Origin of the sequence: Massilia suwonensis (assembly GCF_042655665.1) — a bacterium.
In the GTDB taxonomy this organism is placed as follows: Bacteria; Pseudomonadota; Gammaproteobacteria; order Burkholderiales; family Burkholderiaceae_D; genus Telluria; species Telluria suwonensis.
The window spans coordinates 1-53,954 of sequence record NZ_JBHSMR010000012.1; the positions used below are offsets into that span (position 1 = coordinate 1).

Annotated in this window: 54 protein-coding genes and 1 riboswitch; of the genes, 21 read left to right on the forward strand and 33 right to left on the reverse strand. The window is 63.1% G+C overall.

The window, feature by feature from the left end; genetic code table 11:
* Positions 1-454: 454 nt before the first annotated feature.
* Positions 455-1,078: a hypothetical protein gene (locus tag ACFPQ5_RS07170; protein WP_379752806.1), complete on the reverse strand. Its 624-nt coding sequence runs from the start codon at positions 1,076-1,078 to the stop codon at positions 455-457.
* A gap of 200 nt (positions 1,079-1,278) precedes the next feature.
* Here ACFPQ5_RS07170 and ACFPQ5_RS07175 point away from each other — a divergent pair, with 200 nt between their 5' ends.
* Together ACFPQ5_RS07175 and ACFPQ5_RS07180 are read left to right on the forward strand one after the other, a co-directional pair.
* Entirely contained in the window at positions 1,279-1,728 is a 450-nt protein-coding gene (locus ACFPQ5_RS07175; RefSeq protein ID WP_379752809.1) for a carboxymuconolactone decarboxylase family protein, read from the forward strand.
* A 402-nt stretch (positions 1,729-2,130) separates the two neighbouring features.
* Positions 2,131-3,273 (forward strand): GGDEF domain-containing protein, encoded by a 1,143-nt coding sequence (locus tag ACFPQ5_RS07180; RefSeq protein WP_379752812.1) that lies wholly within the window; start codon positions 2,131-2,133, stop codon positions 3,271-3,273.
* 37 nt (positions 3,274-3,310) lie between these two features.
* On the opposite strand, the gene ACFPQ5_RS07185 is transcribed toward ACFPQ5_RS07180, so the two are convergent.
* The 4 genes from ACFPQ5_RS07185 to ACFPQ5_RS07200 form a co-directional block, all read right to left on the reverse strand.
* Positions 3,311-3,724 (reverse strand): MerC domain-containing protein, encoded by a 414-nt coding sequence (locus tag ACFPQ5_RS07185; RefSeq protein WP_379752815.1) that lies wholly within the window; start codon positions 3,722-3,724, stop codon positions 3,311-3,313.
* Positions 3,724-5,817 carry a TonB-dependent receptor domain-containing protein gene (locus ACFPQ5_RS07190; protein ID WP_379752818.1) on the reverse strand — a complete coding sequence of 698 codons (2,094 nt, stop codon included), beginning with the start codon at positions 5,815-5,817 and terminating at the stop codon, positions 3,724-3,726. Before ACFPQ5_RS07190 ends, ACFPQ5_RS07185 begins: the two co-directional genes overlap by 1 nt.
* A gap of 83 nt (positions 5,818-5,900) precedes the next feature.
* Entirely contained in the window at positions 5,901-6,431 is a 531-nt protein-coding gene (locus tag ACFPQ5_RS07195) for a putative glycolipid-binding domain-containing protein (RefSeq protein WP_379752821.1), read from the reverse strand.
* 28 nt (positions 6,432-6,459) lie between these two features.
* A complete protein-coding gene (locus ACFPQ5_RS07200) occupies positions 6,460-7,131 on the reverse strand; it encodes a ZIP family metal transporter (protein WP_379752824.1) in 672 nt (223 codons plus the stop codon).
* Between ACFPQ5_RS07200 and ACFPQ5_RS07205 the strand changes: the two genes are divergently transcribed.
* Positions 7,094-7,234 carry a hypothetical protein gene (locus tag ACFPQ5_RS07205; protein ID WP_379753206.1) on the forward strand — a complete coding sequence of 47 codons (141 nt, stop codon included), beginning with the start codon at positions 7,094-7,096 and terminating at the stop codon, positions 7,232-7,234. The two genes, ACFPQ5_RS07200 and ACFPQ5_RS07205, sit on opposite strands and share 38 nt — an antisense overlap.
* A gap of 70 nt (positions 7,235-7,304) precedes the next feature.
* On the opposite strand, the gene ACFPQ5_RS07210 is transcribed toward ACFPQ5_RS07205, so the two are convergent.
* Positions 7,305-8,189: a dienelactone hydrolase family protein gene (locus ACFPQ5_RS07210; protein WP_379752827.1), complete on the reverse strand. Its 885-nt coding sequence runs from the start codon at positions 8,187-8,189 to the stop codon at positions 7,305-7,307.
* A 128-nt stretch (positions 8,190-8,317) separates the two neighbouring features.
* Between ACFPQ5_RS07210 and ACFPQ5_RS07215 the strand changes: the two genes are divergently transcribed.
* Positions 8,318-8,830: a hypothetical protein gene (locus ACFPQ5_RS07215; RefSeq protein WP_379752830.1), complete on the forward strand. Its 513-nt coding sequence runs from the start codon at positions 8,318-8,320 to the stop codon at positions 8,828-8,830.
* A gap of 16 nt (positions 8,831-8,846) precedes the next feature.
* Here the strand turns inward: ACFPQ5_RS07215 and ACFPQ5_RS07220 are convergent, their stop codons facing one another.
* Together ACFPQ5_RS07220 and ACFPQ5_RS07225 are read right to left on the reverse strand one after the other, a co-directional pair.
* Positions 8,847-9,473, reverse strand: coding sequence for a head GIN domain-containing protein (locus ACFPQ5_RS07220; protein WP_379752833.1), 627 nt, complete (start codon positions 9,471-9,473; stop codon positions 8,847-8,849).
* Between the two features lie 127 nt (positions 9,474-9,600).
* Positions 9,601-10,689 (reverse strand): tartrate dehydrogenase, encoded by a 1,089-nt coding sequence (locus ACFPQ5_RS07225; RefSeq protein ID WP_379752836.1) that lies wholly within the window; start codon positions 10,687-10,689, stop codon positions 9,601-9,603.
* A 96-nt stretch (positions 10,690-10,785) separates the two neighbouring features.
* Here ACFPQ5_RS07225 and ACFPQ5_RS07230 point away from each other — a divergent pair, with 96 nt between their 5' ends.
* Entirely contained in the window at positions 10,786-11,694 is a 909-nt protein-coding gene (locus tag ACFPQ5_RS07230) for a LysR substrate-binding domain-containing protein (protein WP_379752839.1), read from the forward strand.
* 106 nt (positions 11,695-11,800) lie between these two features.
* Here ACFPQ5_RS07230 and ACFPQ5_RS07235 read toward each other — a convergent pair whose 3' ends face one another.
* Positions 11,801-12,742: a hypothetical protein gene (locus ACFPQ5_RS07235; protein ID WP_379752842.1), complete on the reverse strand. Its 942-nt coding sequence runs from the start codon at positions 12,740-12,742 to the stop codon at positions 11,801-11,803.
* Between the two features lie 1,244 nt (positions 12,743-13,986).
* Here ACFPQ5_RS07235 and ACFPQ5_RS07240 point away from each other — a divergent pair.
* Together ACFPQ5_RS07240 and ACFPQ5_RS07245 are read left to right on the forward strand one after the other, a co-directional pair.
* On the forward strand, positions 13,987-15,294 hold the full coding sequence (locus ACFPQ5_RS07240) for a family 1 glycosylhydrolase (RefSeq protein WP_379752845.1): 1,308 nt from the start codon (positions 13,987-13,989) through the stop codon (positions 15,292-15,294).
* A gap of 11 nt (positions 15,295-15,305) precedes the next feature.
* Complete coding sequence (locus ACFPQ5_RS07245) at positions 15,306-16,043, forward strand: SDR family NAD(P)-dependent oxidoreductase (protein ID WP_379752848.1); 738 nt, start codon at positions 15,306-15,308, stop codon at positions 16,041-16,043.
* A gap of 3 nt (positions 16,044-16,046) precedes the next feature.
* On the opposite strand, the gene ACFPQ5_RS07250 is transcribed toward ACFPQ5_RS07245, so the two are convergent.
* On the reverse strand, positions 16,047-16,439 hold the full coding sequence (locus ACFPQ5_RS07250; RefSeq protein WP_379752851.1) for a VOC family protein: 393 nt from the start codon (positions 16,437-16,439) through the stop codon (positions 16,047-16,049).
* 160 nt (positions 16,440-16,599) lie between these two features.
* Here ACFPQ5_RS07250 and ACFPQ5_RS07255 point away from each other — a divergent pair, with 160 nt between their 5' ends.
* Positions 16,600-16,725 (forward strand): alpha/beta fold hydrolase, encoded by a 126-nt coding sequence (locus ACFPQ5_RS07255; RefSeq protein WP_379752854.1) that lies wholly within the window; start codon positions 16,600-16,602, stop codon positions 16,723-16,725.
* 212 nt (positions 16,726-16,937) lie between these two features.
* Here ACFPQ5_RS07255 and ACFPQ5_RS07260 read toward each other — a convergent pair whose 3' ends face one another.
* The 4 genes from ACFPQ5_RS07260 to ACFPQ5_RS07275 form a co-directional block, all read right to left on the reverse strand.
* A complete protein-coding gene (locus ACFPQ5_RS07260; protein ID WP_379753194.1) occupies positions 16,938-17,579 on the reverse strand; it encodes an FMN-binding negative transcriptional regulator in 642 nt (213 codons plus the stop codon).
* A gap of 41 nt (positions 17,580-17,620) precedes the next feature.
* Positions 17,621-18,292, reverse strand: coding sequence for a cupin domain-containing protein (locus ACFPQ5_RS07265; RefSeq protein WP_379752857.1), 672 nt, complete (start codon positions 18,290-18,292; stop codon positions 17,621-17,623).
* 32 nt (positions 18,293-18,324) lie between these two features.
* Positions 18,325-18,516: a hypothetical protein gene (locus ACFPQ5_RS07270; protein ID WP_136220643.1), complete on the reverse strand. Its 192-nt coding sequence runs from the start codon at positions 18,514-18,516 to the stop codon at positions 18,325-18,327.
* Between the two features lie 157 nt (positions 18,517-18,673).
* Positions 18,674-19,597: a LysR family transcriptional regulator gene (locus ACFPQ5_RS07275; RefSeq protein WP_379752861.1), complete on the reverse strand. Its 924-nt coding sequence runs from the start codon at positions 19,595-19,597 to the stop codon at positions 18,674-18,676.
* A 132-nt stretch (positions 19,598-19,729) separates the two neighbouring features.
* Here ACFPQ5_RS07275 and ACFPQ5_RS07280 point away from each other — a divergent pair, with 132 nt between their 5' ends.
* Positions 19,730-20,368, forward strand: coding sequence for an NAD(P)-dependent oxidoreductase (locus tag ACFPQ5_RS07280; protein ID WP_379752864.1), 639 nt, complete (start codon positions 19,730-19,732; stop codon positions 20,366-20,368).
* A 7-nt stretch (positions 20,369-20,375) separates the two neighbouring features.
* Here the strand turns inward: ACFPQ5_RS07280 and ACFPQ5_RS07285 are convergent, their stop codons facing one another.
* The 4 genes from ACFPQ5_RS07285 to polA form a co-directional block, all read right to left on the reverse strand.
* Complete coding sequence (locus ACFPQ5_RS07285; RefSeq protein ID WP_379752867.1) at positions 20,376-20,567, reverse strand: hypothetical protein; 192 nt, start codon at positions 20,565-20,567, stop codon at positions 20,376-20,378.
* 179 nt (positions 20,568-20,746) lie between these two features.
* Positions 20,747-20,932, reverse strand: coding sequence for a hypothetical protein (locus tag ACFPQ5_RS07290; protein ID WP_379752870.1), 186 nt, complete (start codon positions 20,930-20,932; stop codon positions 20,747-20,749).
* Positions 20,910-21,545 carry a class I SAM-dependent methyltransferase gene (locus tag ACFPQ5_RS07295; RefSeq protein ID WP_379752873.1) on the reverse strand — a complete coding sequence of 212 codons (636 nt, stop codon included), beginning with the start codon at positions 21,543-21,545 and terminating at the stop codon, positions 20,910-20,912. The genes ACFPQ5_RS07290 and ACFPQ5_RS07295 overlap by 23 nt, the downstream gene beginning before the upstream one ends.
* Before the next feature lie 102 nt (positions 21,546-21,647).
* Entirely contained in the window at positions 21,648-24,392 is a 2,745-nt protein-coding gene (polA, locus tag ACFPQ5_RS07300) for a DNA polymerase I (RefSeq protein WP_379752876.1), read from the reverse strand.
* A 166-nt stretch (positions 24,393-24,558) separates the two neighbouring features.
* Here polA and ACFPQ5_RS07305 point away from each other — a divergent pair, with 166 nt between their 5' ends.
* From ACFPQ5_RS07305 to ACFPQ5_RS07315, 3 genes are read left to right on the forward strand one after another with little or no spacing between them, the layout of a single operon-like run.
* Positions 24,559-25,122: a hypothetical protein gene (locus ACFPQ5_RS07305; RefSeq protein WP_379752879.1), complete on the forward strand. Its 564-nt coding sequence runs from the start codon at positions 24,559-24,561 to the stop codon at positions 25,120-25,122.
* Positions 25,123-25,181: 59 nt separating this feature from the next.
* Positions 25,182-26,147 carry a homoserine kinase gene (locus ACFPQ5_RS07310; protein ID WP_379752882.1) on the forward strand — a complete coding sequence of 322 codons (966 nt, stop codon included), beginning with the start codon at positions 25,182-25,184 and terminating at the stop codon, positions 26,145-26,147.
* A gap of 5 nt (positions 26,148-26,152) precedes the next feature.
* Positions 26,153-26,923, forward strand: a complete 771-nt coding sequence (locus ACFPQ5_RS07315; RefSeq protein ID WP_379752885.1) for a BPSS1780 family membrane protein — start codon at positions 26,153-26,155, stop codon at positions 26,921-26,923.
* 96 nt (positions 26,924-27,019) lie between these two features.
* On the opposite strand, the gene ACFPQ5_RS07320 is transcribed toward ACFPQ5_RS07315, so the two are convergent.
* Positions 27,020-29,332 (reverse strand): UvrD-helicase domain-containing protein, encoded by a 2,313-nt coding sequence (locus ACFPQ5_RS07320; protein ID WP_379752888.1) that lies wholly within the window; start codon positions 29,330-29,332, stop codon positions 27,020-27,022.
* 385 nt (positions 29,333-29,717) lie between these two features.
* On the opposite strand from ACFPQ5_RS07320, the gene ACFPQ5_RS07325 reads away from it, so the two are divergent.
* The gene (locus tag ACFPQ5_RS07325) at positions 29,718-30,263 is read left to right on the forward strand and encodes an SRPBCC family protein (RefSeq protein ID WP_379752891.1); all 546 of its coding nucleotides are present in this window, start codon (positions 29,718-29,720) and stop codon (positions 30,261-30,263) included.
* A 217-nt stretch (positions 30,264-30,480) separates the two neighbouring features.
* Here the strand turns inward: ACFPQ5_RS07325 and ACFPQ5_RS07330 are convergent, their stop codons facing one another.
* Entirely contained in the window at positions 30,481-32,550 is a 2,070-nt protein-coding gene (locus ACFPQ5_RS07330) for a M13 family metallopeptidase (RefSeq protein WP_379752894.1), read from the reverse strand.
* Positions 32,551-33,533: 983 nt separating this feature from the next.
* Here ACFPQ5_RS07330 and ACFPQ5_RS07335 point away from each other — a divergent pair.
* Both ACFPQ5_RS07335 and ACFPQ5_RS07340 read left to right on the forward strand, forming a co-directional pair.
* Positions 33,534-33,875, forward strand: coding sequence for a YciI family protein (locus tag ACFPQ5_RS07335; protein ID WP_379752897.1), 342 nt, complete (start codon positions 33,534-33,536; stop codon positions 33,873-33,875).
* A 5-nt stretch (positions 33,876-33,880) separates the two neighbouring features.
* Positions 33,881-34,210: a YnfA family protein gene (locus tag ACFPQ5_RS07340; RefSeq protein WP_379752900.1), complete on the forward strand. Its 330-nt coding sequence runs from the start codon at positions 33,881-33,883 to the stop codon at positions 34,208-34,210.
* Positions 34,211-34,217: 7 nt separating this feature from the next.
* On the opposite strand, the gene ACFPQ5_RS07345 is transcribed toward ACFPQ5_RS07340, so the two are convergent.
* A complete protein-coding gene (locus ACFPQ5_RS07345; protein WP_379752903.1) occupies positions 34,218-34,430 on the reverse strand; it encodes a hypothetical protein in 213 nt (70 codons plus the stop codon).
* 76 nt (positions 34,431-34,506) lie between these two features.
* Positions 34,507-36,765, reverse strand: coding sequence for a TonB-dependent receptor domain-containing protein (locus ACFPQ5_RS07350; RefSeq protein ID WP_379752906.1), 2,259 nt, complete (start codon positions 36,763-36,765; stop codon positions 34,507-34,509).
* Positions 36,766-36,978: 213 nt separating this feature from the next.
* Between ACFPQ5_RS07350 and ACFPQ5_RS07355 the strand changes: the two genes are divergently transcribed.
* On the forward strand, positions 36,979-38,754 hold the full coding sequence (locus ACFPQ5_RS07355) for a DUF885 domain-containing protein (protein ID WP_379752908.1): 1,776 nt from the start codon (positions 36,979-36,981) through the stop codon (positions 38,752-38,754).
* 147 nt (positions 38,755-38,901) lie between these two features.
* Here the strand turns inward: ACFPQ5_RS07355 and ACFPQ5_RS07360 are convergent, their stop codons facing one another.
* Positions 38,902-39,549, reverse strand: coding sequence for a hypothetical protein (locus ACFPQ5_RS07360; RefSeq protein WP_379752911.1), 648 nt, complete (start codon positions 39,547-39,549; stop codon positions 38,902-38,904).
* Positions 39,550-39,663: 114 nt separating this feature from the next.
* Positions 39,664-40,770, reverse strand: coding sequence for an S-(hydroxymethyl)glutathione dehydrogenase/class III alcohol dehydrogenase (locus tag ACFPQ5_RS07365; protein ID WP_379752914.1), 1,107 nt, complete (start codon positions 40,768-40,770; stop codon positions 39,664-39,666).
* 330 nt (positions 40,771-41,100) lie between these two features.
* Here ACFPQ5_RS07365 and ACFPQ5_RS07370 point away from each other — a divergent pair, with 330 nt between their 5' ends.
* The gene (locus ACFPQ5_RS07370) at positions 41,101-42,660 is read left to right on the forward strand and encodes a S8 family serine peptidase (protein ID WP_379752917.1); all 1,560 of its coding nucleotides are present in this window, start codon (positions 41,101-41,103) and stop codon (positions 42,658-42,660) included.
* Between the two features lie 308 nt (positions 42,661-42,968).
* Here the strand turns inward: ACFPQ5_RS07370 and ACFPQ5_RS07375 are convergent, their stop codons facing one another.
* The 7 genes from ACFPQ5_RS07375 to thiC form a co-directional block, all read right to left on the reverse strand.
* Positions 42,969-43,634, reverse strand: a complete 666-nt coding sequence (locus tag ACFPQ5_RS07375; RefSeq protein WP_379752920.1) for an ion channel — start codon at positions 43,632-43,634, stop codon at positions 42,969-42,971.
* A 123-nt stretch (positions 43,635-43,757) separates the two neighbouring features.
* Positions 43,758-44,234 carry a chemotaxis protein CheW gene (locus ACFPQ5_RS07380; protein WP_229467419.1) on the reverse strand — a complete coding sequence of 159 codons (477 nt, stop codon included), beginning with the start codon at positions 44,232-44,234 and terminating at the stop codon, positions 43,758-43,760.
* 110 nt (positions 44,235-44,344) lie between these two features.
* Positions 44,345-44,968: a thiamine phosphate synthase gene (thiE, locus tag ACFPQ5_RS07385; protein WP_379752924.1), complete on the reverse strand. Its 624-nt coding sequence runs from the start codon at positions 44,966-44,968 to the stop codon at positions 44,345-44,347.
* Between the two features lie 9 nt (positions 44,969-44,977).
* On the reverse strand, positions 44,978-45,727 hold the full coding sequence (thiD, locus tag ACFPQ5_RS07390) for a bifunctional hydroxymethylpyrimidine kinase/phosphomethylpyrimidine kinase (RefSeq protein ID WP_379752927.1): 750 nt from the start codon (positions 45,725-45,727) through the stop codon (positions 44,978-44,980).
* Positions 45,724-46,506 (reverse strand): thiazole synthase, encoded by a 783-nt coding sequence (locus tag ACFPQ5_RS07395; RefSeq protein ID WP_379752930.1) that lies wholly within the window; start codon positions 46,504-46,506, stop codon positions 45,724-45,726. The genes thiD and ACFPQ5_RS07395 overlap by 4 nt, the downstream gene beginning before the upstream one ends.
* Before the next feature lie 9 nt (positions 46,507-46,515).
* Positions 46,516-46,719, reverse strand: a complete 204-nt coding sequence (gene thiS, locus ACFPQ5_RS07400) for a sulfur carrier protein ThiS (protein ID WP_379752933.1) — start codon at positions 46,717-46,719, stop codon at positions 46,516-46,518.
* 2 nt (positions 46,720-46,721) lie between these two features.
* Positions 46,722-48,602, reverse strand: coding sequence for a phosphomethylpyrimidine synthase ThiC (thiC, locus tag ACFPQ5_RS07405; protein ID WP_379752936.1), 1,881 nt, complete (start codon positions 48,600-48,602; stop codon positions 46,722-46,724).
* Positions 48,603-48,662: 60 nt separating this feature from the next.
* Positions 48,663-48,764: riboswitch (TPP riboswitch) on the reverse strand.
* Between the two features lie 312 nt (positions 48,765-49,076).
* Between thiC and ACFPQ5_RS07410 the strand changes: the two genes are divergently transcribed.
* The 4 genes from ACFPQ5_RS07410 to ACFPQ5_RS07425 all read left to right on the forward strand — a co-directional run bounded on the left by ACFPQ5_RS07410 (position 49,077) and on the right by ACFPQ5_RS07425 (position 53,255).
* Positions 49,077-51,866: a valine--tRNA ligase gene (locus tag ACFPQ5_RS07410; protein ID WP_379752939.1), complete on the forward strand. Its 2,790-nt coding sequence runs from the start codon at positions 49,077-49,079 to the stop codon at positions 51,864-51,866.
* An 85-nt stretch (positions 51,867-51,951) separates the two neighbouring features.
* Positions 51,952-52,320, forward strand: a complete 369-nt coding sequence (locus ACFPQ5_RS07415; protein ID WP_379752942.1) for a VOC family protein — start codon at positions 51,952-51,954, stop codon at positions 52,318-52,320.
* An 86-nt stretch (positions 52,321-52,406) separates the two neighbouring features.
* Positions 52,407-52,856, forward strand: coding sequence for a DUF2147 domain-containing protein (locus ACFPQ5_RS07420; protein ID WP_379752945.1), 450 nt, complete (start codon positions 52,407-52,409; stop codon positions 52,854-52,856).
* 57 nt (positions 52,857-52,913) lie between these two features.
* The gene (locus ACFPQ5_RS07425; protein ID WP_379752948.1) at positions 52,914-53,255 is read left to right on the forward strand and encodes an SMR family transporter; all 342 of its coding nucleotides are present in this window, start codon (positions 52,914-52,916) and stop codon (positions 53,253-53,255) included.
* Here the strand turns inward: ACFPQ5_RS07425 and ACFPQ5_RS07430 are convergent.
* Together ACFPQ5_RS07430 and ACFPQ5_RS07435 are read right to left on the reverse strand one after the other, a co-directional pair.
* On the reverse strand, positions 53,252-53,650 hold the full coding sequence (locus tag ACFPQ5_RS07430; protein ID WP_379752951.1) for a hypothetical protein: 399 nt from the start codon (positions 53,648-53,650) through the stop codon (positions 53,252-53,254). The genes ACFPQ5_RS07425 and ACFPQ5_RS07430 overlap by 4 nt on opposite strands.
* 30 nt (positions 53,651-53,680) lie before the next feature.
* Positions 53,681-53,887: a hypothetical protein gene (locus ACFPQ5_RS07435; RefSeq protein ID WP_379752954.1), complete on the reverse strand. Its 207-nt coding sequence runs from the start codon at positions 53,885-53,887 to the stop codon at positions 53,681-53,683.
* Between the last annotated feature and the right edge of the window lie 67 nt (positions 53,888-53,954).

A 53,954-nucleotide genomic window follows, 5' to 3' on the forward strand; every position in this document is an offset into this window, starting at 1 on the left:
CATCGCGGCCTCCCTATTCGTGACCTGTTAGACAGCGACAGGTCGTCGAGATCGCAAACTCAGGCGGAATTTTTCAACACAATAGGCCGATTGCAGACGTTCGAAACGGCTCAGTGTACGCCCTTGTTGCCCCGACGAAAAAAATAGGTTTTGTTAGGCGCTCTAATGGTCGAACGGCGAGTCATTAGCGGACGCTACAATAAGTCCGTTGTCGACCAGAAGCGGTCCGTGAGACGGTGCTTTATTCGCGCTTGCCCCAACATGAATCGACGACCACTACTACATGAATGGGCATCAAATCTTTTCCGTCCTGGGAGGCAAAATGTTGGACAGCATCTGCCGATTCATCTCAAGCGTTCGTCAATCCCGGAAACGACGAGCAAACATACGCAATGGCCAGGTTCGAAAACGGGACACTGTATTACGTCAACGGCGTGCCCTGAAGCGCCAACGCTTATTGTCTTTTGAAGGCCTTGTTTTCCATGTAGAAGGATACATTCGAACGCAGCTCGTACATGACATTCCCCTGGAGGTACAGGCCTGTGGGATTGACGACGAACGCACGATAGGTACCTTCATCCATGATGCATGAGCGATCGCCATTCGCATAGGTAATGCACCACTGCGCCAGGCCATCCACAACCGAATGCTCGACCCCTGTACCGGTTACCGACCAGGTATGCGAGGGAAGACTTGTCGTCACCTTGTCGACTCTGGCAGCAACTGCGGCAGAGCCCCCGATAAAAACGATACTGGAATCCACACTGCCTTCATAGACTGCAGTCGCGCTGGCCGATTGCGTCCAGGTCCCGAGAACGGCTCCAGAACAATCCGGGTTCACATGATAATCAGTCTTGTACGTTATCGAGATTGAGTCGGTCGTACCTGGCGCGTGCGAGATGCTTGCGTAATCGATCGCATGGAAATGGCATGAGGTCGCCCAGTTGCCAAGGTACGCGGCGAGTGGCGCGACTGGCGCCGTCGATACTGGGGCCGTGCTTGTGCCGCTTTCTCCCTCACCGCCTCCGCAAGAAGAAAGAACAGGCAAAACGGCTGCGATGAGGAGTAGACGCTTCATGTTCTTCCAGTTGTACAGGGTCAAGGCACGCTGATTTGGCTGAGCATTATAGGCCGTTGAATGAAAAATGCTGTTGGACCCTGGCGGTTTGCCAGCGATTCAAAAAAAAATTTCTCGTGACTGTCACTACGCGCGCGTGTCATCCGTCCTGGAGGAGATAGGGCACTCCTGCCCGTCGCATCTTGAAAGGATCGAACATCATGAATCGCGCGAACTGGTTCGCTGTCTCCCCCGAGGGCGCAAAGGCAATCGGCGTCCTGCATCACTATGTCGTGAACGACACGAAGCTGCCCAGCACCCTCATCCATCTCGTCTTCCTGCGCGTATCGCAGATCAACGGGTGCGCGCACTGCATCGACATTCACACCCGCGACCTGATCAAGGAGGGAGTGTCGGTCGACAAGGCCGTGCTGGTGCCGGTCTGGCACGAAGCTCAACACCTTTTCACTGAACCAGAACGTGCCGCGTTGGCATGGTCGGAGGAAGTCACGCGCGTAAGCGAAACGCATGCCTCCGACGACGCCTATGCAGCCGCGCTGGCCGTGTTCGGCGAGAAGGACCTGGTGGACCTGACCTTGACCATTGCGGCCATGAACGCGATCAACCGGCTCGGCGTCAGCTTCCGCCTGAAGCCGCGCGCAAGGAGCTGAATTACCAAACTACCAGGGTCAGGTCTGGCATCAGGACACGAACTCTTCCTTAGCTCCTGCATTACGGCCAACATGGACAAATCTACGGTTGAGGCCGTGCCTGGATGCCAGACCCGCTGAAGCCTCTCGATATTGACCTGGAATTGCGTAGGACATTCATCCTGCCGCATTTAATTTTACAACCATTTTATAGTTGTCATTGACTGTCATTCCACTTATATATCTTCTCAGGCTTTAGAATCCCACTTTCAGATATAATCAGCAATTGAAATACAAGATTTCAAATAACGTTTCCCATTAGAATTTGTCTCTTCGTTTACGCTGCAGTGCGAACTCCAGGTTCGACGGGCAGCCCGGCGCAGGAAGTTCTAGGCACGGCATTTCCCAAAGGTCCACGTGCTTATGCTCGGTATAGACGCCCACTCCTTTATCATCATTTCTGCGGCATTCGGCCTGCTCTGCGCATTTCTGTTTTTTGCCGTTCGCGTAGGATTTCCGAAAAATATCGGCGGTCTGGCCCAATGGGGATGGGGATGCCTGCTCATGGTTGTCGGTGCCGTCGGTTTTACGACGCGCGGCCAGTTGCCGGTTCTTTTTTCCAGCTATCTGCCGAATCTCTTCATTCCAGCCGGCGTCATCTTCATGCATTACAGCTTGAGCCTGTTCGGCGGGCTCGCGTCGAGTAAAAGGCTCCTCGCGCTGCTCTGCATCGCCGCGCTCGGGCTTGCCTGGGTTACCTTCGTCGTCGATGACTACCGTGGCCGGGTAATCATTGTCAGCGGCCTGCTTACCGTATGTTTTGCCGCATGCGGCATGACGATCTACAGGTACCGTGTCAGACGCTTCCCTGAGTGGTTCACATGTTCGATATACGCAGCGACCGCTTGCGTGATGGGAACGCGCTTTCTTTCGGTGCTGCTGTACGACGGCACGTTAACTCTGGAAAATGACACTTCTGCAATCCATGACATCTATTTCACGTCGTTCCCATTTTCGCTGGTAGCGATGAGCCTCGGTTTTTTGATGATGGCGAATCGAGAACTTCAAAGCCGTCTTGAATCACAGGCCCTGCATGATCCTATGTCCGGTGCATACAGGCGGGACGCTTTGCTGGAAATGCTTCAGAGAGAAATCGCCGCGTCTCGCCGACATGGCAGGCCGATGTCGATATTAATGATGGACCTGGATAACTTTAAAGCGATCAATGACACGCACGGTCACCTCGTGGGGGATAAGGTCATCGTGCATTTTGCAGCCGAGGCCACTCAGCTGTTGCGTACACAGGACGTCATTGGACGCTTTGGCGGGGAAGAATTCGTCGTTCTTCTTCCGCAAACCGACCTCCATGCCGCACTTGCAACTGCCGAGCGCATTTGTAGCCGAATCGCCAAGTCCAATCCGACAGAACTACCGTTCTACACCGTGAGTATCGGTGCCGCCTCTCTCGACAGGAGTGATCTCGATACGCTTTCGCTGCTCGACGCTGCGGACAAGGCACTCTACGCTGCGAAACGAGCAGGGAAAAACCGCGTCGTCGCTGCATAGCTCGACGGGAACCTACGGAAGCGGCCGATTCTCCGTACTATCGATCCACTGTCTGGATCGCCTTCGGCTCCCGGCAGCACGCCTTGCAGAAGCGATGATTCCTCCGGTGCGCCGCAATCAGCAGCACGCTGCTGAGCACCGCCAGCCCCGTCTCTGCGCCCTGCCCGAAGGCCGGGCCGACGAACAGTACCGCCACCAGGAAAGCACCCAGGCCCGCCAGGCCGAGCAGCAGCGGCGCCGGATCGCGGTGCGCCAGCCAGCCGGGAACCAGCGCCAGCAGCACCGGCACGGTCACGCCCAGCAGCAGCGCGTCGTGCAGGCCGTGGTGCTCGCTGCCGAGTCCCAGCAAGGGGAACACGGCCAGCAGCAGCGGCATCGCGAGGCAGTGCACCAGGCACAGCGCCGAGGCGGCAATGCCCGCGTAGTCGGCGTAGCTGATCAGCTTTTTCATCAGAAGACGAAGCGCACGCCCGCGGTCAGGTTACGGCCCGGCAGGGGCGCGGCGGCCTTGATGAAGGAGGTGTGGCTGAAGGCCAGTTCGTCGAGCGCGTTGTTGATGCGCGCGTAAAGCTGGGCCGGCACGCCGCCGATGCGGGTCGTGTAGTGGGTGCCGATGTTGAGCAGGTTATAGCCGCTCGTTGGGCTTTCGAAGTCCGCGACCCGGTCCTGCGTGCCGACCCGCGACAGTTCGACCATGCCGTGCCAGGCCTGCCAGTCCGCGTTCAGGCGCACGCCGATGCGGTGCGCGGGGATGCGCGGGATGTTGCGGTTACCCTCATTGTCAACTGCGTCGTCGAAGCGGGCGCGCACGACATCGCCGAACAGGGTGGCGTCGAAGTTCGGCGAGAGCTTGTGTCTCACTTCGCCTTCCAGGCCGGTGAAGACGGCGTCGCGCTGGGCGTATTCGACCAGCTGGAAGCCTTCGTGATTGTCCAGCGTATGCGCGTAGATGTAGTTGTCGACGCGGTTGTGGAAGGCGCTCAGAGAGAAGGTCGTGGCGCCGGCGAACTTGCGCAGTGTGAGGTCGAGGTTGTTCGAGGTTTCCTTCGTCAGGTCCTGGTTGCCGATCTCCCAGGTGGCGGTGGCCAGGTGCACGCCGCTGGCGTACAGTTCTTCGGCGCCCGGCAGGCGGTGGCTGCGGGCCAGCGAGGCGCGCAGCGAGTACTCGGGAGCGAATTTCCACACCGCGCCGGCGGCGAGCGAGGTGCCGTTCGATTTGCTGTCGCGCTGGGTCGCGCTGTCGACATCGACCTTCTGGCGCTCGTGGCGCAGGCCCGCTTCGAAGCGCCAGTCGCCCAGCTTGTATTCCTCGGCCGCGAACAGCGCGTGCTTCGTGGTGACGGTCGGCGGCACGTAGGCTTCCTCGCCTTCGGTCGAGAAGTCGCGCCGCGTGGTCTGCAGGCCGATCACGCCGCGCCAGCCGCCAACAGGCACGTGTTCGAGTTCGACGCGCGCATCGTGCGCCTTGTTGAAGAAGCTGGTGGCGACGACGCCGTCTTCCAGTTCGTCGTGGCGGTAGTCGGTGAAGGAGGCGCGCAGGCGGGCTTTCGTGAAACCGGCCAGCGGATTGCGGTACTCGCCGCGCACGTCCCAGCGGTCGCTGTCGAGTTTTACGACCGGGACGTCCCCGGCGCCATGTTCGTGCTCGTGGTCGTGGTCTTCGTGATCCTCGTGATCGTCGTGGCCGCCGCAGTGCAGATGGTCGCCATGCGGATGGCAGCTGCCGAATTCGTGGTTGTGGCCGGGGATGCCGTACTCCGTGCGCTCCTTGGTATAGGCCGCGCCCAGGTAGCCGCGTTCGCCGACCCAGGACAGGCCGACCGTGCCGGACTCGCTGTCCTTGAAGCTGCCGGCCACATGACGGCCTTCGCTCCAGCCTTCGCCTACGCGGTAGGCGTTGGCATCGCGCTTCACGCCTTCGACGTGGACGGCGATGTTGCCGGCGCCGCCGGTCACTTCGACCGCGCCCGTCTTTTCGCGCGCGGCCGAATTGGCGCGCAGTTCGGCGCTGCCCTCCACTGCTTTCCCCGGCAGCGCGGTCGGGATCTTGCGGTCGAGGATGTTGACGACGCCGCCCACCGCGCCGCCGCCATAGGCCAGCGCCGACGGCCCGCGCAGCACTTCGATGCGCTCGGCCAGCACCGGCTCGAAGCCGACCGCGTGGTCCGGGCTGATGGTCGAGGCGTCCTGGATTTCCGCGCCGTCCGACAGGATTTTGACGCGCGGGCCGTCCATGCCGCGGATCACCGGACGGCTGGCGCCGGCGCCGAAGTGGCTCGAGGTGATGCCGGGCTGGTTGGCCAGGGTTTCGCCCAGGGTCGATTCGCGGGCGCGCACCAGGGCGCCGCCGCCGAGCGAGGTCACCGGCGTGATCATGTCGTCGCCCACCACGCCGAGCGCGCTGGCCGAGACCACCACCGTCGGGATGCTGTCCGGATCGGCGTGCAGTCGCTCGCTGGTCTGGGCATGGGCGCCGGCGGACGCGCCGAAGGCGAGCAGGATCGCCAGGGCGAGCGGGGTACGGTGGCAGGTGAGGTCGGACATGGACTGCTTCCTTTCAGATGAGTGAGTTTTCGGTAATGATAAGTCATTATCATTAAAAGCTCAACCAGGGGCGTGCGCGCAGCTCAATCGATGCGGCGGAAGAGTCCGGGGTAATGGACGACGAGTCCTTCGTCGTCGACCGTCAGGTCGGCCATGAAGCCGCTGCCGAGGCTTTCGAAGCGGACCAGGCGCGGGGCGATCCGGGTATAGGCCTGGCGCGCCGCCTCGACGGTCAAGGCAGGAAGATGGACCCAGGCGACCGCGATCTCATGGCGCGAAGCGAGCGCGGCGCCCAGGCGCCGGACCGGCAGGGTGTTGGTGAAGCAGCTGGCGGTGAGGTCGATGTCGATACAGCCGGCCAGCGCGGGAACGGATACGCCCTGCCCGTCCTGCCAGCGGCCGGCGCCATCGGCATGCAGTTCGAGGCGCGCGCCGCCGGCCACCTCGACGAGGGCATGACGCACGCGCCAGGCGCTGTCGCAACGGATGGTGTAGAACGCGCCGAAGTCGTCACCGATCACCGCGCCTTGCGCAAACAGGCCGGCGCCATCGCGGCGCAGCGTGAGGTGTTCGATTCCGTTTCCGGCCTCGGGTATCCAGCGGCATGTCTCCATGCGCCGATGATACGCCGACTCGCTTCGATCAGCGCGCCGTCAGGAACAGGACGATGATGACGCCCAGCCCGATCAGCAGCACCTGCGGAATCGATTCTTTTACGGTTGCGCGGCGCTGCATCTGCGGCATCAAATCGCTCACCGCGATGTAAATAAAACCCGAGGAAGCGAACACCAGCACGTAGGGAATCAGGCCGCTGACGCGGTCCAGCGTGTAGTAGCCGAGCAGGCCGCCCGCCACCGACAGCAGGCTGCACAGCAGGTTGAAGACGTAGGCGCGCATGCGCGAGAAGCCGGCGTTCAGGAGGACGATGAAGTCGCCGATCTCGGTCGGGATCTCGTGGGCGACGATGGCCAGCGCCGTGACCAGGCCCAGCTCCGGGTTGGCGAGGAAGGCGGCCGCGATCAGGATCCCGTCCGTAAAATTGTGCATGCCGTCGCCGACCAGGATCATCCAACCCGATTTACCTGCCGCGTGCGCGTCGTGCCCGTGCGCGTGATGGTGGCCGTCGCCCTCGTGGTGGTGCGAGTGGCGCAGCAGCGCCAGCTTCTCGAGCAGGAAGAAGGCGAACAGGCCCGCCAGCAGGGTCGCGAACAGTTTATAGATATCGGTTCCGGACGCGAAGGCTTCGGGCAGCGCGTGCAGGAACGAGGTCGAAAGCATGATGCCGACCGACAGGCTGACCAGCCGCTCCACCATTTTGGAGAGCAGCGTGAACGAAAATACCGCGGCGGCCGAGATGCTGACGACGCCGGCGATCAGGGTCGCCAGCAGGATGGATACGAGAATCGGGTCGATGTGAAGCCTCTTGTTCTGGACTTGCTTATGGCAAGCCGGGCATTGTACCGCTCCCGGCTTGCGAGCGCTTCAAATCACACCACGCCGTGCTTGCGGAACCAGTCCAGCGCACGGCGCCAGCCGTCCTTCGCATCGGCCTCGTTGAAACTCGGACGGTAGTCCGCGTGGAAGGCGTGGCCCGCGTCCGGATAGACCACGAACTCCGACTTGCTGTTGCCCTTGGCGAGTTCCGCCTTCATGCGATTGACCGTATCGAGCGGGATGCCGGTGTCCTTGCCGCCGTACAGGCCGAGCACCGGGGTTTTCAGGTTCTGGGCGATGTCGACCGGGTGCTTGGGCGAGTTGGCCGTCGCGTCGCCCACCAGGCGGCCGTACCAGGCCACGCCGGCTTTCACTTTCGGGTTGTGCGCAGAATACAGCCAGGTGATGCGGCCGCCCCAGCAGAAGCCCGTGATGCCGAGGCGCCCGGTGTCGCCGCCGCGCTGGGCGGCCCAGTTGACGACGGTGTCGAGGTCCGACATGACCTGGGCGTCCGGGGTTTTACCGACGATGTCCTTCATCAGGTCGGCGATGTTGGGCACGCTGCCGGCGTCGCCCGCGCGCACGAACAGGTCGGGCGCGACGGCCATGTAGCCCTGCTTGGCGAAGCGGCGCGCGACATCCTTGATGTGTTCATGGACGCCGAAGATCTCGGAGATGACGAGGATGACGGGCGGGTTGGTCTTGCCCTCGGGCTGGGCGCGGTAGACCGGGACTTCCTGGCCGTTGATGACGATCAGGTGGTCGCCGGTGGACAGGCCGGTGATGTCGGTCTTGACCAGGGTCTGCGCCGCCACCGGCAGGGTCGCGGCGGCGAAACCGCTGCCGACGGCCGCTTTCAGGAACACGCGGCGATCGACGCCCTCTTCAAAGGTGCTGGCGCCCACCAGGCTGTCGCCGTCTTGTACGAGATCCTTCATGTGCATCCCTCCGGTCCTTGGTTGTAAGATTGGCTATCTTACAGCGACACGGAGCGTCGCGCATGTCTTGCGTGCCGCGCCTTCCGTATCGCAGCTTCGCACGACGCTCATACGTTCAAAGGTATGCCATGTTTGAAAACATCAAGCGGTTTTTCGAGGCCGATTCCGGTTCCCAGCCCCCGGCCGACCTGCCCTTCGACTACGACGACCTGGTGCTGCTCGATGCCGAAGACCTGGCCGAAGTCGGGATCCTGGAGGCCTACCAGCAGCTGCATCCGCAGTTGCGCCAGTACGGCGCGGCGGAGATCGACATCGCCGAGGAAGTCGACGAGGACGCGGGGACTTATACGGTGCTCGCCGATGGAATACGTTATCCCATCTATGGCGAAGGCGCGGAAGAAGACGCATGGGTCCTGGCCACGATCGCCTTCTTCGACATCGTCAATGCCGGCCTGGCGGATGCGTCCCACCGCTTCTACGCCCTCTACGGCGGAAACGACCTCGCCGGCATCTTCCTGAGCGACGAGCAGTTCCGGCTGGCGCAGCGATGCTTCAAGCGCGCCATGGACCGCCCCTGGGTGCCGGTCAACCAGCCGCCGCACTACGGCTTCCCGCAGGACGAGGAAGCACCAGCGCCGTGAGCGCCAGCCGCGCCTTTCAGTCGCCGGCCTTGACCGAGCCGAGGCCCTGCACCGACTTGGCGACCGTGCGCGGCTTGCCGTAATAAGTCAGGCTGCCCATGCCCTGGACCTTCACGTCGAGCCGCTCCTTGGCATACACCTTGACGTCGCCGATGCCCTGGAAGCGGATATCGACGTCGTTGGCGACCAGTGCCTTGGTGTCGACTTCGCCCACGCCTTCGGCGCTCATCTTGAAGAGCTTGACCTCGCCGTTGATCGTCATGCTGCCGGCGCCGCGGTAGTTCACGTCGAGGCGTTCGCCGCGCACGTTATTGAGCTTGATTTCGCCCGCGCCTTCGGCATTGAAGGCGCGCAGCTGCGGCATGGCGACGACGATGCGCTGGTCGCCGTTGACGTTGTTGATCTTCTTGTCGCGCATGCGCACGCGCAGCTCGCCGTTCACGACTTCGGTCGTCACTTCATTGAGGAAGGCGTCGCTGCCGCGCACCAGCAGCGACTGTTTTGCGCCGCCCGCGTCGACGGTGACGCTGATCGGGCCCTGCACGCTGATCGAAGTGAAGGGCGCGGCGTTGCGCGCCTGGTCGGCGGCCGAGGCGGCGCCGGCGGCGAGGGAGAGGGCGAGGACAAGAGCAAGACGGCGCATGATGATTTCCCTTTTTGTTAGAAGTGAAATCATTCTAGATTGCCGCCCCGCCCTGCTGGAGGATTTTGCGACGAACTGCACGATTCGCCGGATGCGCTGCGCCGAGCGCATCCGATATCGTCAGGGATCAGGCCTGCGTGCGCAGGTACCCCGCGATCGCCTCGCCCACCTCGGTGGTGCTGGCCGTGCCGCCCATGTCCGGCGTGCGCGGGCCTTCGGTCAGGCACGTCTCCATGGCGCGCACGATGGCGTCGTGGGCCGCGGTGTAGTTCGCATCGCCCTGCCCCAGGAACTCGAACATCATCGCGCCGGACCAGATCATCGCGATCGGGTTGGCGATGTTCCGGCCGTAGATGTCGGGCGCGGAGCCGTGAACCGGTTCGAACAGCGAAGGGAAGGTACGGTCCGGATTCAGGTTGGCCGACGGCGCGATGCCGATCGTGCCGGCGCAGGCCGGGCCCAGGTCGGACAGGATGTCGCCGAACAGGTTCGAGGCGACCACCACGTCGAAGCGTTCCGGCGAGAGCACGAAGCGCGCGGCCAGGATGTCGACGTGGTACTTGTCCCATTTGACGTCGCCGTATTGTTCGCCCATGGCGGCTACGCGCTCGTCCCAGTAGGGCATCGAGATCGCGATGCCGTTCGACTTGGTCGCGGCGGTGAGGTGCTTTTTAGGGCGGCGCTGGGCCAGGTCGAAGGCATATTTCAGGATGCGGTCGGTGCCGTGGCGCGTGAACACGGCTTCCTGCAGCACCAGTTCGCGCTCGGTGCCTTCGAACATGCGCCCGCCGACCGAGGAGTACTCGCCTTCGGTGTTTTCGCGCACCACATAGAAATCGATGTCGCCCGGCTTCTTGTTCGCCAGCGGGCAGGGCACGCCCGGCATCAGGCGTACCGGACGCAGGTTCACGTACTGGTCGAACTCGCGCCGGAACTTCAGCAGCGAACCCCACAGCGAGATGTGGTCGGGCACCTTGTCGGGCCAGCCGACGGCGCCGAAGTAGATCGCTTCGAAGCCGGATAGCTGCTCTTTCCAGTCATCCGGCATCATCTTGCCGTGCTGGAGGTAGTAGTCGCAGTCGGCCCATTCGAAGTTCGTGAATTCGAGCCCGATGCCGAAGCGCTTGGCGGTGGCTTCCAGGGCGCGCAGGCCTTCGGGCATCACTTCCTTGCCGATGCCGTCGCCGGCGATCACGGCGATCTTGTGGGTTTTCATGTCTCTCTCCTGAAGGATGGTAGCGAATGGACATCAGGATAACGCATTACAGGATGTATATAATCCGTGCCAGTGTGAATCCAAAGGACACGATTCGTGAACAATCTGCAGAACGAAGACTTGCACGTCTTCGCCACCGTGGTGCGCAAGGGCAGCTTCGCGGCGGCGGCCGAGGAGCTCGGCATGTCGCCGGCCTATGTGAGCAAGCGCGTCGGCGTCCTCGAGGGCATCCTCGGCGTGCGCCTGTTCCAGCGCACCACGCGCCGCGTCGTCGTCACGCTCGAGGGCGAACAGGTCTACGCGCGCGCCCAGGCCATCCTGGCGCAGCTGGACGACCTGGTCGACGAGCTCGCCGAGGGACGACGCGAACCGAGCGGCCAGCTGCGCATCTGCAGCAGCTTCGGCTTCGGACGCAAGCTGGTGGCACCGGCGATCGCGCAGCTCGCCGCGACCTACCCCGGCCTGCAGATCCGCTTCGAAGTCTTCGACCGCCTGGTCGACATCGTGGCCGAAGGCTTCGATCTCGACGTGCGCGTGGGCGACGAGATCCCGCCGCAGCTGATCGCACGGCGCCTGCGCCCGAACGGCCGCATCCTGTGCGCCTCCCCCGCCTACCTGGCGCGCCACGGCGTCCCAAAAAACCTGCAGGACCTGGCCGGCCACCAGTGCCTGCCGATCAAGGAGCGCGACCATCCCTTCGGCGTCTGGCGCCTGCGCGGCAGGAACGGAGAAGAAACGGTGAAAGTGTCGGGCGCGCTCTCGACCAACCACGGCGAGATCGCGCTGCGCTGGGCGCTCGACGGCGCCGGCATCGTGCTGCGCTCGCGCTGGGATGCGCAGCCCTACCTCGATGCGGGCCAGCTGGTCGTGGTGCTGCCGGAGTACACGCAGGAGGCGAACGTGTGGGCGGTGTATCCGCAGCGCCTGGCGGGATCGGCCAGGCTGCGCGTGTGCGTGGAGTTTCTGGAGGCGCAGCTGGCCATGCCGCGCACGGACGCAGGCTGAAGCTTCGGGCGCATAACAAAACTGTCGCGGCAAGACGTAGCGCCGCATTGGAGGACCGCGAAGACAGCACGAGAGTACGGCGAGCACCGAGTCTGTGCCTTCGATCTCAAGGTGCGGTACGGATGCCCACATGGCTCATGGAATCGCGAAGCAGTTCCTTGCGCCCCTCGCGAGGCCATCCTGCGAACTTCGATTTGAGCACCCCATCCTCAAAGAAATAGAAAGTAGGAGTTTGCCATTCGTCAATCATTTTCCACTCACTCGTAAGATAAGCTTGGGAGATTGGTGCGTCCAGGTAACGGCGATTCCAGTCATGGAATGGAACGAGACTTTCATTCCGCTGCTGTGGAGAAATCCACTTCATTCTGCCCGCCAATGCTTTTTTCAAGACCGGGTCACCCATTATGTCTTCGACAGCATACTGCGTAAAATGACATTGTGGATTTCCAACAGCGACAACAAACCCACCTTCTGGAAGTCGAAATTCAATACGTTTGAGATGACCTCCCGCCAACACCAGCTCGGTCGGCTCCGTTGACGAATTCGCGGTTGACCCATACATTTCAAGGGTCGCATCGCGAATTACTGTGTGGTGTAAGTTCCGCCACGCACCAGCAGACTTATAGTCCCGGGCGGCAATCAGGGACGAGTAAACTTTCTCGATTTGTGAATCGTCTAAAGAGCCTTTTCTCGCCAATTCGGTTGCAATCGCCAGCATGTCGTTAGCATGCATTACGCTCGACGAATAAAAAGCTGCCTCATCCGCCGCGTTAAATAAGAGAAGCAGTTCACTGTGCGTTAGCTTTGGCAACGCCCCAGGCAGGTCAGCCCGCGCACGAAGAACCGTATATGCTGCCGATACGCCTGCGATCAACTGTTCATCTGACAAAGATTGGCGAACGAGATTTTTTGTTATTATGGAAAAGCGCTGATACTCTGACTTTATTTCGACTGCCGAAACGGCAGCGCTGCACACAATGAAAAAGAAAGCGCATAAGACATGAAACGCAAGCTGAATTTTTCGCTTAAATTTCTCGTTAGCATACACTTTTTATTCTTCAAGGAACAAGGCGCTTGACCAGGGGCCAACCGCGTTACTAAAGTAAAACGGAAGTTACCATTCCTTTCTCACTCCTACTGTAACTTCCGTGATAGAACGCTTAGCCGCAGCGCAGCGCCCTTGGGAAAGAATTAACAGCTACTCATGCAAATATCTCCGTAGGATCTAGTACAAGTCGCTTTGGCCTTGCAAGCGTAGTCCGGATAATCCCTGTACATGCCAGGGCCAGTGTCGCGATACCCATGATTGAAAAATCCATCGCTGTAGTGGACTTTGCACCCCTAATCAATGGAGTTAAGCTCTGTGCCCCAAACAATGACAGTACATGGTATATCTGGGTCACAGTCAACTCGGCACGCAGGTCCTCATACCGGAAACTGGTGAGACCGTTTTCATTAAAAGCTAGACTGTTGATAAAACGTTCCCGTCCCCAGCCTGAGAGGTGTTTCAAGGGACTTGAGTGGAACTGCGGCGAGGCTAAGTAAGAACGAAGTTCAGCGTCTGATTTGATCGGCGCGACAAGGAAATCGAGTTGCCTGCGCATCGACTGCTGGCGGTCGTGTTTGTTTGTTATAACGTGAGACTGTTCTCGCGCAATAGCTGGCGCGAGGATGATATTTGTAAACACCATAAGTACCGCCAAAAATTTTTCATGTAACCGCCCTCAAATTTAGTTATATGTTTCTTGAACGTCAGTACCGCTGTGTTGCACTTCAATTTCATGGCGCACGACTAACAATTAGGCTCTTAAACCGCCCGACATGAAACAAGGACAGTATAGAGCCTTCCAGAGTCTGAAAAAGCTCGAATTGTAACTACTGAGAATCTTTTCCTGTCGCCCAACAGGTTAGCGTGACATCGAGCAGTTACATTAAATCCGCAACGAACCCGTACGCCATCCTGGATCGGCACGACCGAAACCTTGCGTGATCAACACTAAGCGGCCTTAAGGATTGCCGGCAGCAACGTGGAATTCCTGATTCATCCGAAGCGCTAAGTCATCGAGCGTACCCATGCTTGGACTGAACGCCGGCGTCGCACGGTAATACATCACGACCGCAAACTCGATATCTCCGCTGATTAGGCGCAGCTAGCAGAGGCGCGCATGCTACCAATAGACCCGCTTATCGAGTCTGATTTATCTACGTCCTCTTGGTATCCCGTGCGCGGCCAATTCGCCGCCGGTTCTATAGTGCTGTTTTTAGCCGTCCTTTCGGTGAAGGGGGCCGCACATGGTCTCGAGTCAAACCGGATTCATTTTTGCCACCGGCATAGAAAACAGCATTCCGACCATCGGCGGAGGCCGCATCCGCATGGACGAGATGGACAAATGCGGCCACTACCGCCACTGGCGGCGCGACTTCGACCTGGTCGAGGAGATCGGCATCCGCTTCCTGCGCTACGGCCCGCCGCTGCACACCACCCTGCTCGGCGCGGGGCGCTACGACTGGTCGTTCGCCGACGAAGTCTTCCCCGACCTGCACCGGCGTAATCTGGTCGCCATCGTCGACCTCTGCCATTTCGGCCTGCCCGATTTCCTCGGCGATTTCCAGAACCCGGATTTTCCTGCCCTCTTCGCCGACTATGCGCGCGCCTTCGCCGAACGCTTTCCCTGGATCCAGCTCTACACCCCGGTCAACGAGATGTCGATCTGCGCGCTGTTTTCCGCCCTCTACGGCTGGTGGAACGAGCAGCTGCACGACGACCGCGCCTTCGTCACGGCTTTGAAACACATCGTGAAAGCCAACCTGCTCGCCATGCGCGCGATCCTGCAGGTGCGTCCGGATGCGCTGTTCATCCAGAGCGAATCGAGCGAGTATTTCCACGCCCAGAACCCGAAGGCGATCGGCCCGGCGGAGACGATGAACGCGCGCCGCTTCCTGTCGCTCGACCTGAACTACGGCCGCCGCGTCGACTCCACCATGTACGAGTACCTGCTCGACAACGGCATGACGCGCGACGAATACCACTTCTTCCTGAATAACAACCTCAAGCATCACTGCATGATGGGGAACGATTACTACCAGACCAACGAGCACCACGTGGCCGCCGACGGCACGACCAAGGCGTCGGGCGAGATCTTCGGCTACGCGGTCATCACGCACCAGTACTACAACCGCTACCGCCTGCCCGTGATGCACACCGAGACGAACCTGTGCCAGGGGCCGTGTGGCGACGAGGCGGTGCGCTGGCTGCGCAAGGAATGGGCCAACGTCCTCCGCGTGCGGAACAACGGCGTGCCCATCGTCGGCTTCACCTGGTATTCGCTGACCGACCAGGTGGACTGGGACACGGGCCTGCGCGAAAACAACGGCCGCGTCAACGCGCTGGGCCTGGCCGACCTCGATCGCAATCTGCGTCCGGTCGGACAGGCCTACCGCGAACTGATCCGCGACTGGACCGAAGTCCTGCCGACCCAGAGCGTCTGCCTGCAGGTGCCGATCGCGCTGAGCCAGGACTATCCTGGCATCGACGCGCCGGTGCCGCCACCCGCACAGGATTCGAGCGCCGCGACCGGCGCCCCCAGGAACACGGATTGAGGAGAGGACCCATGCGCTTCAGCGACAAAGTCGTCATCGTCACCGGCGCCGCCAGCGGCATCGGCCTGGCGGCAAGCCTGCGTTTTGGCGCCGAGGGCGCGCACGTGGTGCTGGTGGACCGCGATGCGGATGCCTTGCCGGCGGCATCCGGCAAGGTCGACGAACAGGGACCGGGCGAGACGATGCAGGTGGAGTGCGACGTCAGCGCCGAACAGAATGTCGCGCATGCGGTCGAGCAGGTGATGGCGCGCTTCGGCCGGCTCGACGCAGTCGTCAACAACGCCGGCCTGATGGTCTTCAAGCCGATCGAGGAACTGACCGGCAGCGACTGGATCCACGTGCTGCAGGTGGACCTGCTCGGCGCCTTCTTCTTCACCAAGCAGGCCTTCCTGCACATGCGGCCCGGTGGCGCGATCGTCAACGTGTCCAGCGTCCATGCGCTGGAAACGGAGCCGAACGTGGCGCCCTACGCGGCGGCCAAGGCGGCGCTGCTGTCGCTGACCCGCTCGGCCGCGCTCGAGGGCAGGCCCAAGGGCATCCGGGTCAACGCCCTGCTCCCCGGCGCCATCGACACGCCGATGTTGTGGACCAACCCGCAGGTCAAGTCCGGCGTCGAACACCTCGATCCGGCCGACGTCGGCAAGCCCGAGGACGTCGCCGCCGCCATCGCCTTTCTCGCCTCCAGCGAAGCGGCTTTCATACAGGGCGCTTCGCTGCTGGTGGACGGCGGGCGCCTTTGTCAGCTCTAGGTTTTACTTCACGCGGTACATCGCACAGAGCTTGTTGCCGTCCGGGTCGCGCACATAGGCCAGGTGCATGGCGCCCATGGCGCCTTCGCGCAGGCCGGGCGGCTCTTCGATCGAGGTGCCGCCGTGGGCGACGGCGACGTCGTGGAACTCCTTCACCTGCTCGGGCGAGCTGCACTTGAAGCCGATGGTGCCGCCGTTGGCGCAGGTCGCGGCTTCGCCGTTGATCGGCTGCGTGATGCCGAGGGCGGCGCCGTCGTGGCGGTAGAACAGGCGATTGTGGCCGCTGGGCGCCTGGCCGCGATAGGCTTCGCCCGCGCCGAGCACGCCGAGGACGGCGTCGTAGAAGCGCTTGGAACGTTCGAGGTCGTTCGAACCGATGAGGACGTGACTGAACATGGATGGTCTCCTTGGTTTTCTTGAGCTGCCGAGTGTACCATCGAGCTGAGCCACGACCAGGAGCCATGCATGCGTGAATTCAGGGAGTACACCATCCTCGCCAACGGCATCCGCCAGCACGTGCTGGAGGCAGGCAGCGGTCCGGCGGTCCTGCTGTGCCATGCACAACGTGTCGGGGCACCTGGGTACGACCATCGTTCCGGGCGCCGGGCACTGGGTGCAGCAGGAGGCGCCGGAGGCGGTGAACCGGGTGCTGATCGATTTCCTGGAGCGCGTCCGGCGCTAGGCTCAATGCCAGTCAGTTAGCCGTTATGCACCGTAGGGGTCATGGTGGCCAATGGCCGCCATGACGGTTTCACCGGGCTCTCCGAATTGAAACTGCCATTGAGGCCACTGGCCTCAATGGCCCTACGCGGGATACGTGCCGGCTCTTATACCGTGAACGATGATCTTGAAGGCACGTATCCCGCGTGGGCACAGGTGCCCACCCTACGTTATTTAGACGCCGGCGGCCTTGTCGTGTGCGCAGGCTAGCATTGCGGCCGAGACAACGCATTCGCCCTGCGTCTGCAACGCCTCACCCGCACCGCGCACATCGCGCAGCTCCTTGTTCTGGCTGAGCTTCGACTTGCCCACCAGGCGCGTGATCTCGATCTCCAGGCCGACGATCTTTTCCAGCAGCCCGTCGATGAATTCCGGCGCGCTATCGCCCATCTTCCACGGCACCGGCTGCGCCGCTTCATGCGTGCGCGTCAGGCGCGCCACCAGGCCGCGTACGAAGCGTTCGTCGTCGCGCACCGTGACGCGGCCGTGCGCATGGGCGACCATGTAGTTCCAGGTCGGCACCTGCATGTGCGCTTCGTGCTTGGACGGATACCAGTTCGGCGAAACATACGCGTCGCCGGCGCGGAAGATGACCAGCACCTCGGCGCCGCCGGCCAGCTCGCGCCAGACAGGATTGGCGCGCGCCACGTGGGCGCGCAGCGTGCCGAGCGGGCCATCGGGCGCGAGCTCGAACGGAATGTGATTCGCATCCAGTCCGTCCGCGCCGTGCGTGACAAGGGTTCCGAAAGGGTGTTGGCGAATCAGCTCGTGCAGCACCTCGGTGCGCGATTCGTCGAAATGGGGTGGAACATACATCATGCGCTCCTCTGACGGGAATTCAGGCCTTTCGCCCTATTCTAGTCGAGCTGCGGCGCATCCGTGGGCAAGTGCCCGGTCTTGAGATAAAACGTCGCGCCCCGCGGCCCGGCAGCGAGCCCGGAACACGCATCGGCCGGAAGGCGCAGCCATGCGCCCCGTCCGCAGTCCTGGCCGTCGAACACGAGTTCGCCTTCCAGCACCAGCAGTTCCGCGCCGGCGGGGGCTTGCGGAAACAACACGGCATGCGGCGGCACCTGCTGCAGGCAGACCTGCTCGTGCGCGCTCGAGAACAGCGGGCAGACGGCGCGCTCGCCCTGGCGCTGCCAGCGGGCCGGATCGCGCGTATCGATGCGCACGGGCTGCGTCTCGCCTGCCGCCATCTGGCGCAGCTTCACGAAGATCAGGGCGCCCGGCCGGCTCGACGGCCGGTGCGAAGAATCCGGCGGATTGCGCAGGTACCAGCCTTCCGGGAAATCGGCGTTCTCGTCCGAGAAGGTGCCCGACAAGACCAGGATCTCCTCGCCATCCGGATGCGCGTGGCGCGGAAAAATCGACTCCGGCGCATAGCGCACGATGCTGGTGGCGCGCGCCTGCTCGGCGCCGATCCGGTCGAGCATGACGCGCTCGACGCCGGGCTGGGGCGAGGCCACCCACGCGTACTGGTGCGGGACGACCACGACCGGGCGCGAGAAGTCTGCGTTGATCAGCAAGCTGCTTCTCCGGGTATGGAAGGCTTGTAAACTCAGGCGAACTTGGTGGCCGGCGCAACGCGCTTGGCGGTGACCTTCACGACGGCCATCTTGCCGCTGTCGCTCGACACCAGCGAGTCCGCGCGTACCTGGGCTTTATAGCTTTCGGCGCTGGCGTAGGTGGTGCCGACGACGGCCAGGGCGGCGACCAGGAACAGCGTTTCCATGTGTTTGAGGACGTTCATTTCAGGCTCCCTTCGGTTGGCTTGTTGGCCCTTTGCTTCAGTGCGTTCGGGCTTTCGATGGGAGTAGATTAGCAAGCGATCCCACGCATCTCCATCGGTGTGCGACGAAGTGCAAAAAACGCGTGATGAAGCGCGCGAGACGGCGATGCGCGTACGCTCAAGACCGTGCGGATGCGCGCGCACTGTCGAGATACTGCCGGTAGAAATCGATGAAGCTGCGCACCTTGGCCGGCACCTGTTTCGCGGCCGGATACACGGCATACACGCCCCCTGCCGGCAGCGTCCACTCGGGCAGGACACGCACCAGGCGCCCCGTGTCGATGCCCAGCTGCGCATTGAACTGGTCGAGCACGCTCATCCCCGCGCCCTGCTCGAGCAGGCTGCGCAGCACGGTCGGCGAATCGACGCGCAGGCGCGAGTCGACGTGGACCGTTGCCGCCTGCCCGTCCCTTGCCGAGAACTTCCAGGTCAGCGGCGTGCGCAGCAGGGATAGCGCGACCCACTCGTGCGCTTCCAGCTCGTGCGGCGCCGCCGGCGTCCCGGCGCGGCGCAGGTAGGCGGGCGATGCGACCACGACCTGTTCGAACTGGCCGAGCTTGACCGCCCGGTGCGAGGAATCGCGCAGCCAGCCGAGGCGGATCGTGAGGTCGATGCCTTCGCCGACCAGGTCGACCACGCGGTCGCTCGTGCGCAGGTCGATGGCGAGGTGCGGATGCTGCCGCGCGAAGCCGGCCAGCGCCGGCGCCAGCGACAGGCTGGCGTGATCGACCGTGGTGCTGATCCGCAGCGTGCCCGCCAGCCGGTCCTTGCCGGAGGTCGCGCGCTCGACCGCTTCGCCGAGTCCCTCCAGCAGCGGCCGGCACTCCTCGTACAGGCTCTGCCCCGCATCGGTCAGCACCACCTTGCGCGTCGTGCGGCTGAACAGGACCACGCCGAGCCGGGTTTCGAGCCGGCCGATCTCGACGCTGACCTTGGCGGTGGCCACGCCGAGCCGGTGCGCCGCGGCGGTGAAGCCGCCCGTCTGCGCAACCGCCTGGAACACCAGTAAATCGTTCAGGTCGATCTTTCCCGGCAATGCCATGGCAGCTCCATTTTTCAGAAAATCATAAAAGTGAATTATGGATTGATCCGTTTTTCTTCTCAATGCCAGGTGTGATGATGCGTCTCATCGGCGAACAAGGTCGCCGGCCACTCATACAGAAAGGGACATCACATGAACATCGCACTCATCGGCGCCAGCGGCTACGTCGGCGCCGCCCTGTTGAAGGAAGCCTCGGCCCGTGGCCACGACATCACGGCGCTCGCTTCGCGTCCGGAACGCATCGCCACCGCGCCGAACATCCACGCGCGGCAAGTGGAGGTGCTCGACCGGGAGCAACTGGCGGCGGCGCTGCGCGGGCACGACGCCGTCATCAGCGCATTCAGCGGCCATGCGCAGGCAGAGGTGCGCGCCTACTATGTGGAGGGAATGGAGTCGATCATCGCGGCGACCAGGCAGGCCGACGTGCCGCGCCTGCTGGTCGTGGGCGGCGCCGGCGGCCTCGAGGTCGCGCCGGGCGTGCAGCTGCTCGATACGCCGGCGTTTCCGGCCGAGTGGAAAGAGACTGCCGAAGGTGCGCGTCAGGCCGTGAACCGGCTACGCGAGGAAACTGAACTGGACTGGACGGTCCTTGCGCCGTCGGCGCATCTGGAACCGGGCGAGCGCACCGGCAGCTTCCGGCTTGGCAAGGACGCCTTGCTGATCGATGCGGCAGGTAACAGCCACATCTCGCTCGAGGACTACGCGGTGGCCATGATCGACGAGCTCGAACGGCCTGCTCATTCGCGTACCCGCTTTACGGTCGGTTACTGACGCAGATTCAGGCGAACTTGGTGGCCGGCGCAACGCGCTTGGCGGTGACTTTGACGACGGCCATCTTGCCGCTGTCGCTCGACACCATCGAGTCGGCGCGCACTTGCGCTTTATAGCTCTCGGCGCTGGCGTAGGTGGTGCCGACGACGGCGAGGGCGGCGACCAGGAACAGCGTTTCCATGTGTTTGAGGACGTTCATTTCAGGCTCCCTTCGGTTGGTTGGTATGCCCTGCGCTTCAGTGCGTTCGGGCTTTCGATGGGAGTAGATTAGCAAGCGGCTTCACGCGACTCCACCGGTGTGCGACGAAGTGCATAAAACCGGTGATGAAGCGCGCAAAACGGCGATATGAGCGATGTTGCGGGGAGCTTGACGGCTGATCAGTGAATGACGGCGTCGCCGTAGGTGCGGCGCAGGCTCGGCTGGCGCAGCACGCGCTGCGCAGTGGCGAAGGGAATGCCCTGTTCGCTCAGCATGCGCGCCGCCACGTACATGCCGCGCGTGCGCAGGACGGCAATCGAGGCGTCGATCAGTTTGGCAGTGTCATAGTCGCGTCGGGGTTTCATGGTGGTCTCCTGTCCGGTATTGCGCGATCCAGACGGTGGCGCCGCCGCAGGCAGCGTCGTCCGCCGCATGCCGTATCACCCGAAAACCCTGCCCTTCCAGCAGGGCGCGGTACTCGTCCGCATCCAGCGACGCGTGATACAGCGCCTCTCCGCCATTATCGCTCCATACTTCCCCATATGCGCTGCCCGACGTGAACATCAAGAGCCCGCCGGGGTTCAGCAGTTGCGCGAAGACCGCGAACATCGCGCGCTGGTCGTCGTAAGGCAGGTGGAACAGGCTGTGCCAGGCGATGACGGCGTCGAAGGTCTGGCCCGGCTGTAGCGCGCGCATGTCGCCGACCAGCAGGCGCGTATCCGGGAAACGTTGGCGCGCGATGGCGATCATGGCGGCGCTGGCGTCGACGCCCGTCACGTCGAACTGGCGCTCGAGCAGGTAGCGCAGGATGGGTTCGCCGGTGCCGCAGCCGAGGTCGAGGATGGCGGCGCCTGGCTTCAGTGCCTGAGTCAGATAGTCCAGGTACGGCTTTTCGATCAGCGTGCGCGTGCGCTTGTCGTCGAACCACGCGGCGATGCGGTCGTAGCTCCCGGCGATGTCATCGGCGTATTTGTTCATGCGTTGTGTCGGCAATGGTGGGCACGGAGCGCCCACCCTACCAGCGAGATGAAATCGTAGGGTGGGCGCCCCGTGCCCACCAAACGCACGCGTCACGTTGGCTCAGTGCGCCGCTTCCCAGTTCGATCCCACACCCGTCTCGGCCACCAGCGGCACCTTCAGCTCGGCCACGCCGGCCATCAGCGCGGGCAGCTTCGTCTTGACCAGTTCCAGCTCGCTTTCCGGCACTTCGAGAACCAGCTCGTCGTGCACCTGCATCACCATGCGCGTGCCCAGCTTCTCGGTCTCGAGCCAATCCTGCACGGCGATCATCGCCAGCTTGATCAGATCGGCCGCGGTGCCCTGCATCGGCGCGTTAATGGCTGCCCGTTCGGCACCGGCGCGGCGCGGGCCGTTCGGCGAGTTGATCTCGGGGAGCCACAAACGGCGCCCGAACACGGTCTCGACATAGCCCTTGGCCTTGGCCGCCAGGCGCGTCTCGTCCATGTACTGCTTCACGCCGGCGAAGCGCGCGAAATAGCGGTCGATGTAGTTGGCGGCGGCGGCGCGTTCGATCTGCAGGTTCTGGGCAAGACCGAAGGCGCTCATGCCGTAGATCAGGCCGAAGTTGATGACCTTGGCGTAGCGGCGCTGCTCGGAATCGACTTCGTCCGGCGCGACGCCGAAGATCTCGGCGGCGGTGGCGCGGTGGATGTCCACGCCTTCGGCGAACGCGCGCAGCATCGCTTCGTCGCCAGAAATATGGGCCATGATGCGCAGCTCGATCTGCGAGTAGTCGGCCGAGACGATGACGCTGCCCGGCGGCGCAACAAAGGCTTCGCGGATGCGGCGCCCTTCTCCGGTGCGCACCGGGATGTTCTGCAGGTTCGGATCGTTCGACGCCAGGCGCCCGGTGATCGCCACGGCCTGCGCATAGTTGGTATGCACGCGGCCCGTGTTCGGGTTGACCATTTTCGGGAGCTTGTCGGTATAGGTCGACTTCAGCTTGGCCAGGCTGCGGTGCTCGAGCAGCACCTTCGGCAGCGGGAAATCTTCGGCCAGCTTCTGCAGCACCTCTTCGTCGGTCGACGGCGCGCCGGTGGCGGTCTTCTTGATGACGGGCAGGCCGAGCTTCACGAAGAAGATCTCGCCGATCTGCTTGGGCGAACCGAGATTGAACGGGCCGCCGGCCATCTCGTAGGCCTGCTGCTCCAGCTCGACCAGGCGCGCGCCCAGTTCGCGCGACTGCGCTTCCAGTTTCGCGGCGTCGATCAGCACGCCGTTGCGCTCGATCTTCTGCAGCACGATCTGGGTCGGCAGCTCGATGTTCTTATAAATGAATTCCAGGCCCTTGTCGGCCAGGACGTGCGGCAGCATGGTCTGGTGCAGGCGTAGGGTGATGTCGGAATCCTCGGCCGCGTATTCGGTGGCGCGGTTCAGCTCGACCTGGTCGAAGCAGATCATGTTGGCGCCCTTGCCGCACACGTCCACAAACGGAATCGTCGTGTAGCCCAGGTGACGCATCGCCATGGTGTCCATGTCGTGCGGCTTGTGCGACTCGAAGACATACGACTGCAGCAGCGTGTCATGCACGATGCCTTTTAACGTGACCCCATGGTTGTTAAAGATGTGCATGTCGTACTTCAGGTTCTGGCCCAGCTTCGGCTTGTCCGGGTTTTCCAGCCAGCCGCGCATGCGTTCCAGCACCTCTTCGCGCGGCAGCTGCTCGGGCACGCCGGCGTAGCGGTGCGCGACCGGGATGTAGGCGCCCTTGCCTGCTTCGGTCGACAGCGAGATGCCGACCATTTGCGCCGTCATCGGGTCGAGCGAAGTCGTCTCGGTGTCGACCGACGTCAGCTCGGCGGCATCGGCCAGGGCCAGCCATTTGTCGAGCTGCTCCCAGCTCGTCACCAGTTCGTATTCGCCCTTGATGATCGGCATGCCCGGCAGCGTGTCCTGGGCGCCTTCCGGCGAATTCAGGACCGGCGCGCCAGGGGCTGGCGGGGCACTTTGCCCCAGTTCGCGCAGCATGGTTTTAAAACCGTAGCGCTGGAAGAAGTCGCGCAGCGCGCTGGTGTCTTCCGGACGCGCGACCAGGGTTTCCTCGATCGAGACCACGTGGTTGACGAGGTCGCAGTCGGTTTTGACGGTGATGAGTTCGCGCCCGCGCGGCAGCCATTCCAGGGCCGAGCGCAGGTTCTCGCCGACCGCGCCGGTGATCGAATGCGCGTTCTCCATCACGCCGTCGAGCGAGCCGTGCAGGGCGAGCCACTTCAGGGCCGTCTTCGGGCCGCACTTGTTCACGCCCGGTACGTTGTCGACCGTGTCGCCGATCAGGGTCAGGTAGTCGATGATGCGGTTCGGCGGCACGCCGAACTTGGTCAATACGCCGGCTTCGTCGAGCTTTTCGTTGCTCATCGTGTTGATGAGCATGACCTTGTCGTTGACCAGTTGCGCGAGGTCCTTGTCGCCGGTCGAGACGATGGTGTTCATGCCCTTGGCGGCGGCCTGCACGGCCAGGGTGCCGATCACGTCGTCCGCCTCTACCCCTTCGACCATCAGGATCGGCCAGCCCATGTGGCGCACCACCTCGTGGATGGGCTCGATCTGCTTGGAGAGATCGGGCGGCATCGAGGCGCGCGTCGCCTTGTACTCGGGGTACATATCGTCGCGGAAGGTTTTACCTTTCGCATCGAAGACGCAGGCGATGTAGGCGGCCGGGTAGTCGGCGCGCAGGCGGCGCAACATGTTGACCATGCCGTGCATCGCGCCAGTCGGGTGGCCGTCGGGGCCGCGCAGGTCGGGCAAGGCGTGGAAGGCGCGATAGAGGTAGCTGGAACCGTCGACGAGCAGAAGGGTATTTTGCATAGGAATGATGGGTGAAGCCGGCAGTAGCCAAAGTGACAGGCATTATCGCAGAATCCGGCATGGGAAAAGCACAACAGACTCAGTTCAATATGGGGACAGAAGTCGTACTTTCCACCGGGAGGCACTGTGTTTGTTACAATGGTTCAAACGATATTAGGTGACCATCATGCCGCGCACATTTCCCCGCCTGACCCTGTCGATCGCCCTCTTCGCCTGTGCCGGCGCAGTGTGCGCACAAACGGCCCAAACGGGGCAGACCTCGCCGGCCCCGACGCCGGCCGGCACCGGCCAGACCCAGACCGAACGCATCGAGCAGGAAGGCGCGCCGACCAGCGTCGAACCGCGCCGCGGCACCCAGATCCGGGAAAAGCGCAATAACGGGCAGGTCACCGAAGTCGAAGTCCAGAGTGGCCGCAGCCGCTACATCCTGAAACCGAACCAGCCTGCCGGCAATGCCGTGCCGGGCGATGCCCAGAGCAGCGCCTTCCGCGCGCCGCAATGGCAGGTGATGGAATTCGACCTGAACGGCAAGAGAAAAGCAGCTGCCGATGCAGAAGCGGCTGCCGCCGCGGCCGCAGCCGGCGCCACCGGACCGGGCACGGCCACCGCCAGCGCAACCGGGGCCAACGGTGCGCCAGTCGGCAAGGTACCGGCGGCAACCGTCCCGATGACGAAGCCGGCCGACATCCCGCCGCCACCGCCGCTCCCGCCGCAAACCTCGACCCGCTGATCAACCGCCCGGCGGGCGCTTGCGCCCGCACGCCCAGACTCCTACCTTTTTTTCGCACCATGGCAGTTTTCACAGCGGTAACACTGGATGAGCTCACCCAGTGGATGGAACAGTTTCCCCTCGGCCAGGCAGTGGCCCTCAAGGGCATTGCCTCCGGCATCGAAAACAGTAATTTCTTCCTGACGACCGAGCGCGGCGAATACGTGTTGACCGTGTTCGAGAACCTCGATTTCGAGCAATTGCCCTTCTACCTGCAGCTGATGCGCCACCTGGCCGAGCGCGGCATTCCGGTGCCGGCGCCCGTCGCCAATGCGCAGGGTGAGCTGGTGGTGCCGCTGCGCGGCAAGCCGGCCGCCATCGTCAGCAAGCTGGAAGGCAGCTCGCAGATGGATCCGCAGCCGGTGCACTGCGCGGACGTCGGCACCATGCTGGCGCGCATGCACCTGGCAGCCGCGGATTTTCCGCTGCAGCAGCCGAATTTGCGCGGGCTGGACTGGTGGCAGGCAACGATGCCGCAGGTGCTGCAATATCTCACGCCCGATAACGCGGCGCTGTTGCAGAGCGAAGTGGCCTTCCAGGCGAATTTTGCCGCCGGCACTAGCTACGCGAAGTTGCCACGCGGCCCGGTCCACGCCGACCTGTTCCGCAATAACGTGATGTTCGTCGGCGAAAAGCTGACGGGCTGCTTCGACTTTTATTTTGCCGGCGTCGACACCTGGCTGTACGACCTGGCCGTCACCGTCAACGACTGGTGCATTGATCTCGACAGCGGCGTGCTGGACGTGGCGCGTGTGAACGCGTTGCTGGCTGCCTACCGCGCCGTGCGTCCGTTCACGGCCGAGGAAGAGCTTGCCTGGCAGCCGATGCTGCGCGCCGCGGCGCTGCGCTTCTGGCTGTCGCGCCTGTACGATTTCTATGCGCCACGTGAGGCCGAGCTATTGACGCCGCACGATCCCACCCATTTCGAACGCATCCTGCGCGAGCGCATCGCCACGCCCGCACCGCGCCTGGTCCCACAAGAATGAACAACATGCCCGCAATTACCGGCTGGAACTGGCTCAAGCAAGGCACCGGCCTGTTCCGCAAGCAGCCTGCCGCGCTGACCACCCTGCTGTTCGCCAACATCCTGTTCAGCCTGCTGATCGGCTCGGTGCCCCTGCTCGGCACGCTGCTGGCCATCGTGCTGATTCCCTCGTTCTCGATGGCCTTCATGCAGGCCTGCCTGATGATCGAGAACGGCGAACGCGTGACGCCGGCGGTGCTGATGACGGGCTTCCGCAAGCCGGTCCTGGCGCAGCTGTGCAAGATCGGACTGATCTACCTCGGCGTGTCGGTGCTGCTGACCTTGCTGGCGCGCTTCGCGGTCGACCTCGACCAGCTCCGGCAAGTCGTGCAGCCGGCCGATCCGAAACAGGTGCCGGCCGTCGCAGGCTGGGAATTCGTCAAGATGTTCGCGCTGTCGGCCCTGAACGCGAGCGTGCTGATCGCATTGTCCTTTGCCGCGCCCCTGCTCTACTGGCAGGGCATGAAGCCGGGCAAGGCGATCTTCTACAGCTTCTTCGCCGTCCTCAAGAGCGCGCGCGTGTTCATCGTGATGCTGCTGAGCTGGTTCGGCCTGCTGCTGGCCTTTACCGTCGTGATCCAGCTCATCATGGGCGGATCGATGTTCGGCAGGGTGCTGGTGATGTGGCTGCTGTTCCTGTTCGTGCTGCTGCTGCAGTGCGCGATGTATGCGGGGTATCGGCAGATCTTCGGGAAGCCGGTGCAGGCGGGTGCGGGGCGGGTCAATCTCGAGAAATGATGGTGAAACATGGTGGGCACGGGGCGCCCACCCTACCAAGTAATCGTTAGCAGATGGTTTTTGTAGGGTGGGCGCCCCGTGCCCACCGATCCGACATCAGCGGCTGACCCGCTCCAGCTTCGCCACCGACAAATCCAGCACCTTCATCCCCGCCGCGCCGAAATTGATCTGCGCGCGGGCCGCTCCTGCCCCGCCTTCGATATTCACAATCACGCCTTCGCCGAACTTGGCGTGCGCCACCGCTTCGCCGATGCGCCAGCCGGAGCCGCCGCCCGACTTCTGGGTGATCTGCTGGGCGATCTTGTTATCGCTGCCGGCATTGCGGAAGGCGGCGTCGTCCCAGGCCGTGGCCGATTTCTTGTTGGCGAACCAGTTGCTCTGCACGCGCGGCGACAGCCACTTGAGCGATTCCTCGGGTAATTCGTCGAAGAAGCGCGACTTCATGTTGAAGCGGGTCTGGCCGTGCAGCATGCGCTGCTGGGTAAAGCTCATGTAGAGACGCTTGCGCGCGCGCGTGATCGCCACATACATCAGGCGTCGTTCCTCGTCCACGCCATCGAGCTCGCGCGAGCTGGTTTCGTGCGGGAACAGGCCCTCCTCCAATCCCGTGATGAACACGGCATCGAATTCCAGGCCCTTGGCCGAGTGCACCGTCATCAGCTGCATCGCATCCTGGCCGGCCTGCGCCTGCGCATCGCCCGCTTCCAGCGACGCGTGGGCGAGGAAGGCGGACAGCGGCGACATGACCTGGGGCAGTGGCGTGTCGGCATCCATGATCTCGATGCCGTCCTGGTAGACGACAGCCTCGCCCGCTTGCGCCTGCGACGGCGGGCCGAGGTGGGCCGGTGCGCCCTGCCCAAAACCTTCTTCCTGCACGAACTGGGTCGCCGCGTTGACCATCTGCTCCAGGTTTTCGATGCGGTCGGCGCCTTCCTTTTCGTTGGCGTAGTGCGTGAGCAGGTTGCTGCGCTCGAGCACGACGCGCACCATTTCCGGCAGCGCCAGCTGCTGGGTCTCGAAGCGCGCGCCCTCGATCAGTTTCACGAAACCGCCCAGCGAGGTGCCCGCCTTGCCGGTCATGTAGGGCACGGCCGCGTAGAGCGAGATGCCGTAGGTGTCGGCCGCCATTTGCAGCTGCTCGATCGAGCGCACGCCGATACCGCGGGTCGGGAAGTTCACGACGCGCAAGAAGGCCGAATCGTTATGCGGATTGTCCATCAACTGCAGATAGGCAATCGCATGCTTGACCTCGGCACGCTGGAAGTAGCGCAGGCCGCCGTAGACGGTGTAGGGAATGCCGGCCGCAAACAGCGCGTGCTCGATGACGCGGCTCTGCGCGTTCGAACGGTACAGGATAGCGATTTCCTTGCGCTCCAGGCCCTCGGCCATCAGGCTCTTCGCTTCCTCGATGATCCACTGGGCTTCTTCGAGATCCGACGAGGCCTCGTAGATGCGCACCGGCTCGCCCTGCCCCGCGTCCGTGCGCAGGTTCTTGCCAAGACGCTTTTGGTTGTTGGCGATCAGGTAGTTGGCGCTGTCGAGGATGTGGCCGTGGGAGCGGTAGTTCTGTTCCAGCTTGATCAGGTTCTTGACCTGAAAGTCTCGCTCGAAAGCCTGCATGTTGCCGACGTTGGCGCCGCGGAAGGCATAGATGCTCTGGTCGTCGTCGCCGACGGCGAAGATCGCGCCGCCGACCTGCTCGCCATGGCCGGCGAGCAGCTTTAACAGGTTGTACTGCAGGTCATTGGTATCCTGGAATTCGTCGACCAGCACGTGCTTGAAACGCATCTGGTAGTGCTGGCGCAAGGGCGCGTTGCGCGACAGCAGCTCGTAGGCACGCAGCAGCAGCTCGGCGAAATCGACCACGCCCTCTTTTTGGCATTGCTGGTCGTAGAGCTCGTAGAGCTCGACCATCTTGCGCTCGATCGGGTCGTAGGCCTCCAACTGGCCGGCGCGCAGGCCCTGGTCCTTCGCGTTGTTAATGAAATACATCAGGTTCTTGGCCGGATATTTTTCATCGTCGACATTGGCCGCCTTCAGCAGGCGCTTGATCATCGACAGTTGATCCTGCGAATCGAGGATCTGGAAGGATTGCGGCAAGGCCGCATCACGATAATGCGTGCGCAGCAGGCGGTTGCACAGGCCGTGGAAGGTACCGATCCACATGCCGCGCGTGTTCACCGGGAGCATGGTGGACAGACGGGTCAGCATCTCCTTCGCCGCCTTGTTGGTAAAGGTCACCGCCATGATGCCCGCCGGGCTCACCTGTCCGGTCGAGAGCAGCCAGGCAATACGGGTAGTCAGCACGCGGGTCTTGCCCGAACCGGCGCCGGCAAGGATCAGCGCACTTTGGGAGGGCAGCGTAACGGCTGCCAATTGTTCGGGATTGAGGTTGTGAAGGAGATTCATGCGGTCATTATAGCGCCGGGATCTACTGTATGCCCATCCAGTCTCGCTACAACACTGAAGAGCTGTGACAGGAAATTTCAAAGCAGGCCGAAGATTGAAAGATTATTTCATTCCCAGTGCATTTGACAGCGTGCGTGCTGACACTAGGACGTACTTGTTGTAACGCTGCCATATCCTTGAATCCGTCAATTTTATATGTGCAAAGCATGAGCAATTTCCGGTCAAAAATTTACAACCACACCCTATCTCACAATATCTTCATTTAACTCAGCAGTAAAAGCCGATAAGCCTCCCGCGCGCCGCCTGTTCAGAAATTCGCTTAACTTAACGACAAATACGCGTGACTGCGCGTGCCCCTCTGTCGCTGTTACTAAAGGAGAAACCTATGCTGAACCGAGTCGTGACTGTCGCCGCGCTGGCCGTTGGCGGAATGATGCTGTCGAAGCAAATGAAAAAGAGCCGCACCCAGAATGGCGACTCGTCGATCATCGAAGCCATCGAAGTGAACGTGCCACTGCGCACCGCCTACAACCAGTTCACCCAGTTCGAGGACTTCCCGCAATTCATGAAGAGCGTCAAGGAAATCCGCCAGTTGGACGACAAGCGTCTGCACTGGAAGGCGAACATCGCCGGCGAAGACAAGGAATGGGATGCGGAAATCACCGAGCAGATCCCGGATAAACGCATCGCCTGGCGCAGCATCGGCGGCGTGCAGAATGCCGGCGTGGTGACCTTCCATAAAATCTCGGACAACGTCACCCGCGTGACCCTGCAGATGGATTACCAGCCGGACGGCGCGCTGGAAGCCATCGGCGACGCCTTCGGTGCGGTCCGCATGGAAACCCGTGCGAACCTGCAGAACTACAAGGAAATGCTGGAGAAGCGCGGCGCCGAAACGGGCTCGTGGCGTGGCAAGATCGACCAGCACTAAGCGCATGCACGGCTGAAAAAGCCCGCAGGCCAGTTCTGGCTCGCGGGCTTATTATTTTTCGGCGCCGAGGCTGTTCTGATGCTGGTTGAACGCGTGGGCGGGATTTAGTCCCCCAGACTAAATCCCCCGCCCACCCTACATCCCGGAGAATAACGTTGGCAATCGCAGCAGGACGTAAGGTGGGCGGCTTGCCGCCCACGCGTTCAACAACGCAGGCTTACCAAACCCGGCAACGCTTCACCGCAGCCATCGGCTGCCCCGGCTTGCACGCAAACGCCTTCTCGAACTCCGGCATGTTGACCACGACACCATTCACCCGGTACTTGCCCGGCGAGTGAGGATCGGTCATCGCCGTCACGCGCAGGTTTTCCGGACGATCGTTTTCGCAAGCCCACTGCGCATAGCCGACGAAGAAGCGCTGCTCCGGCGTCAGCCCGTCACGCGGCGCTTGCGCCTGCTGCGGCATGCTCGCCATCTGCGTCTTCCACGCCATCCAGCCGAGGATCAGGCCGCCGAGATCGGCCACGTCCTCGCCCAGGGTCAGCTTGCTGTTGATCTTGATGTCGTCCACCACCGTGTAGCCCGCGTACTGGTCGACGATGCATTGGGCGCGGTCGGTGAATTCCTTGGCGTCCTTCTTGGTCCACCAATCCTTCAGATTCCCCTTCGCATCGAACTGACGGCCCTCGTCATCGAAGGCGTGCGTCAACTCGTGACCGATGGTGCCGCCCGTGTTGCCATAGCCCGGCGCATCGTCCATCTTCGGATCGAACAGCGGCGGCTGCAGCACGCCGGCCGGGAAATTGATGTCGTTCATCTGCGGATTGAAATAGGCGTTCACCGTCGGCGGCGTCATCAACCACTCGCTGCGGTCCAGCGGCTTGCCGATCTTGGCCAGTTGCCTCCGGTTTTCGAACTGCGTGCCGCGAATCGCGTTGCCGGTGAAATCGTTCGGACGCACCTCGAAAGCCGAATAGTCGCGCCAGGTGTCCGGATAGCCGATCTTGTTGACGATGGCGTCGAGCTTTTCATGGGCGCGCTTCTTGGTGTCCGGGCTCATCCAGGCGAGCGAATCGATGTCCTTGGCCATGGCTTCCTCGACCTGGCGCGTCATGTGCAGCGACTTCGCCTTCAGCTCGGGAGAAAACGCGCGGCTGACGAATTCCTGGCCCAGTGCTTCGCCCAGCTGGGCGTCGACCAGCTGCACGCAACGCTTCCAGCGCGGCGGCTGCTTCTCGACGCCGCGCAGGGTCTGGCTGAAGAAGGCGAAGTGCGGCTGGTCGAATTGCGGCGCCAGCACCGGCGACATTTCCTTCATCACATGCCAGCGCAGATAGGTCTTGATCGCAGCGAGATCGTTGCTGCGCAGCTGCTTGCCGAAGGCCTTCATGAACTTCGGTTCGGTGACGTTGAAGTTCTTCAGGCCAGGCTGGCCGAGAGCAGCAAGATAGGTCTTCCAATCGAAAACCGGCGTCATCGCCTGCAGGCCTTTCAGGTCGGTCTTGTGGAACAGCTTATAGGGGTCACGCTTGTCGACGCGCGTCAGCGAAGCCTGGGCCAGCGCGGTCTCGAGACGCATCACAGTCGCAGCCGAACGCTTCGCCACTTCCGGCGACTCGCCGATCAGGCCGAACATGGTGCGGATGTGGGCTTCGTATTTGTCGCGGATGTCTTTGGAGCGCTTGTCGGTCTTCAGGTAGTAGTCGCGGTCCGGCAAGCCGAGGCCGCCGCCGCTGGCGAACGCGATCACGCGGGTAGAATCGCCGAAGTCCTGGTTCGAGCTGAAGCCGAAGAAGAAGGCTTCGCTCGAGAGCGCCAGCTGCAGCCCGGCCAGCACGCGCGGCAGTTCGCGCGTCGAGGCCATGCTTTCGATCTGGTTCAGGAACGGCGCCAGCGGCTCGGCGCCGCGCTTGGCGATCGCGCCCTCGTCCATGCAGGCGCCGAAGTAGTCACCGATCTTTTGCTGGGTGACGCTGCGGCCTTCCTTCTGCTTCGCCAGGCCGTCGAGAATGCCCCACAGGTAGCGCTGGTTGTCCTGCGCCAGCTTGCTGTACACCGACCAGCGCGCCTGGTCGGCGGGCACCGGATTGTTCTTCATCCAGCCGCCGCAGGCGTACTGATAGAAATCGACGCAGGGGTCGGCGCTCTTGTCCATCGCGCTGACGTCGAGGCCGGGCGTGTAGGGGAAGGTGGTGGCCGGGCGTTCCGGTTCGGTGGTCTGGGCGGTGGCGAAGGCAGCGCTGCACAGGAGCGCGCTGGCGAAGGCGAGACGGGTGATCTGGCGCATGGATGGATTTCCGCGAAAAGTGATTCTCCATGCTGACATACAAATATTGCTAAAGCAATATTAGTCAGTTGGAGTTCAAGCTGGGAGATGTATGGAAGCAAGGCAGATAGATAGGCCTCGTACTTGCTCTGAAGGCAACTACTTCGTACACTGAGCGATTCTGACGGCTGCAATCGGCCAGGAGAAGACGGTCAAAAGCCGGGCGAGGAAATGAAGAAGACACAGCGACGGTTAGTAAAAGAATTGTTCACAAAAACACGTGATGAAAGATACGCTGAGATGTCGAAGTCCGAGAAGCTCGGCTACTGGATCTTCGGTTCCGTCGTCGTCTCGATCATGTTTTTGCTGTGGAACTCGGCTTGATGCGGGCGAAAACAGTTCATTTCGATAGGTCCGCTTTGGGTCGAAGCGGACGCTACCAGCGTCTGCAACCGGCCAAGGGCAGACGTCGGAATGACTACCAATGAACAACATAGAACATGACGCACTTATCATCTGAGACGAGGCTTTTCGAGGCTGCATTGAAAGGATGCGTCCCGTACGCGCTGTTGCAGGATGCAGCGATTCAGTCTGGACGGAGTGCCCCCGATCTGCTTGATCATCTCTCCTATGTCGTAGCGTCGCGATACTCTGCCAATGAAATAGATTTTGAGGTAGCAGACGCGGTCATGAATGCCCTTTGGGTGGCCTGCGTTTCCGAAGAGTTTTGGGCCGATTACGACCGAACTATTCCGCCTGCAACGAACGCGGTCTATTTGGCGTTTGACGCCGGAGAATATTACCGAAAGACTGATCCGCCCGGTACTGATCCAGAGGTCAAATACACAAGGCCATTGATTGACGCGTTCCTTGCTGAGTACGTCCCAACAAGATCACATCCGTCGGCAGATTCGCGCCGGTCCTAGTCACGATGCGATGACCGCTTTGGGTCGGTTGCCAACATTCGAGATAAGCCAACAGCTGACACAACCTGACATCGAATCATGACCAAATTTCTTATTTCTTTCCCTGCAAGTGCCATGGATGTCCCGGCCGAGGACATGCCCGCTGTCAGCGACGCGTCCCGTGCCGTGATCCGCGAAGCCAAGGCTGCCGGCGTCTACGTCTTTGGCGGCGGAATCAACAGCGAGGTCCCCTCCGTCATGGTCGCAGCGGACGGCAGCTGCACAAGCGAGACCTACCGCGAAACCAGAGAGCTCGATGGCGGTTTTTGCGTGCTCGAGCTTCCGTCCAGGGAGGTGGCCGTACAATGGGCGGCCAAGCTCGCCGCAGCCTGCCGCTGTGCGCAGGAGTTGCGCGAGTTTTACTACGACCCTGAAAGCTGACCTGGATGCCGGACCTGATCCGTTTTACCGCCCTCTTCGCCCTCACCGCCCTCGCCGAAATCGTCGGCTGCTACCTGCCCTGGCTGGTGCTGAAACAGAACAAGCCAGTGTGGCTGCTGTTGCCTGCAGCAGCTTCGCTGGCCCTGTTCGCCTGGCTGCTGACCCTGCACCCGACGGCGGCCGGCCGCACCTATGCGGCCTACGGAGGGATGTACATCGCGGTGGCCTTGCTGTGGCTGCGTTTCGTGGATGGCATCCACCTCAGCCGCTGGGATGCGGCCGGCGCGGCGCTGGCGCTGGCCGGGATGGCCGTGATTGCGCTGCAGCCGCGTTAATCAAGGCTTAGTCGCCCGGCCCTTCGCCCGGCATCGTATCCGCCATCAGGCGCAATTCTTCCGGGGTCAGTTCTTCCGGCTTCTTATTGGCCAAGGCATCGAAAGAGTCCGCAGCGGACTGCTTGTTCTGCTCCTGCTGAGATTGCTGCTGAGACTGCTGCGGCTGCGCAGCCTGGTCATCCTGCAGCCCCTGCCGCGATTGCGTGTTTTCGTTCGTCATGCTGTCCTCCTTGGGCATCGGTTCGATGCCCAAGTCTGGCACAGAGGCGATTTCCCAGGCGCTCCGCTCCCGCCGATCAGCGGCCCGGTCCGCCGCCTCCGCCGAAGCCGCCCGGTCCAGGGCCCATGCCCGGCCCCATCCCCGGGCCGCCCGGACGCATCGGTCGCTGGCCGTTGTTGCCGAAGCTGCCGAAACGATAGGACAGGCCAACCGTGAAGGTGCGGCCATTGTTGCGCCGGATGCTGTACTCGCGCAGGAGGTCGGTTTCGGTAACCGTCTCGATCTTCGACGAATCGAACAGGTCGTTCACATTCAGCACCAGCGACAGCGCCGGCGTCAGGTTGTGGCGGTACGTGAAATCGGCGGTGCGGGTCGGCTGCCGGTAACCCTCGCCGAACAGGGTTTTACCCTGGGCGTTGAGCATCAGCTGGAAAGTGTTGTTGCGGTCGTACTGGTAGCCGATGCGGGCGCGGCCGCTGAGCGAAGTCGCGGTGCGCTTGTCCTCGCTGGCGCTGCCCAGCACGTCCTGTTCGGAATAGGCCAGATTGCCGCTGGCGTTGATGCTCAGCTTGTCGGTGACCTTGCCGCCGAAGGTGAATTCCAGGCCGCCCGAATTGCTGCTGCCGGCGTTTTCCTTGGTCGTCAGCAGGACGTTATTCGCAAGGAAAACGCGGCGCTCGTTGATCAGGTCGGTATCGCGGCGCGCGTACAGGCGAACCGTCGTGTCCACCTTGCCCAGCTTGGTCTCGACGCCCAGTTCGAGCGAGTCGGAATCGCTCGGGCGCAGGTCCGGATTGCCCGAGGAGACGTTGAACTCGTCGCGGTAGACCACGAAGGGGTTCAGGTCGCCGGCGCCGGGGCGGCGGATGCGGTGCGCGTAGTTCAGGCGCAGCGTGGTGTCGTCGGACAAACCATAGGTGACGAAGGCGCTCGGGATCGCGTCCAGGTAGCTGTTGCCGGCGCGGATATTCGTCGTCGCCTGGAACATGTCGACGTCCGTGTACTCGGCGCGCAGGCCGCCCTGCACGCTCCAGTCGCTGTTGATGCGCCACTGGTAGGAGGCGTACAGCGCGGCCGTCGTTTCGTCGAGCTCGAAGCGGTTCGTGCGGCCGGTGTTGAGGCGCTCGGCCAGCGTCGCCTCGTCGATGTCGAGGTAGGCATTGTCGAACACGCTGCTGGTGCGCGCCAGTTTGTAGCCGGTCCTGAACATGCCGTTTTCTACCGGCAGCTCGTAGTCGCCGGTGAAGTCGACGATGCGGTTCTCGGTCTCGTTGTTCTGGCGGGTCAGCGCGCCCTGGGCGGTGACGGGCCGCACCGTGTAGCCGGTGGCATTGCGCAGGTCGCCTTCGTTCGTGGCGCCGGAGACGCGCAGGTCCATCTTGAAGTTTTCGCCCTGCGTATCGCCCTTGTGGTCGAAGCGCGTGGAGAGGCTGTAGTTGCGGTTGCGGCCGTCGCGCGTGGCCTGGCGCAGGTAATCGCTCTCGGCGATGCCGGCGGCATTCGTGCCCTGGTAGCGTTCGCTGGAGACGGTATCGCTGTCGGTGCCCGAGGCCATCACGCTGGCGGCGATCACATCCTTTTCGCCGAGGTTGTAGCTGAAGTTGCCCGTCATGCCGACAGTATTGTTTTCGGTGTCGCTGTTCGATGCCGAGGTGCTGCGCGCGACGCCGCCGCTGACCGGGTCGATCCGTTCGCGCACCGTTTCGCCGCTCGACTCGCGCTTGTCGCGGCGGCCGAACACGCCGCCCTGCACGCTCATGCGTCCCGTCGTGTAGCTGCCGAAGCTGTTGACGTTGAATCGGCCCTCGGTGCCGGCGTTCGCGTTCACGGAGGCGAAGCCGCCCGGCGTGCGTTCGCGCCGCATCACCAGGTTCAGGATCGGACCGCCGCCGCCTTCGTTGCCGAACTGGGCGCCGGGATTGTTGATGACCTCGACCGATTCCAGGTCCGCCGCCGGCAGCGCATTGATCGCGGCCGCGCGGTTATCGCCCTGCATCATGGCCGAGGGCTTGCCGTCGATATAGACCTGGACATTGCTCTTGCCGCGCAGGGTGATTCCGCCATCGGCATCGACCGCGACCGAAGGTACCTTGTTCAGGGTGTCGGCCACCGTGTCGTTCGAACTGGCCGGGTCGGCCTTGACGTCGTAGACCTGGCGGTCGATGCGGTTCGCGTTGCGCTTGGTGGTGACGGTCACGGTGGCCGGGCTATCCGCGCTCGCCTGGTTTTGTCCGGTCACAGGCGCTGCGGCAGCTGCCGGCGGTGTCGGGCTGGTCTCCTGCGCGGCAGCCGAGACGCAGGCCAGCAGCGCGCCGAGGGCGATCGCGGTTTTCACGAAGGGACGGGAGTCAGGGAGAGCGGAATTAGCGTGGGCAGGCATGAAAAGGCGTCGGCAATGCAGAGTTTGGTCGACCATGATTGTCGCATGGGACTATCATCAGAATTTCTTAACAAGCGTAAAGATTTGGTAACGTCTTGTTTCAGCTAGCTCACGCGCGCGGGTAGAATTCAACCGCCCTTCTTTCGTCAACGCTTAACAAGGAATGCAATGCCGACTCCCCGTCCTCTCGCCAAGACCGTCCTCTCCACGCTGCTGGCCGCCGCCCTCGCGCTGCCGGCCTTCGCCGCCGAACCCGCCTGGGTCACGAAAAGCAACGACAACGCCAAGGTGCTGCTGAAGGTGCTGGCGAAGTATTCGCCCGAAAGCGCCAGCACGCTCGGCGTGGACGGCTACGACGAGCAGATCACGGACATGTCGCGCGACCAGTTCGAAGCCAACAACCGCGACCTGCGCGCGGCGATTGCCGACCTGCAGAAGCGCATGCGTACTGAAACGGATTCGAAGGTGAAGCAGGATCTGCAAATCCTGATCGACAAGGCGAACGATCAACTGAAGACCAACGCGCTGCAGCGCAAGTACTTCATGCCCTTCGACGACCTGACCGGAATGATCTTCGGCGTCGTGCGCGCGACGCTCGATCCGCGCATCCCCAAAGAACGCCAGCAGACCCTGCTCGTGCGGCTCGACAAATACGCCGGCCTGGCCAAGGGCTATCGTCCGATCACGGACCTGGCGCACGAGCGCCTGCAGGAACGCCTGAAGGCGAACAAGAACCTGCTCGGCCCCTACAAGGGCGAACTCGAACAGGCGCTCAACGACGGCCCGACCCTGTTGAAGGGCATGCGCGAGCTGCTGGCGAAAAGCGAATTGAAAGGCTGGGAAAGCCGCTTCGACGCGCTGGAAAAGCAGCTGACCGCCTACAACGCGCGCCTGAAAACCGAGATGCTGCCGCGTGCGCGTGCGGACCACCGCCTGCCGCCGGAAGTCTATGCCGACAACCTGAAAAACTTCGGCGTCGACATCGGCCCGCAGGAGATGATCTCGAAGGCCCTGACCTCGTTCGCGGAAATCCGCAACCAGATGCAGATCACGGCGAACCTGATCGCCAAGGAACGCGGCTTCAAGGATGCCGACTACCGCGTCGTGATGGCGGAACTCAAGAAGCAGCAGATCCCGCTCGACCAAGTGATGCCGCTGTACGCCGAGCGCCTGGCGGCCATCGAATCGGCGGTGCGCGAACAGCAGATCGTCACGCTCCCGTCGCGCAAGGCCGTGATCCGCCTGGCGACGATGGCCGAGAACGCGGCCAGCCCGGCGCCGCACATGAGCCCTCCGCGCCTGATCGGCAACACGGGAGAGTATGGCGAATTCGTGCTCACCACCGGCATGCCGCCCGACGCCAGCGGCAAGCGCCTGGTGTTCGACGACTTCACGCACCAGTCGGGCACCTGGTCGATCACGGCGCACGAGGCGCGTCCGGGCCACGAGCTGCAGTTCGCGAAGATGATCGAAACCGGCGTCTCGACCGCGCGCGCGGTGTTCGCCTTCAACAGCGTCAACGTCGAAGGCTGGGCCCTGTATGCGGAAGCCGAGATGCAGCCTTACGAGCCCTTGGATGGCCAGCTGTTCGCGCTCCAGGCCCGCGCCATGCGCGCCGCGCGCGCTTTCCTCGATCCGATGGTGAACCTGGGCGAGATCACCCCGGACGGCGTGAAGAACTTCCTGATGCGCGACGTCGGCCTGTCGGAAGGCATGGCGACCCAGGAGATGCAGCGCTACACCTTCCGCGCGCCGGGCCAGGCGACCTCCTACTTCTACGGCTACCAGCGCCTGATGGAAACGCGCCAGGCCGCCGAGGTGGCGCTGCGCGGCAAGTTCGATCGCCAGAAGTTCAACGACTTCGTGCTGGCGCAGGGTCTGGTGCCGCCGAAGCTGCTGCGCAAGGCGGTGATGGAGGAGTTCGTGCCGGCGCAAGCGAAATGATTTGGCGGATGTGAATCGTTGGCGGTGATGTAACGTAGGGTGGGCTCTCCGAGCCCACGCGGTTCACCGCATGAAAATACGCGGCCTCGATTAACGTTGCAGGTATTCCGGCGGTGAAACCGCGTGGGCACAGAGTGCCCACCCTACTTAACTGCGCTTCGGTGCGGGACGTGCCACGCCGCTGGCGACCGATTCGTCGATGATCCCGCGCGTCGCCTTGTCGGCATCCTTCTGCTGCGCTTCCATGCGCTCGCCCAGCGCTTCCATTTGCTTGCCGATCGCTTCCATCGGCTTGCCCGCTTCTTCCATCTGCTTGCCGATGGCTTCCATCTTCGCCTTGTTCAGCGTGGCGGCGGCCAGCGCCATCTCGCTGCCGTAGTCGCCCATGGCCTTGCCGTGGCGGCCCATCTCCTGACCGTGTTTTTCCATCTCGGCACCGGTCTTTTCCATCGGCGCCCAGGCCTGGCGCACGCGCGCCAGCGTCGCGGCGTCCTGCACGATGTACTCCTTGCCGTCCTTGCGGAACCAGAAGAATTCGCCCTGCACGCTGCCCTTGAGGGCTTCCAGCTGCTCGCTGCTGACGTTATTGCCGGTCATGCTCATGCGCGAGTCGGCGCGCACCAGGGCGTAGGGCTCGCCGCTCTCGAGACGGTGGATGTTGCGCACCTTGTGCAGGCCGTTCGGGGTTGGCTCGGCGTGCACGGCAAGCAGTGGCGCGGCGCAGGCGGCAGCGGCGGCGCTCAGCAGGAGGGCGTGCCTGATGCGGCGGGAAGAAAAGGGAAAACGTGCTGGCATGGTGGACTCCACAAGTCGATTGACGATGGAGCCACTGTAGGAGAACCGAACGCCGCCTGCCCGCTTCATGCGACGAACCGTCGCTTTCGCGGAACAGGCGACAGAAAAACCGGCTTAGTACACCACGACCGAGCGGATCGACTCGCCCGACTTCATCAGGTCAAACCCTTCGTTGATGCGTTCGAGCGGCAGGTGGTGGGTGATCAGGTCGTCGATGTTGATCTTGTTTTCCATGTACCAGTCGACGATCTTCGGCACGTCGGTGCGGCCGCGCGCGCCGCCGAAAGCGGAGCCCTTCCATTCGCGGCCGGTCACCAGCTGGAACGGACGGGTCGAGATCTCGGCGCCGGCTTCGGCCACGCCGATGATGATCGACTGTCCCCAGCCCTTGTGGCAGCACTCGAGCGCCTGGCGCATGGTGTTGACGTTGCCGATGCACTCGAAGGAGTAGTCGGCGCCGCCGTCGGTGATCTGGACGATCGTGTCCACCACGTTCTGCACTTCCTTCGGATTGACGAAGTGGGTCATGCCGAACTTGCGCGCCATGGCTTCGCGCGCCGGGTTGATGTCGACGCCGATGATTTTATCCGCACCCACCATCTTCGCCGCCTGGATCACGTTCAGGCCGATGCCGCCCAGGCCGAACACGACGACGTTGGCGCCCGCTTCCACCTTGGCGGTGAAGATCACGGCGCCGATGCCGGTGGTGACGCCGCAGCCGATGTAGCAGATCTTGTCGAAGGGCGCATCGTTGCGGACTTTCGCGAGCGCGATTTCCGGCACCACGATGTAGTTCGAGAAGGTCGAGGTTCCCATGTAGTGGTAGATCGGCTGGCCGTCGAGCGAGAAGCGCGAGGTCGCGTCGGGCATCAGGCCGCGGCCCTGGGTCGAGCGGATCGCCTGGCACAGGTTGGTCTTCTGCGAGAGGCAGAATTTGCATTGGCGGCATTCCGGCGTGTAGAGCGGAATGACGTGGTCGTCCTTCCTGAGGCTGGTGACGCCGGGACCGACGTCGACGACGACGCCCGCGCCTTCATGGCCGAGGATGGCCGGGAACAGGCCTTCCGGATCGGCGCCGGACAGCGTGTAGTAATCGGTGTGGCAAATGCCGGTGGCCTTGACTTCGACCAGGACCTCGCCGGCCTTCGGGCCTTCGAGCTCGACTTCTTCGATCGTCAGCGGTTGACCCGCCTTCCATGCAATCGCTGCCTTGGTTTTCATGAATGGTTCCTGTTACTTGAGATGGATTTGCCATCATACCAAGAGCAGGAAAACAAGGTCGCCTATGCACCATGCAAATTGCTGCATCTGCACATGAGCAGGGGCCAAAAATATACCACCGATCCGATCCGTTTATACAGTTTTTCAATCGGGCACATATGCACAAAACAACATAGCTGAGCACGATTGATTTCACAATTGCAAATACGCACATTTCCTGCCTACACTGACTCAGCCGTCAACACGGCGAACAAATCGTTTTATAAAAAACGTGCACGCGAGCAAAGAATCGCGGCATTTCGATAGGCTTTTATACGGAGAAGTAAAAAAATGATTCAACGTACCTCCAGCAAGATCCTTAGCCTGTGCCTGACCGCTGCGGCGGCCAGCATCCTGTGCAATTCCGCCATGGCGGCAGAGCCGGATACCACCCGTGTCATCGTTGCATTCAAGCCGGGCGCGAAAGCGGCCATGAAAGGCGTCGTCGCCGCTGCCAAGGGCGCGGTCAAGCACGAAATCTTCGGCGCAAACGCGATGGCCATCGAAGTGCCACGTGCAGCCCTGAAGGGCCTGGAAAACAACCCGAACGTCGAATACATCGAAGAAGACGCCAAGCGCTACCCGCTGGCGCTGACCTCGCCATCGACCGGTACCCCGTACACGAGCGGCCAGCTGGTCCCGTACGGCATCAAGATGGTCCAGGCCGACCAACTGAGCGATTCGCTCGCCGCCAACCGCAAGGTCTGCATCATCGACTCGGGCATCGACCGTAACCATGAAGACCTGTCGGGCAACAACCTGACCGGCGAATACGACAGCGGCACCGGCTGGTGGTACACCGACGAAAACCACCACGGCACCCACGTGGCCGGCACCATCGCCGCAATCAACAACAGCGGCGTCGGCGTGGTCGGCGTCAATCCGAACAAGCAGCTCAAGATCCACATCGTCAAGGTCTTCGGTCCGGACGCCTGGGCCTATTCGTCGACCCTGTCCTCGGCGGCCAACAAGTGCAAGGCCGCAGGCGCCAACGTGATCTCGATGTCGCTGGGCGGTTCGATCTCGAACAACACCGAGAAGAACACCTTCGCTTCGCTGGAAGCCGCCGGCATCCTCTCCATCGCCGCTGCCGGTAACGACGGCAACACCCGCGCTTCCTACCCTGCCGGCTACGCCAGCGTGGTCTCGGTCGCCGCCATCGACGAGAACAAGCAGTGGGCGACCTTCTCGCAGTACAACAGCAAGGTCGAACTGGCAGGTCCTGGCGTCGGCGTGCTGTCGACCGTGCCGACCGGCGTCGGCCAGGAAGCCGTCCTGACGGTTGGTTCGTCGACCTACGCACCGGGCGCGATGGAAGGCTCGCCTGTGAAAACCGCGACCGCGCCGCTGGCCGACTTCGGCATCGGCGACAAGGTCAACACCGCCGTCTCGGGCAAGGTTTGCCTGATCCAGCGCGGCACGGTCGACTTCGCGGTCAAGGTCTCGAACTGCCAGAACAGCGGCGGCGTCGGCGCCGTTGTGTACAACAACGTGGCAGGCGCCTTCGGCGGCACGCTGGGCACCACCGTGACCAACATCCCGTCGGTCACCGCAACCGACACCGATGGCGCGGCGATGAAGCTGCAACTGGGCCAGAGCGCCACCGTCGGCATCAAGGCATCGAACTACGCCTACTACGACGGCACCTCGATGGCAACGCCGCACGTGTCGGCCGTCGCCGCGCTGGTGTGGAGCTACTTCCCGACCTGTACCGCCGTCCAGATCCGCAGCTCGCTCGGCAAGAGCGCGCAAGACCTGGGTACCGCCGGCCGCGATACCAAGTACGGCTATGGCCTGGTGCAAGCCAAGGCTGCCTACGACCGCATCAAGTCGCTGGGCTGCGGTAACTAAGCTGCTCTAAGCTGTAACGAGAAAGGACGCCGATTCGGCGTCCTTTTTTTTGTAGGGTGGAGTCCTGACTCCACGCGTTTTCATCGGTGGAAACCACGCGGCCCGATTCCACGTCCCGGGTTTGCCGGCCGTGAACCGCGTGGAGTCGGGACTCCACCCTACTTCGACGGCTGCATCGTCAAGCCGATCAAGATCACCGGTTGAAACCCTGCGGCGTAATGCTCGACTGATCTATCGTGCCATGACGCGTGGGCACAAGTGCCCACCCTACGGTGCGCCACGGTTAACGGTTGGCGCACATAACATGTTTATTTCGACGGCTGCATCGTCAAGCCGATCAGGCGCGCGACCACCGAGGCAAGGTACATCAGCCCGACGAACATCTCGATGCTCGCCAGCGCGCGTGCGTGCACGGTCAGCGGGATGACGTCGCCGATGCCGGTGGAGGACAGCAGCGCGAAGCTGAGGTAATTCAGCTCGGTCCAGGTGCGCGGCAGTTCGGGGTTCACGGCGGCTGCGAACGATCCGGGAGCCAGCGCCTGCACCACCAGGTACAGGTGCGTAAAACCCCAGGCCAGCAGCGTGAAGGTCGCGCCGGCGGCGTACAGCTCGTCGGTGGTGACGTGGCGGTCGGCCATCATGTAGGCGATCAGGCTGCCGGCGGCATAGAAGTAGAACAGCGCCTCCAGGCCGGACGCCCAGGCCTGCAGCACGGGCAGGTTGAGGAACATCTGGGCCGACAGCAGCGCGATGATGGGCACGGCCATGGCCACGCTGAGCCAGGTGTGGCCCGGCGTGCGCCGCACCATGCGGATGGTGAAGGTCAGGATCACGATGCCGAAGGCATTGAAGGCGACGTGGCCGTAGTGGGTGCGTTCAAGAAAGGGATACAGCAACATCCCCAGCAGCTGGGCCAGCAGCAGGATAGCGGACGGGTGGCGGCGGGTACGGACGAGCAGGCGAAGCAAGCGCATCGAATTCTCTTGTTGGATTTGCGATGGCGCTATTGTAGGCACAAGCGGCGCGGGGGCACGCACGCCCGCCCGGCCCATGAAAAAACCCGCCACGCGGGCGGGTTTCGGATGGAACAAGGCGGCTTACGCGGCGATGCTCTCGATGACGCCCATCTCTTCGGACGACATCAGGCGGTCGATGTCGACCAGGATGATCATGCGCTCGTCGACCGTGCCCAGGCCGACCAGGTAGTCGGTGTTCAGGGCGCCGCCCATGTCCGGGGCCGGCTTGATCTGGTCGGCGGTCAAGGAAATCACGTCGGACACCGAATCGACCACCATGCCCACCACGCGGTCCTGGATGTTCAGGATGATCACGACGGTGAACTGGTTGTAGGTCGGCTCGCCCAGCTTGAACTTGATGCGCATGTCGACGATCGGCACGATGGTGCCGCGCAGGTTGACCACGCCCTTGACGTGTTCCGGCGCGCTGGCGATGCGGGTGACCGATTCGTAGCCGCGGATTTCCTGAACTTTCAGGATCTTGATGCCGTATTCCTCGTTGCCGAGTTTGAAGGCGAGCGCTTCGAGCACGCCATCGTTCATCAATGTGTTGTCCATGGTAGTGATGAGGTCAGAGAATAGAATACGGGGATTCTATAGTTTTTCCGCATGGCAATAAATAGGGGAAAGCGCTTAAAGTCTGATCTGTCTCGCCCCTGCAACGAGATTTACCGGCGCGCCGAGGTGTGGAACAACGCCGCGAAGCGCCACGCGGCCGTTTCCGGAGCCGCGTCGCCATACACGCTAGTGATCGCCGCCACCATGTCCGCCCCGCGCGCCACCAGCGGTGCGGCGTTCTCGGGCGTCATGCCGCCGATGACGACCAGCGGCAACCGCAGTTCGGCGCGTGCCGTGTCCAGGATCGACGGCGCCGTAACAAAATCGTATTTTTTTACGGGAGACGGATAAAAACCGCCGAAGGCGGCGTAGCTGGCGCCGGCTTCCTGGGCCGCGTGCGCCAGCGCCAGTTGGCCGTAGCAGGAAGCGCCGACGATCTTCCCGGGCCCCAGCAGGCGCCGCGCCAGTGCCGGCGCGTCGTCCGTCCCGCCCAGGTGCACGCCATCGGCGTCGATGCGCATGCACAGGTCGAGGTGATCGTTAATGATCAGCCGCCGGCCGTAGCGGCGGCACAGCGCCAGCAAGGCCGTGGCCTGTTCCAGCCGCCGCGCATCGCCGGCGTCCTTGTGCCGGTATTGAACCAGCACGGCGCCGCCGCGCAGGCCGGATTCGGTGGCGGCCAGCAGCCGGTCGGTGTCGTCCCAGTTCGGGGTAACAAGATACAAGCCGCGCATGCGGGCTCCTCAAGGTGTGGGTTGTAAGAAGCGGCGCGGGATGCGCTGCCCGGGTGCGATCGCGAAGGACTGCGCCAGCGCCGCGTGACAATAGGCCTGGGCCGCGCCGAGGGCGTCGAACATGCCCTCCCCCAGCGCCAGGCGGCCCGCCAGCGCCGCCGCCAGCGTGCAGCCGCTGCCGTGGTAGTCGCCGGGCAGGCGCGGCCAGCGCCAGCGCCGTGCCAGCTCGCCGCCGCGATACCAGCGGTTGACGACGAACTGGCCGTCGCCATGGCCGCCCGTGATCAAGAGGTGGGGACAGGGAAGGCTGCCAAGGTGGCATGCCTCCGGCTCGTTCGGCAGCACGATCGTCGCCAGCGCCGGCAGCCCGGCCAGGCTCTCGACCGGGTCATCGGCACCGAGCGCGTCGCCGCCCCCGCTCGCCAGCACCGGGTCGAGCACGACCGGCAGATCTGGATCGATGGCGCGCAGGCGGCGCAGCAGGCCGGCGATCGCCTGCGCGTTCTCGCGATTGCCCGGAATGCCGATCTTGACGGCGCCGATGCGGCAGCGGGCCAGCAAGGCCTCGGCCTGCCGCAGCACCAGCCCGGCGTCCACCGGATGCACGGCGTGCACGCGGTTGTTGTCCTGCACCGTGAGCGCGGTCGCCACGGGCAGCGCATGCGCGCCCTGGGCGGCGATCGCCAGCACGTCGGCCGCGAGGCCCGCGCCGCCGCCCGGGTCGAGGCCGGCGAAGACCAGTACCGAGGGAACCGTCACGCGATGCGTCCTTCGACCGGCGAGGACGGCGCGGCCGCGAAGCGCCTGGGCATGCGCCCGGCCAGGTAAGCTTCACGGCCGGCCTGCACCGCCAGCTTCATCGCCCGCGCCATGCGCACCGGCTCGCGCGCGTGAGCGATCGCGGAATTCATCAGCACGCCGTCGCAGCCGAGCTCCATGGCGATGGCCGCATCCGATGCCGTGCCGACGCCGGCATCGACCAGCACCGGCACCCTGGCCTGCTCGATGATCAGACTCAGGTTCCACGGATTGAGGATGCCCATGCCGGAGCCGATCAGGGACGCGAGCGGCATCACGGCCACGCAGCCGATGTCCTGCAGGATGCGCGCCTGCACCGGGTCGTCGCTGCAGTAGACCATCACGTCGAAGCCGTCGCGCACCAGGACTTCCGCCGCCTTCAGTGTCTCCGGCATGTGCGGGAACAGCGTCGTCTCGTCGCCCAGCACTTCGAGCTTCACCAGCTTGTGCCCGTCGAGCAGCTCGCGCGCCATTTGCAGCGTGTAGACGGCATCCTGCGCGTTGTAGCAGCCAGCCGTATTCGGCAGGATCGTGAAATCCTTTGGCGGCAGCACGTCGAGCAGGCTGGGCGCATGCGGGTCCTGGCCGATGTTCACGCGCCGGATCGCCACCGTCACGATCTCGGCCTCGGCCGCCAGCGTAGCTTCCCGGGTTTCATCGAGGCTGCGGTACTTGCCGCTGCCGACCAGCAGGCGCGAGCGATATTGTTTGCCTGCGATAGTAAGTGGGTTGTCGTTCATGTTGTCCTTTCAGCCGCCGCCGATGGCGCGCACGATGTCCACGCGGTCGCGCTGCGCCAGCAGCCGTCCGCTCCATTCCTGGCGCCGCACCACTTCGCGGTTGACGGCCAGCGCCATGGCCTGCCCTTCGATGCCGAGCGCGCGCACCAGGTCGCCCAGGGTCTGGCCCGCCGGCAGGCGATAGGCCGCGCCATTGAGTTCAATGTCGAGCATGTTCATACCTCGCGGTACAGCTTGGCGCCGCCGCGCACGAACTCGATCGCCTTTTCGCGCATGCCCTGGTCCGCATAGGCGCGCACTTCCTGGGTGATCTTCATCGAGCAGAAATGCGGCCCGCACATCGAGCAGAAGTGCGCGACCTTGGCCGATTCCTTCGGCAGCGTGGCGTCGTGGAAGGCGCGCGCCCTGTCCGGGTCGAGGCCGAGGTTGAACTGGTCTTCCCAGCGGAATTCGAAGCGCGCCTTGGACAGGGCGTTGTCGCGGATCTGGGCACCCGGGTGGCCCTTGGCCAGGTCGGCCGCGTGGGCCGCGATCTTGTAGGTGATGATCCCTTCCTTGACGTCGGCCTTGTCGGGCAAACCAAGGTGCTCCTTCGGCGTCACGTAGCACAGCATGGCGGTGCCGAACCAGCCGATGTGGGCGGCGCCGATGCCGGAGGTGATGTGGTCGTAGCCCGGCGCGATGTCGGTGGTCAAAGGGCCGAGCGTGTAGAACGGCGCTTCCATGCAGCCATCGAGCTGCAGGCGCATGTTCTCGCGGATCAGGTGCAGCGGAACGTGGCCCGGCCCTTCGATCATGGTCTGCACCTCGTGCTTCCACGCAATCTGCGTCAGTTCGCCGAGGGTCGCGAGTTCGGCCAGCTGGGCTTCGTCGTTGGCGTCGTAGATCGAGCCGGGGCGCAGGCCGTCGCCCAGGCTGAAGGCGACGTCGTAAGCCTTCATGATGGCGCAGATGTCCTCGAAGTGCGTGTAGAGGAAGGATTCCCGGTGATGCGCCAGGCACCATTTCGCCATGATCGAACCGCCGCGCGAGACAATGCCGGTCAGGCGTTTGGCCGTCATCGGCACGTAGGCCAGGCGCACGCCGGCGTGGATCGTAAAATAGTCGACGCCCTGCTCGGCCTGTTCGATCAGGGTGTCGCGGTAGATCTCCCAGGTGAGGTCCTCGGCCTTGCCGTTCACCTTTTCCAGCGCCTGGTAGAGGGGAACCGTACCGATCGGCACCGGGCTGTTACGCACGATCCATTCGCGCGTTTCGTGGATGTGCTTGCCGGTGGAGAGGTCCATCACGTTGTCGGCGCCCCAGCGGATCGCCCAGGTCATCTTTTCCACTTCCTCGCCGATCGAGGACGTGACGGCCGAGTTGCCGATGTTGGCGTTGATCTTGACGAGGAAGTTGCGGCCGATGATCATCGGCTCGCTTTCCGGATGGTTGATGTTGGCCGGGATGATGGCGCGCCCGCGTGCGACTTCCTCGCGCACGAATTCCGGCGTGATTTCAGGCGGGATGGCGGCGCCGAAGGACTGGCCCGGATGCTGGCGGCCGAGCAGTTCGGCCATGCGCCGGCCCTGCGGCCCTCCCGCTTCCAGCTGCGCCAGGTATTCCTTGCGGCGCAGGTTTTCGCGCAGGGCCACGAATTCCATCTCGGGCGTGACGATGCCGCGCCGCGCATAGTGCATTTGCGTGACGTTGGCGCCCTCCTTCGCGCGGCGCGGTTTCCTTTGCAGCCCGAAGCGCAGCGCGTCCAGGCTGGCATCCTGCAGGCGCTCGGCGCCAAAGGCGGAGCTGGGGCCGGGCAGCTCCTCGGTATCGCCGCGCTCGTCGATCCAGTCGCGGCGCATGGCCGGCAGGCCGCGCCGGATGTCGATCTGCGCGGCCGGGTCGGTATAAGGGCCGGAAGTGTCGTAGACGAAGACCGGCGGATTGACTTCGCCGCCGAAGCTGTCGGGCGTCGGGCTTTGCGCGATCGAACGCATCGGCACCCGGATGTCGGGGCGGCTGCCTTCGATGTAGACCTTGGTCGAATTCGGGAAGGATGCGATGGCGGCCGTGTCCACCGTGGCGGTGGCGGCGTCAAACTCTAGTCGTGCATTCATGTGGCTCCTTTGGGCAGGAGCCAGCAAAGGAGGCCGAAGATGCAGGCGTGCGTGCGCACGACCGTGTCTCGGAAGCTTCCCTTCGCTGGCATTATCCAGATCAGGTTCAGAGGGTATTTCTCACCCGCGCACCGTCAGTGCGCAGGACCCCTAGCGTGTGCTGCCGTGTAGCAGCGAGCGGATTATAGCTGCTTCGGTAGCATTGACAAGCAAATAATCTCTGTACATGGGGTCGAATCCGCGTGGGCTCGGAGAGCCCACCCTACGGGTACCGTTATTGGCAAGTTCATACGAAACCCCATTAGTTGGCTCCTTCCGTAGGGTGGGCACTCTGTGCCCAAGCGGATTCGAGACACCGATAACGGAACACGCAACAGCGCCACGGCCGCCGAAAATTCGCATCCCCGGCAAGACCGCTTCCCCTCCCTCCTCCTCTATAATGGCTCTTTTCGCACATTCAAACGCCATCACATCATGGAATTAGCCAAGTCTTTCGAGCCCGCCGACATCGAGCAATACTGGCGCGCCGAGTGGGAACAGCGCGGTTACTTCACCGCCACCCTCGACGCCGACAAACCATCGTTCAGCATCCAGCTGCCGCCGCCGAACGTGACGGGCACGCTGCACATGGGCCATGCCTTCAACCAGACCGTGATGGATGGCCTGACGCGCTACTACCGCATGCGCGGCTATAACACCGCCTGGATTCCGGGCACCGACCACGCCGGCATCGCGACCCAGATCGTGGTCGAGCGCCAGCTCGACGCCCAGAAGATCTCGCGCCACGACCTCGGCCGCGACGCCTTCATCGAGAAGGTCTGGGAGTGGAAGGAAAAGTCGGGCAACACCATCACCGGCCAGATGCGCCGCCTGGGCGCCTCGCCCGACTGGCAGCGCGAGTACTTCACGATGGACGAGACGCGCTCGAAGGTCGTGTCCGAAGTCTTCGTGCGCCTGTACGAGCAGGGCCTGATCTACCGCGGCAAGCGCCTGGTCAACTGGGACCCGGTGCTGGGCACCGCCGTCTCCGACCTGGAAGTCGATTCGGTCGAGGAAGACGGTTCGATGTGGTACATCCGCTATCCGCTGGCGGACGGCTCCGGCTCGCTGACGGTGGCGACTACCCGTCCTGAAACCATGCTGGGCGACGTGGCCGTGGCGGTCGATCCGACCGACGAGCGCTATACGCACCTGCACGGCAAGATGTTGAAATTGCCGCTGACCGGCCGCGAGATCCCGGTCATCGCCGACTCCTACGTCGACAAGGAGTTCGGCACCGGCTGCGTGAAGATCACGCCGGCGCACGACTTCAACGACTACGCCGTCGGCCAGCGCGCGGGCCTCGCGCCGATCACGATCATGACGCTCGACGCCAAGATCAACGAGAACGCACCAAGCCAGTACCAGGGCATGGACCGCTTCGCCGCGCGCAAGCAGATCGTGGCCGACCTGGAAGCGCAAGGTTTCCTCGAGCAGATCAAGCCCCATAAACTGATGGTCCCGCGCGGCGACCGTACCGGCGTCGTCATCGAGCCGATGCTGACCGACCAGTGGTTCGTCGCCATGACCAAGCCGGCGCCGGAAGGCACCTTCAATCCGGGCAAATCGATCACCGAAGTGGCCCTGGAAAAGGTCGCCAGCGGCGAGATCAAGTTCGTGCCCGAGAACTGGAGCACGACCTACAACCAGTGGCTGGGTAACATCCAGGACTGGTGCATCTCGCGCCAGCTGTGGTGGGGCCACCGCATCCCGGCCTGGTTCGACGAAGCCGGGAACATCATCGTCGCCCGCGACGAGGAAGAAGCCAAGGCCAAGGCTGCCGCACAAGGCATCACGGGCGCACTGCGCCGCGACGAAGACGTGCTGGACACCTGGTTCTCGTCGGCCCTCGTCCCCTTCTCGACCATGGGCTGGCCGGAAGAGACGCCGGACATGAAGATGTTCCTGCCGTCGTCCGTGCTGGTGACCGGCTTCGACATCATCTTCTTCTGGGTCGCGCGCATGGTCATGATGACCGCGCACTTCACCAACAAGGTGCCGTTCGAGACCGTGTACGTGCACGGCCTGGTGCGCGATTCGCAGGGCCAGAAGATGTCGAAGTCGAAGGGCAATACGCTCGACCCGATCGACCTGATCGACGGCATCGACGTCGAGTCGCTGGTGGCCAAGCGTACCGCGGGCCTGATGGACCCGCGCGCGGCCGAGAAGATCGCGAAAGCCACGCGTAAAGAGTTCCCGAACGGGATCCCGGCCTTCGGCACCGACGCCGTCCGCTTCACCATGGCCAGCTACGCCTCCCTGGGCCGCAACATCAACTTCGACCTGGGCCGCGCCGAGGGCTACCGCAACTTCTGCAACAAGCTGTGGAACGCGACCCGCTTCGTGATGATGAACACGGAAGGCAAGGACTGCGGCCAGCCGGACGAAGCGGACCTGTCGCCGGCCGACCGCTGGATCATCTCGCTGATGAACCGCGTCGAGCTGGAAGTGGCGAAGGGCTTTGCCGACTACCGCTTCGACAATATCGCCAGCGCCATCTATAAATTCGTCTGGGACGAGTACTGCGACTGGTACCTGGAAGTGGCCAAGGTCTCGGTCCAGCAGGGCACCGAGGCGCAGCAGCGCGCCACCCGCCACACGCTTCTGCGCGTGCTGGAAGTGATCCTGCGCCTGGCGCATCCGGTGATTCCGTTCGTGACCGAAGCGCTGTGGCAGGCGATCGCGCCGCTGGCCGGCAAGACCGGCGATTCGATCATGCTGCAGCCCTACCCGGTCGCCAACGAAGCCCTGATCAACGAAGGTGCCGAAGCCTGGATGGCGCAGCTGAAGGATCTCACCAACGCCACCCGTAACCTGCGCGGCGAGATGAAACTGTCGCCGTCGGTGCGCGTGCCGCTGATCGTCGAGCCGGGCAGCGAAGAGGACCGCGCCAACATGGCCGGCTTCGCGCCCTTCATCCAGTCGCTCGGCAAGCTCGCCGAGGTGCAGATCGTCGACGCGCTGCCGGAATCGCCGGCCGCCGTCTCGATCGTCGGCACGACCAAGCTGATGCTGAAGGTCGAAATCGACGTCAAGGCCGAACGCGAGCGCCTCTCGAAGGAGATCGCGCGCCTGGAAGGCGAGATCGCCAAGGCCAACGGCAAGCTGTCGAGCGAGAGTTTTGTCGCCCGTGCGCCGGCCGCGGTGGTGGCGCAGGAGAAGGAACGCGTGGCGAACTTCTCGGCGACGCTGGCGAAGATGCAGGAGCAGCTGGCAAAATTGTAAACTGAGCTGGCTGCGGGCTAAAATGGCCTGATCCGAAACGCGGCTCCGGCCGCGTTTTTTTTATCCTTGTAGTGAAGGAGACCGCATGATCCGCGACCACATGTACGTGCTGGCAGTCCACGACCTCGAACGTTCCGCCGCCTTCTATCGCGACGCCCTCGGCTTCGCGGTGCACGAGATGGGCGACCCGGGCTGGCGCATGTTCGTGCGCGACGGCTGCCGCATCATGGCCGGCGAATGCCGCGACGCGATGCCCGTGGCGGACACAGGCTTTCACTCGTATTTTGCTTACCTTGTGGTAGAGGACGCCGATGCCGAATATGCGCGGGTGGCTGCGGCCGGCACCGAGATCACCAAGCCGCTCAGAAGCGAACCCTGGGACATGCGCGAATTCGGCCTGCGCACGGTCGATGGCCACCGCATCATGATCGGGCACGAACTGCCGGGCGCCTGAAACATCCGGCAACGTTTTTATTGCCAAGTTGCGTACAGGGTTTGCTACACTGCGGCCAGCGACACCACAACAATGGAGACATCACCATGCGCCCCCTGATCAAAGCCGGCCTCCTGGCCACCATGCTGTTCACCAGTGCCGCCGCCCTGGCCCAGAATAATTCGCCGGTCGGCGTCTGGAAGACCATCGACGATGAAACCGGCAAGCCGAAAGCCCTGGTGCGCATTACCGAGGAAAACGGCGCCCTGCAGGGCAAGATCGAGAAGCTGTTCCGCGGCCCGAACGAAGACCAGAACCCGAAATGCACCGCGTGCACCGACTCGCGCAAGGACCAGCCGATGATCGGCTTGACGATCGTCTCGGGCCTCAAGAAGGATGGCAACGAATATACCGGCGGCGAGATCCTCGATCCGGCCAAGGGCAAGGTCTACAAGAGCAAGGCCACCCTGCGCGACGGCGGCCAGAAGCTGGAAGTGCGCGGCTATATCGGCGCGCCGATGTTCGGCCGCTCGCAAGTCTGGCAGCGCGAGCAGTAAGCCGCGCCTGCCCCACACAAGCGGCCCGCGCGGCCGCTTTTTTTATCTTTATGAGTTATGACGCTCTACCAAAGCTACCTCTTCCTGGGCCTGGCCATCGTGGTCGAGGTGATCGGCACCACGGCGCTGAAGGCGACCGAGAATTTCACGCGCCTGGGGCCGAGCGTGCTCACGGTGGTCTGCTATGCGGCCTCGTTTTATCTGCTGACCTTCAGTTTGAAGGTGCTGCCGACGGGGATCGCGTATGCGATCTGGTCGGGCGTGGGGATCGTGCTGATCTCGATCGTGAGCTGGATCGTCTACAAGCAAAGCCTCGACCTGGCCGCCCTGATCGGGCTGGGCCTGATCATCGCCGGTGTGTTGGTGATTAACCTGTTTTCAAAAAGCGTCGGGCACTAGCCGATCTGGATCACCTTCGTCATGCGGATCGTGTGCTGCTGCTCCTCGCCGCCATCCGTGCTCCAGCGCTGATGCGCTTCCAGGGTACGGTCGTCGATGCGGCGCCAGGTGAACTGGGTGGCTGCCTGCACCGGCGCGAAGCTGGCGTGCGCGGCGCCGATCTCGGATGCGCGCCAGGTGAATTCGCCCCAGGTCGACAGCACTTCGCCGTCCAAAAACGAAATCGTGCTGCCGTCGCTATGGTCGGTGAACGCTTCGCTATTGAAGCGGCGGGAACGGAAAGTGCGCTGGTCCGGCCGGTCGTATTCCTCGTAAAAATCCTTGCCGTCGGCGCTTTGCCCTTTCCAGCGGCCTTCGAGGAATTGCAGCTTGCCGAAATCATCCAGACTGAACATGCGATTCTCCTTGCGTACCGGCCGTGCCGGCTAACGTGGCGCGCGGCGGCGGTCGCGCGTTCTCTGCTGGGACGGCGAGCACAAGACACGCAACGCCACCGTGCGCGGCACGCCGACGAGCTGCATGAACTCGAGCGCAGGCGACATCCCGTCGGTCCTGAGCATTTTGAGGGCATCATCGACGCGCGCGGCCAGGTAGGCATTCGCGCGCGGATCGGACTGGGCGCTTCCCGACATTAAATAGCCTCGCTACATCCACCTCTCACGGGCATCCTAGCAAAGGGAGATGGACGTGGCGCGCGCT

What these genes read in the sequence shown, in the direction of transcription:
- ACFPQ5_RS07170 (WP_379752806.1), bottom strand. Translation starts at nt 1,078, where the DNA reads ATGAAGCGTCTACTCCTCATCGCAGCCGTTTTGCCTGTTCTTTCTTCT.
- ACFPQ5_RS07175 (WP_379752809.1), top strand. Translation starts at nt 1,279, where the DNA reads ATGAATCGCGCGAACTGGTTCGCTGTCTCCCCCGAGGGCGCAAAGGCA.
- ACFPQ5_RS07180 (WP_379752812.1), top strand. Translation starts at nt 2,131, where the DNA reads ATGCTCGGTATAGACGCCCACTCCTTTATCATCATTTCTGCGGCATTC.
- ACFPQ5_RS07185 (WP_379752815.1), bottom strand. Translation starts at nt 3,724, where the DNA reads ATGAAAAAGCTGATCAGCTACGCCGACTACGCGGGCATTGCCGCCTCG.
- ACFPQ5_RS07190 (WP_379752818.1), bottom strand. Translation starts at nt 5,817, where the DNA reads ATGTCCGACCTCACCTGCCACCGTACCCCGCTCGCCCTGGCGATCCTG.
- ACFPQ5_RS07195 (WP_379752821.1), bottom strand. Translation starts at nt 6,431, where the DNA reads ATGGAGACATGCCGCTGGATACCCGAGGCCGGAAACGGAATCGAACAC.
- ACFPQ5_RS07205 (WP_379753206.1), top strand. Translation starts at nt 7,094, where the DNA reads ATGATGCCGACCGACAGGCTGACCAGCCGCTCCACCATTTTGGAGAGC.
- ACFPQ5_RS07200 (WP_379752824.1), bottom strand. Translation starts at nt 7,131, where the DNA reads ATGGTGGAGCGGCTGGTCAGCCTGTCGGTCGGCATCATGCTTTCGACC.
- ACFPQ5_RS07210 (WP_379752827.1), bottom strand. Translation starts at nt 8,189, where the DNA reads ATGAAGGATCTCGTACAAGACGGCGACAGCCTGGTGGGCGCCAGCACC.
- ACFPQ5_RS07215 (WP_379752830.1), top strand. Translation starts at nt 8,318, where the DNA reads ATGTTTGAAAACATCAAGCGGTTTTTCGAGGCCGATTCCGGTTCCCAG.
- ACFPQ5_RS07220 (WP_379752833.1), bottom strand. Translation starts at nt 9,473, where the DNA reads ATGCGCCGTCTTGCTCTTGTCCTCGCCCTCTCCCTCGCCGCCGGCGCC.
- ACFPQ5_RS07225 (WP_379752836.1), bottom strand. Translation starts at nt 10,689, where the DNA reads ATGAAAACCCACAAGATCGCCGTGATCGCCGGCGACGGCATCGGCAAG.
- ACFPQ5_RS07240 (WP_379752845.1), top strand. Translation starts at nt 13,987, where the DNA reads ATGGTCTCGAGTCAAACCGGATTCATTTTTGCCACCGGCATAGAAAAC.
- ACFPQ5_RS07245 (WP_379752848.1), top strand. Translation starts at nt 15,306, where the DNA reads ATGCGCTTCAGCGACAAAGTCGTCATCGTCACCGGCGCCGCCAGCGGC.
- ACFPQ5_RS07250 (WP_379752851.1), bottom strand. Translation starts at nt 16,439, where the DNA reads ATGTTCAGTCACGTCCTCATCGGTTCGAACGACCTCGAACGTTCCAAG.
- ACFPQ5_RS07255 (WP_379752854.1), top strand. Translation starts at nt 16,600, where the DNA reads ATGCACAACGTGTCGGGGCACCTGGGTACGACCATCGTTCCGGGCGCC.
- ACFPQ5_RS07260 (WP_379753194.1), bottom strand. Translation starts at nt 17,579, where the DNA reads ATGTATGTTCCACCCCATTTCGACGAATCGCGCACCGAGGTGCTGCAC.
- ACFPQ5_RS07270 (WP_136220643.1), bottom strand. Translation starts at nt 18,516, where the DNA reads ATGAACGTCCTCAAACACATGGAAACGCTGTTCCTGGTCGCCGCCCTG.
- ACFPQ5_RS07275 (WP_379752861.1), bottom strand. Translation starts at nt 19,597, where the DNA reads ATGGCATTGCCGGGAAAGATCGACCTGAACGATTTACTGGTGTTCCAG.
- ACFPQ5_RS07280 (WP_379752864.1), top strand. Translation starts at nt 19,730, where the DNA reads ATGAACATCGCACTCATCGGCGCCAGCGGCTACGTCGGCGCCGCCCTG.
- ACFPQ5_RS07285 (WP_379752867.1), bottom strand. Translation starts at nt 20,567, where the DNA reads ATGAACGTCCTCAAACACATGGAAACGCTGTTCCTGGTCGCCGCCCTC.
- ACFPQ5_RS07290 (WP_379752870.1), bottom strand. Translation starts at nt 20,932, where the DNA reads ATGAAACCCCGACGCGACTATGACACTGCCAAACTGATCGACGCCTCG.
- ACFPQ5_RS07295 (WP_379752873.1), bottom strand. Translation starts at nt 21,545, where the DNA reads ATGAACAAATACGCCGATGACATCGCCGGGAGCTACGACCGCATCGCC.
- polA (WP_379752876.1), bottom strand. Translation starts at nt 24,392, where the DNA reads ATGCAAAATACCCTTCTGCTCGTCGACGGTTCCAGCTACCTCTATCGC.
- ACFPQ5_RS07305 (WP_379752879.1), top strand. Translation starts at nt 24,559, where the DNA reads ATGCCGCGCACATTTCCCCGCCTGACCCTGTCGATCGCCCTCTTCGCC.
- ACFPQ5_RS07310 (WP_379752882.1), top strand. Translation starts at nt 25,182, where the DNA reads ATGGCAGTTTTCACAGCGGTAACACTGGATGAGCTCACCCAGTGGATG.
- ACFPQ5_RS07315 (WP_379752885.1), top strand. Translation starts at nt 26,153, where the DNA reads ATGCCCGCAATTACCGGCTGGAACTGGCTCAAGCAAGGCACCGGCCTG.
- ACFPQ5_RS07320 (WP_379752888.1), bottom strand. Translation starts at nt 29,332, where the DNA reads ATGAATCTCCTTCACAACCTCAATCCCGAACAATTGGCAGCCGTTACG.
- ACFPQ5_RS07325 (WP_379752891.1), top strand. Translation starts at nt 29,718, where the DNA reads ATGCTGAACCGAGTCGTGACTGTCGCCGCGCTGGCCGTTGGCGGAATG.
- ACFPQ5_RS07330 (WP_379752894.1), bottom strand. Translation starts at nt 32,550, where the DNA reads ATGCGCCAGATCACCCGTCTCGCCTTCGCCAGCGCGCTCCTGTGCAGC.
- ACFPQ5_RS07335 (WP_379752897.1), top strand. Translation starts at nt 33,534, where the DNA reads ATGACCAAATTTCTTATTTCTTTCCCTGCAAGTGCCATGGATGTCCCG.
- ACFPQ5_RS07340 (WP_379752900.1), top strand. Translation starts at nt 33,881, where the DNA reads ATGCCGGACCTGATCCGTTTTACCGCCCTCTTCGCCCTCACCGCCCTC.
- ACFPQ5_RS07345 (WP_379752903.1), bottom strand. Translation starts at nt 34,430, where the DNA reads ATGACGAACGAAAACACGCAATCGCGGCAGGGGCTGCAGGATGACCAG.
- ACFPQ5_RS07355 (WP_379752908.1), top strand. Translation starts at nt 36,979, where the DNA reads ATGCCGACTCCCCGTCCTCTCGCCAAGACCGTCCTCTCCACGCTGCTG.
- ACFPQ5_RS07360 (WP_379752911.1), bottom strand. Translation starts at nt 39,549, where the DNA reads ATGCCAGCACGTTTTCCCTTTTCTTCCCGCCGCATCAGGCACGCCCTC.
- ACFPQ5_RS07365 (WP_379752914.1), bottom strand. Translation starts at nt 40,770, where the DNA reads ATGAAAACCAAGGCAGCGATTGCATGGAAGGCGGGTCAACCGCTGACG.
- ACFPQ5_RS07370 (WP_379752917.1), top strand. Translation starts at nt 41,101, where the DNA reads ATGATTCAACGTACCTCCAGCAAGATCCTTAGCCTGTGCCTGACCGCT.
- ACFPQ5_RS07375 (WP_379752920.1), bottom strand. Translation starts at nt 43,634, where the DNA reads ATGCGCTTGCTTCGCCTGCTCGTCCGTACCCGCCGCCACCCGTCCGCT.
- ACFPQ5_RS07380 (WP_229467419.1), bottom strand. Translation starts at nt 44,234, where the DNA reads ATGGACAACACATTGATGAACGATGGCGTGCTCGAAGCGCTCGCCTTC.
- thiE (WP_379752924.1), bottom strand. Translation starts at nt 44,968, where the DNA reads ATGCGCGGCTTGTATCTTGTTACCCCGAACTGGGACGACACCGACCGG.
- ACFPQ5_RS07395 (WP_379752930.1), bottom strand. Translation starts at nt 46,506, where the DNA reads ATGAACGACAACCCACTTACTATCGCAGGCAAACAATATCGCTCGCGC.
- thiS (WP_379752933.1), bottom strand. Translation starts at nt 46,719, where the DNA reads ATGCTCGACATTGAACTCAATGGCGCGGCCTATCGCCTGCCGGCGGGC.
- thiC (WP_379752936.1), bottom strand. Translation starts at nt 48,602, where the DNA reads ATGAATGCACGACTAGAGTTTGACGCCGCCACCGCCACGGTGGACACG.
- ACFPQ5_RS07410 (WP_379752939.1), top strand. Translation starts at nt 49,077, where the DNA reads ATGGAATTAGCCAAGTCTTTCGAGCCCGCCGACATCGAGCAATACTGG.
- ACFPQ5_RS07415 (WP_379752942.1), top strand. Translation starts at nt 51,952, where the DNA reads ATGATCCGCGACCACATGTACGTGCTGGCAGTCCACGACCTCGAACGT.
- ACFPQ5_RS07420 (WP_379752945.1), top strand. Translation starts at nt 52,407, where the DNA reads ATGCGCCCCCTGATCAAAGCCGGCCTCCTGGCCACCATGCTGTTCACC.
- ACFPQ5_RS07425 (WP_379752948.1), top strand. Translation starts at nt 52,914, where the DNA reads ATGACGCTCTACCAAAGCTACCTCTTCCTGGGCCTGGCCATCGTGGTC.
- ACFPQ5_RS07430 (WP_379752951.1), bottom strand. Translation starts at nt 53,650, where the DNA reads ATGTTCAGTCTGGATGATTTCGGCAAGCTGCAATTCCTCGAAGGCCGC.
- ACFPQ5_RS07435 (WP_379752954.1), bottom strand. Translation starts at nt 53,887, where the DNA reads ATGTCGGGAAGCGCCCAGTCCGATCCGCGCGCGAATGCCTACCTGGCC.